The organism is Stutzerimonas chloritidismutans AW-1 (genome assembly GCF_000495915.1).
GTDB classification, from domain to species: Bacteria; Pseudomonadota; Gammaproteobacteria; order Pseudomonadales; family Pseudomonadaceae; genus Stutzerimonas; species Stutzerimonas chloritidismutans.
Map to the genome: position 1 here is coordinate 1 of NZ_AOFQ01000065.1, position 57,202 is coordinate 57,202.

The 57,202-nt window shown below is 60.5% G+C and carries 52 protein-coding genes and 3 pseudogenes; 31 read left to right on the plus strand and 24 right to left on the minus strand.

Features of this window, described 5'->3' with window-relative positions; genetic code table 11:
• The first annotated feature begins 76 nt into the window (after positions 1-76).
• The 6 genes from F753_RS45915 to F753_RS45940 all read left to right on the plus strand — a co-directional run bounded on the left by F753_RS45915 (position 77) and on the right by F753_RS45940 (position 6,103).
• Positions 77-760: a response regulator transcription factor gene (locus F753_RS45915; RefSeq protein ID WP_023445719.1), complete on the plus strand. Its 684-nt coding sequence runs from the start codon at positions 77-79 to the stop codon at positions 758-760.
• Entirely contained in the window at positions 750-2,027 is a 1,278-nt protein-coding gene (locus tag F753_RS45920) for a sensor histidine kinase (protein WP_023446838.1), read from the plus strand. Before F753_RS45915 ends, F753_RS45920 begins: the two co-directional genes overlap by 11 nt.
• Positions 2,028-2,108: 81 nt before the next feature.
• A complete protein-coding gene (locus F753_RS45925; protein ID WP_023446839.1) occupies positions 2,109-2,786 on the plus strand; it encodes a class I SAM-dependent methyltransferase in 678 nt (225 codons plus the stop codon).
• A 2-nt stretch (positions 2,787-2,788) separates the two neighbouring features.
• Positions 2,789-3,508, plus strand: coding sequence for a lipopolysaccharide kinase InaA family protein (locus F753_RS45930; protein WP_023446840.1), 720 nt, complete (start codon positions 2,789-2,791; stop codon positions 3,506-3,508).
• A gap of 13 nt (positions 3,509-3,521) precedes the next feature.
• Entirely contained in the window at positions 3,522-3,926 is a 405-nt protein-coding gene (locus tag F753_RS45935) for a diacylglycerol kinase (RefSeq protein ID WP_023446841.1), read from the plus strand.
• A gap of 11 nt (positions 3,927-3,937) precedes the next feature.
• Positions 3,938-6,103 (plus strand): LTA synthase family protein, encoded by a 2,166-nt coding sequence (locus F753_RS45940; protein ID WP_023446842.1) that lies wholly within the window; start codon positions 3,938-3,940, stop codon positions 6,101-6,103.
• A gap of 63 nt (positions 6,104-6,166) precedes the next feature.
• Here F753_RS45940 and F753_RS45945 read toward each other — a convergent pair whose 3' ends face one another.
• The 3 genes from F753_RS45945 to F753_RS45955 are packed head-to-tail and all read right to left on the minus strand — an operon-like array spanning position 6,167 to position 7,596.
• Positions 6,167-6,628, minus strand: a complete 462-nt coding sequence (locus F753_RS45945) for a periplasmic heavy metal sensor (protein ID WP_031298365.1) — start codon at positions 6,626-6,628, stop codon at positions 6,167-6,169.
• Positions 6,629-6,657: 29 nt separating this feature from the next.
• Entirely contained in the window at positions 6,658-7,179 is a 522-nt protein-coding gene (locus tag F753_RS45950) for a diheme cytochrome c (protein WP_023446844.1), read from the minus strand.
• Positions 7,180-7,188: 9 nt separating this feature from the next.
• A complete protein-coding gene (locus F753_RS45955) occupies positions 7,189-7,596 on the minus strand; it encodes a DUF1924 domain-containing protein (RefSeq protein ID WP_023446845.1) in 408 nt (135 codons plus the stop codon).
• A 139-nt stretch (positions 7,597-7,735) separates the two neighbouring features.
• Between F753_RS45955 and F753_RS45960 the strand changes: the two genes are divergently transcribed.
• The gene (locus tag F753_RS45960; protein ID WP_023446846.1) at positions 7,736-9,343 is read left to right on the plus strand and encodes a 2Fe-2S iron-sulfur cluster-binding protein; all 1,608 of its coding nucleotides are present in this window, start codon (positions 7,736-7,738) and stop codon (positions 9,341-9,343) included.
• 143 nt (positions 9,344-9,486) lie between these two features.
• Here F753_RS45960 and F753_RS45965 read toward each other — a convergent pair whose 3' ends face one another.
• From F753_RS45965 to F753_RS45975, 3 genes are all read right to left on the minus strand, one after another.
• Positions 9,487-10,890 (minus strand): MBL fold metallo-hydrolase, encoded by a 1,404-nt coding sequence (locus F753_RS45965; RefSeq protein WP_023446847.1) that lies wholly within the window; start codon positions 10,888-10,890, stop codon positions 9,487-9,489.
• A gap of 74 nt (positions 10,891-10,964) precedes the next feature.
• Entirely contained in the window at positions 10,965-12,053 is a 1,089-nt protein-coding gene (trmA, locus tag F753_RS45970) for a tRNA (uridine(54)-C5)-methyltransferase TrmA (protein ID WP_023446848.1), read from the minus strand.
• Between the two features lie 122 nt (positions 12,054-12,175).
• The gene (locus F753_RS45975) at positions 12,176-13,471 is read right to left on the minus strand and encodes an NCS2 family permease (RefSeq protein WP_023446849.1); all 1,296 of its coding nucleotides are present in this window, start codon (positions 13,469-13,471) and stop codon (positions 12,176-12,178) included.
• A gap of 131 nt (positions 13,472-13,602) precedes the next feature.
• On the opposite strand from F753_RS45975, the gene F753_RS45980 reads away from it, so the two are divergent.
• The 6 genes from F753_RS45980 to F753_RS46005 all read left to right on the plus strand — a co-directional run bounded on the left by F753_RS45980 (position 13,603) and on the right by F753_RS46005 (position 19,690).
• Positions 13,603-14,166, plus strand: coding sequence for a DJ-1 family glyoxalase III (locus tag F753_RS45980; protein WP_023446850.1), 564 nt, complete (start codon positions 13,603-13,605; stop codon positions 14,164-14,166).
• 72 nt (positions 14,167-14,238) lie between these two features.
• Positions 14,239-15,216, plus strand: coding sequence for an XdhC family protein (locus tag F753_RS45985; protein WP_023446851.1), 978 nt, complete (start codon positions 14,239-14,241; stop codon positions 15,214-15,216).
• Complete coding sequence (locus F753_RS45990; protein WP_023446852.1) at positions 15,209-15,799, plus strand: nucleotidyltransferase family protein; 591 nt, start codon at positions 15,209-15,211, stop codon at positions 15,797-15,799. The genes F753_RS45985 and F753_RS45990 overlap by 8 nt, the downstream gene beginning before the upstream one ends.
• 197 nt (positions 15,800-15,996) lie before the next feature.
• On the plus strand, positions 15,997-16,509 hold the full coding sequence (locus tag F753_RS45995; protein ID WP_023446854.1) for a (2Fe-2S)-binding protein: 513 nt from the start codon (positions 15,997-15,999) through the stop codon (positions 16,507-16,509).
• Positions 16,506-17,492: an FAD binding domain-containing protein gene (locus F753_RS46000; RefSeq protein ID WP_023446855.1), complete on the plus strand. Its 987-nt coding sequence runs from the start codon at positions 16,506-16,508 to the stop codon at positions 17,490-17,492. Before F753_RS45995 ends, F753_RS46000 begins: the two co-directional genes overlap by 4 nt.
• Positions 17,489-19,690: a xanthine dehydrogenase family protein molybdopterin-binding subunit gene (locus F753_RS46005; protein ID WP_023446856.1), complete on the plus strand. Its 2,202-nt coding sequence runs from the start codon at positions 17,489-17,491 to the stop codon at positions 19,688-19,690. The genes F753_RS46000 and F753_RS46005 overlap by 4 nt, the downstream gene beginning before the upstream one ends.
• Before the next feature lie 122 nt (positions 19,691-19,812).
• Here the strand turns inward: F753_RS46005 and F753_RS46010 are convergent, their stop codons facing one another.
• The 3 genes from F753_RS46010 to F753_RS46020 are packed head-to-tail and all read right to left on the minus strand — an operon-like array spanning position 19,813 to position 21,763.
• Positions 19,813-20,205 (minus strand): carboxymuconolactone decarboxylase family protein, encoded by a 393-nt coding sequence (locus tag F753_RS46010; protein ID WP_023446857.1) that lies wholly within the window; start codon positions 20,203-20,205, stop codon positions 19,813-19,815.
• A gap of 56 nt (positions 20,206-20,261) precedes the next feature.
• Positions 20,262-20,639, minus strand: coding sequence for a MerR family transcriptional regulator (locus F753_RS46015; RefSeq protein ID WP_023446858.1), 378 nt, complete (start codon positions 20,637-20,639; stop codon positions 20,262-20,264).
• A complete protein-coding gene (locus F753_RS46020) occupies positions 20,636-21,763 on the minus strand; it encodes a methyltransferase (RefSeq protein ID WP_023446859.1) in 1,128 nt (375 codons plus the stop codon). Before F753_RS46020 ends, F753_RS46015 begins: the two co-directional genes overlap by 4 nt.
• Positions 21,764-21,860: 97 nt before the next feature.
• On the opposite strand from F753_RS46020, the gene F753_RS46025 reads away from it, so the two are divergent.
• Entirely contained in the window at positions 21,861-22,637 is a 777-nt protein-coding gene (locus F753_RS46025) for a ferredoxin--NADP reductase (protein ID WP_023446860.1), read from the plus strand.
• A gap of 98 nt (positions 22,638-22,735) precedes the next feature.
• Here the strand turns inward: F753_RS46025 and gdhA are convergent, their stop codons facing one another.
• The 8 genes and pseudogenes from gdhA to ettA all read right to left on the minus strand — a co-directional run.
• Positions 22,736-24,073, minus strand: coding sequence for an NADP-specific glutamate dehydrogenase (gdhA, locus tag F753_RS46030; RefSeq protein WP_023446861.1), 1,338 nt, complete (start codon positions 24,071-24,073; stop codon positions 22,736-22,738).
• Between the two features lie 286 nt (positions 24,074-24,359).
• Positions 24,360-25,145, minus strand: a complete 786-nt coding sequence (gene siaD, locus F753_RS46035; protein ID WP_023446862.1) for a biofilm regulation diguanylate cyclase SiaD — start codon at positions 25,143-25,145, stop codon at positions 24,360-24,362.
• Between the two features lie 12 nt (positions 25,146-25,157).
• Positions 25,158-25,535 (minus strand): biofilm regulation phosphoprotein SiaC, encoded by a 378-nt coding sequence (siaC, locus tag F753_RS46040; RefSeq protein ID WP_023446863.1) that lies wholly within the window; start codon positions 25,533-25,535, stop codon positions 25,158-25,160.
• Positions 25,536-25,552: 17 nt separating this feature from the next.
• Positions 25,553-26,095, minus strand: coding sequence for a biofilm regulation protein kinase SiaB (gene siaB / locus F753_RS46045; protein WP_023446864.1), 543 nt, complete (start codon positions 26,093-26,095; stop codon positions 25,553-25,555).
• Positions 26,096-26,110: 15 nt separating this feature from the next.
• Positions 26,111-28,118, minus strand: a pseudogene (gene siaA / locus F753_RS50260) (biofilm regulation protein phosphatase SiaA).
• A gap of 161 nt (positions 28,119-28,279) precedes the next feature.
• Positions 28,280-28,708: pseudogene (locus F753_RS46055) on the minus strand (ATP-binding cassette domain-containing protein); the annotation flags it as partial.
• A gap of 167 nt (positions 28,709-28,875) precedes the next feature.
• Positions 28,876-29,961 carry an IS5-like element ISPst12 family transposase gene (locus F753_RS46060; protein WP_011913346.1) on the minus strand — a complete coding sequence of 362 codons (1,086 nt, stop codon included), beginning with the start codon at positions 29,959-29,961 and terminating at the stop codon, positions 28,876-28,878.
• 85 nt (positions 29,962-30,046) lie between these two features.
• Positions 30,047-31,306: pseudogene (gene ettA / locus F753_RS46065) on the minus strand (energy-dependent translational throttle protein EttA); the annotation flags it as partial.
• Between the two features lie 147 nt (positions 31,307-31,453).
• Here ettA and F753_RS46070 point away from each other — a divergent pair.
• The 6 genes from F753_RS46070 to F753_RS46090 all read left to right on the plus strand — a co-directional run bounded on the left by F753_RS46070 (position 31,454) and on the right by F753_RS46090 (position 38,585).
• Positions 31,454-32,719, plus strand: coding sequence for a site-specific integrase (locus F753_RS46070; RefSeq protein WP_023446870.1), 1,266 nt, complete (start codon positions 31,454-31,456; stop codon positions 32,717-32,719).
• Positions 32,716-34,329: a site-specific integrase gene (locus F753_RS46075; protein ID WP_023446871.1), complete on the plus strand. Its 1,614-nt coding sequence runs from the start codon at positions 32,716-32,718 to the stop codon at positions 34,327-34,329. Before F753_RS46070 ends, F753_RS46075 begins: the two co-directional genes overlap by 4 nt.
• Entirely contained in the window at positions 34,313-36,535 is a 2,223-nt protein-coding gene (locus tag F753_RS46080) for a hypothetical protein (protein WP_023446872.1), read from the plus strand. The genes F753_RS46075 and F753_RS46080 overlap by 17 nt, the downstream gene beginning before the upstream one ends.
• Positions 36,536-36,537: 2 nt before the next feature.
• Positions 36,538-36,936, plus strand: coding sequence for a hypothetical protein (locus F753_RS46085; RefSeq protein WP_023446873.1), 399 nt, complete (start codon positions 36,538-36,540; stop codon positions 36,934-36,936).
• Between the two features lie 130 nt (positions 36,937-37,066).
• Positions 37,067-37,138, plus strand: coding sequence for a DUF4113 domain-containing protein (locus F753_RS50340; RefSeq protein ID WP_425337528.1), 72 nt, complete (start codon positions 37,067-37,069; stop codon positions 37,136-37,138).
• A 607-nt stretch (positions 37,139-37,745) separates the two neighbouring features.
• Entirely contained in the window at positions 37,746-38,585 is an 840-nt protein-coding gene (locus tag F753_RS46090; RefSeq protein ID WP_023446874.1) for an AraC family transcriptional regulator, read from the plus strand.
• 87 nt (positions 38,586-38,672) lie between these two features.
• Here F753_RS46090 and F753_RS46095 read toward each other — a convergent pair whose 3' ends face one another.
• From F753_RS46095 to F753_RS50345, 4 genes are all read right to left on the minus strand, one after another.
• Positions 38,673-39,188 carry a YkgB family protein gene (locus F753_RS46095; RefSeq protein WP_023446875.1) on the minus strand — a complete coding sequence of 172 codons (516 nt, stop codon included), beginning with the start codon at positions 39,186-39,188 and terminating at the stop codon, positions 38,673-38,675.
• 902 nt (positions 39,189-40,090) lie between these two features.
• Entirely contained in the window at positions 40,091-40,894 is an 804-nt protein-coding gene (gene istB / locus F753_RS46100) for an IS21-like element ISPst3 family helper ATPase IstB (protein ID WP_013983804.1), read from the minus strand.
• On the minus strand, positions 40,887-42,386 hold the full coding sequence (gene istA / locus F753_RS46105; RefSeq protein WP_023444720.1) for an IS21-like element ISPst3 family transposase: 1,500 nt from the start codon (positions 42,384-42,386) through the stop codon (positions 40,887-40,889). Before istA ends, istB begins: the two co-directional genes overlap by 8 nt.
• Positions 42,387-42,602: 216 nt before the next feature.
• The gene (locus F753_RS50345) at positions 42,603-43,073 is read right to left on the minus strand and encodes a TetR family transcriptional regulator C-terminal domain-containing protein (RefSeq protein ID WP_425337527.1); all 471 of its coding nucleotides are present in this window, start codon (positions 43,071-43,073) and stop codon (positions 42,603-42,605) included.
• Between F753_RS50345 and F753_RS46110 the strand changes: the two genes are divergently transcribed.
• Positions 42,999-44,084 carry an IS5-like element ISPst12 family transposase gene (locus tag F753_RS46110; RefSeq protein WP_011913346.1) on the plus strand — a complete coding sequence of 362 codons (1,086 nt, stop codon included), beginning with the start codon at positions 42,999-43,001 and terminating at the stop codon, positions 44,082-44,084. The two genes, F753_RS50345 and F753_RS46110, sit on opposite strands and share 75 nt — an antisense overlap.
• A gap of 153 nt (positions 44,085-44,237) precedes the next feature.
• On the opposite strand, the gene F753_RS46115 is transcribed toward F753_RS46110, so the two are convergent.
• The gene (locus F753_RS46115) at positions 44,238-44,573 is read right to left on the minus strand and encodes a TetR/AcrR family transcriptional regulator (RefSeq protein WP_023446877.1); all 336 of its coding nucleotides are present in this window, start codon (positions 44,571-44,573) and stop codon (positions 44,238-44,240) included.
• A gap of 134 nt (positions 44,574-44,707) precedes the next feature.
• On the opposite strand from F753_RS46115, the gene F753_RS46120 reads away from it, so the two are divergent.
• The 5 genes from F753_RS46120 to F753_RS46135 all read left to right on the plus strand — a co-directional run bounded on the left by F753_RS46120 (position 44,708) and on the right by F753_RS46135 (position 49,571).
• The gene (locus F753_RS46120; RefSeq protein WP_023446878.1) at positions 44,708-45,514 is read left to right on the plus strand and encodes an SDR family NAD(P)-dependent oxidoreductase; all 807 of its coding nucleotides are present in this window, start codon (positions 44,708-44,710) and stop codon (positions 45,512-45,514) included.
• A 45-nt stretch (positions 45,515-45,559) separates the two neighbouring features.
• The gene (locus F753_RS0125290; RefSeq protein ID WP_209320157.1) at positions 45,560-46,330 is read left to right on the plus strand and encodes a peroxiredoxin-like family protein; all 771 of its coding nucleotides are present in this window, start codon (positions 45,560-45,562) and stop codon (positions 46,328-46,330) included.
• Positions 46,331-46,832: 502 nt separating this feature from the next.
• Complete coding sequence (locus tag F753_RS46125; RefSeq protein ID WP_023446880.1) at positions 46,833-47,510, plus strand: glutathione S-transferase family protein; 678 nt, start codon at positions 46,833-46,835, stop codon at positions 47,508-47,510.
• Positions 47,511-47,518: 8 nt separating this feature from the next.
• Positions 47,519-48,217, plus strand: coding sequence for a glutathione binding-like protein (locus F753_RS46130; RefSeq protein ID WP_031298373.1), 699 nt, complete (start codon positions 47,519-47,521; stop codon positions 48,215-48,217).
• 373 nt (positions 48,218-48,590) lie between these two features.
• Positions 48,591-49,571 carry a 2-dehydropantoate 2-reductase gene (locus F753_RS46135; protein WP_023446882.1) on the plus strand — a complete coding sequence of 327 codons (981 nt, stop codon included), beginning with the start codon at positions 48,591-48,593 and terminating at the stop codon, positions 49,569-49,571.
• Between the two features lie 103 nt (positions 49,572-49,674).
• Here F753_RS46135 and F753_RS46140 read toward each other — a convergent pair whose 3' ends face one another.
• Positions 49,675-51,342: a sigma-54 interaction domain-containing protein gene (locus tag F753_RS46140; protein WP_023446883.1), complete on the minus strand. Its 1,668-nt coding sequence runs from the start codon at positions 51,340-51,342 to the stop codon at positions 49,675-49,677.
• 70 nt (positions 51,343-51,412) lie between these two features.
• Complete coding sequence (locus F753_RS46145) at positions 51,413-52,441, minus strand: IS30 family transposase (RefSeq protein ID WP_019818564.1); 1,029 nt, start codon at positions 52,439-52,441, stop codon at positions 51,413-51,415.
• 349 nt (positions 52,442-52,790) lie between these two features.
• Here F753_RS46145 and F753_RS46150 point away from each other — a divergent pair, with 349 nt between their 5' ends.
• The 5 genes from F753_RS46150 to F753_RS0125295 all read left to right on the plus strand — a co-directional run bounded on the left by F753_RS46150 (position 52,791) and on the right by F753_RS0125295 (position 56,891).
• Positions 52,791-53,150 (plus strand): DUF485 domain-containing protein, encoded by a 360-nt coding sequence (locus F753_RS46150; protein ID WP_023446884.1) that lies wholly within the window; start codon positions 52,791-52,793, stop codon positions 53,148-53,150.
• A gap of 2 nt (positions 53,151-53,152) precedes the next feature.
• The gene (locus F753_RS46155) at positions 53,153-54,682 is read left to right on the plus strand and encodes a solute symporter family protein (protein WP_023446885.1); all 1,530 of its coding nucleotides are present in this window, start codon (positions 53,153-53,155) and stop codon (positions 54,680-54,682) included.
• On the plus strand, positions 54,679-55,584 hold the full coding sequence (locus F753_RS46160) for a halocarboxylic acid dehydrogenase DehI family protein (protein WP_023446886.1): 906 nt from the start codon (positions 54,679-54,681) through the stop codon (positions 55,582-55,584). Before F753_RS46155 ends, F753_RS46160 begins: the two co-directional genes overlap by 4 nt.
• A gap of 27 nt (positions 55,585-55,611) precedes the next feature.
• Complete coding sequence (locus tag F753_RS46165; protein WP_023446887.1) at positions 55,612-56,295, plus strand: haloacid dehalogenase type II; 684 nt, start codon at positions 55,612-55,614, stop codon at positions 56,293-56,295.
• A 167-nt stretch (positions 56,296-56,462) separates the two neighbouring features.
• On the plus strand, positions 56,463-56,891 hold the full coding sequence (locus F753_RS0125295) for a hypothetical protein (RefSeq protein ID WP_023446888.1): 429 nt from the start codon (positions 56,463-56,465) through the stop codon (positions 56,889-56,891).
• The last annotated feature ends 311 nt before the right edge of the window (positions 56,892-57,202 follow it).

Genomic DNA, 57,202 nt, shown 5'->3' on the forward strand with positions numbered 1-57,202 from the left:
AAGTCTGCCCCCCCGCCTGTGAGCCCTTCGTAAAGAAGGCGTGAAAATTCCGTCATTTGCCTGCTAGCGAACCGATATGCGCATTCTCGTCATCGAAGACAACCGCGACATCCTGGCCAACGTGCTCGATTACCTCGAGCTCAAGGGCTACGTGGTCGACTGCGCGCAGGATGGCCTCAGCGGTCTGCACCTGGCCGCCACCCAGGACTACGACCTGATCGTGCTGGACCTGATGCTGCCGGGCATCGACGGACTGCAGGTGTGCAAGCGCCTGCGTGACGATGCCGGGCGTGATACGCCGATCATCATGCTCACCGCCCGCGATGCGCTGCCTGACCGCATCAAGGGGCTGCAGGCCGGTGCCGACGACTATCTGATCAAGCCCTTCGCGCTGTCCGAGCTGGTTGCCCGTATCGAGGCGATCCTGCGGCGCTGCCAGGGACCGCGCCGGCGTCAGCTGCAGGTGGCCGATCTCTGCTACGACCTGGACACCCTGGAAGCCAGTCGTGGTGGCCAGCCGATTCGCCTCAACCCTATCGGCCACAAGCTGCTGGCGATCCTCATGCAGCGCAGCCCGGCGGTGGTGCGCCGCGAAGCGCTGGAAGATGCCGTCTGGGGTGATCACGTGCCGGACAGCGATGCGTTGCGCAGCCATATCCACCAGTTGCGCCAGGTGCTCGACAAGCCGTTTGCCAAGCCGTTGCTGCATACCGTGCACGGCCTTGGCTTCCGCCTGGCGGAGGACTGCGATGCTCGCTAAGCAGCCGCTGGCGCGGCGGATCGTCATCGCCTTCACGCTGATGACGCTGGTGGTGAGCGGTGCGTTCGCCCTCGGCATCGTCGGCGTGGTGCACTTCATCGAGGAGCAGCTGGTCACCGAGGAGCTGAGTCGCGACCTGGACATCGTGCTCAACGAGGACCTGCCAAAGGGACGGACACCGCAGCTGGATACCAGCACCCACTTCTTCGCCTCGCATCTGCCCGAGCACCCGATGCCAAAGGTGTTTGCCGGGCTCGGCGAGGGGTTCACCGAGCTGGTTCGCGGTGACGATGCCTACTACGTCTATGTGCGCAATGTCGGCGCTGACCGCTACGTGCTGGTGCAGGAGCAGCACGAGTTCGAGGCCCGTGAGGATGCGCTGTTCAACGTCGTGCTGGCCGGCTTTCTGCTCAGCGTGCTCGGCGCCTGGGCGCTGGGGCGGCTGATGGCCAACCGGGTGTTGGCACCGGTCAGCCGCCTGGCCAACCAGGTACGCCACCGCGACCAACTGCATCCGCTGGCACCGCCGCTGGCCCTGCAGTATCCCGATGACGAGGTCGGCCATCTGGCCGCGGCGTTCGACAGCACCCTCGGCCAGCTGCGCCAGACCCTGGAGCGCGAGCGGCTGTTCACCGCCGATGTCAGCCACGAACTACGCACCCCGTTGATGGTGGTGCTCGGCGCCTGCGAGCTGCTCGAGCAGCAGGCCGAGCTGTCGCCAGCCGCGCAGCGACCGCTGGCGCGCATCCAGCGCGCCGCGCGGGAAATGCACGAGCTGGTGGAAACCTTCCTGATGCTGGCGCGGGCGCGTCCGCAACAGACGTCCTTGGCCGGCGACGCCAGCTTGCGGAGCGTGGCGACCGAGCAGAGCGAGCGCTGGGCACCGTTGCTGGCGGAGAAGGGCCTGGCCTTCGAGCTGCTGGAGGAGGGCGAGGACCGCGGCGTCTACAACCACACCCTGCTCGGCACGGTGATGTCCAACCTGCTGCGCAACGCACTGCATTACACCGACCGCGGCACGGTGCGGCTGGTCCTCGACGAAGGTGGCTTTCGCGTCGAGGACAGCGGAGTGGGCATTCCCCTGGCGGAGCAGGAGCGTATGTTCCAGCCGTTCGTGCGGGGTGCCGAGGGGCGCGGCGAAGGGCTGGGGCTGGGGTTGTCGCTGGTCAAGCGGATCTGCGCGCACCAGGGCTGGCAGGTAGGTGTGGTGCCGCGGCAACCGCAGGGCAGCTGCTTTCAGGTGCGCTTTCATGACGGCGCTGTTTGACGTTTTTTTCACATCCCGTTGACGGGCCCTTGATGTCTGCCTGGTTAGTTTGGCGTTCCGTTTCCAACCGGAATGCCCGCCATGACCACATCGAGCCCTATCGAACTGGAGTTCTCGCGCAAGTACGACCGCCAGCACGCCTACGAATACCTGCACAAGCATCAGGATGGCCCGGCCCGGCGGCTGTCGCACTGGCGTGACGAGCAGATGGCGCGCCGCGCACTGAAGATCGCCGGCGATCCTGATCTGGTGCTGGACCTGCCGTGCGGCGCCGGGCGCTTCTGGCCGCTGCTGGCCGAGCACCCAAGCCGGATGATCTTTGCCGCCGACAACTCCGCCGACATGCTGGCGATCGCCGAATCGGCGCATTCGCTGGAAGTGCTCAAGCGGGTCGAGACCTTTCAGACCTCCGCCTTCGCCATCGACATGGGTGACAACGCGGTAGACAACATCTTCTGCATGCGCCTACTGCACCACATCGCCGACCCGGCGCACCGGCTGGCGATGCTGCGTGAGTTCCACCGCGTCACCCGTGACACGCTGATCGTCTCGCTGTGGGTCGATGGCAACTACAAGGCCTGGAAGCGCAAGCGCCTGGAGCGCCGCCGGCCGGCGAAGGACAACCAGAACCGCTTCGTCGTCGCCCGTTCGGTGATCGAGGCGGAGTTCGCCGAGGCCGGCTTCGACATCCTCGACCGCAATGACTTCCTCCCGGGCTACGCCATGTGGCGGGTCTACGTGCTGCGCAAGCGGGGTTGAACATGAGCCGACCACTCGTACTGCCGGCCCGCGAAGCGCGTACCAGCACCTTCCAGCGCTGGTGGAACACCCAGGGCGAATGGGTCGAGGAACCTAACCAGCGCCGCGCCGGCGAAAGCGGTGTGCAACGGATACGGCTGCGCGATCCGCAGCAGCCGCTGCTGTACTGCAAACGGCAGATTGGCCACCTGTATCGCTCGCTGCTGCATCCGTTCGGCCGGCCCACGGTGCTGCGCGAATTGCAGGCGCTGCAAGCATTCGCCCGGCTCGGCGTGCAGGTGCCGGAACTGGTCTACTGCGGCACGCGACAACAGGCCGGGCAGTGGCAGGCGCTGCTGGTGACGGCGGAGCTGGAAGGCTTCGTCAGCCTGGAGGACTGGTATCAACAGGACTTGGGGGGGCGCTTCGGTCCGACGGTACAGGAGCGCATGCTGACAGCGGTCGGAATTAGCCTCGGTCGCATCCACCAGGCACGCTGGCAGCATGGCTGCTGCTACCCCAAGCACATCTTCATCAGGGTTCAGGGTGAAGGTGACGCGGCCAGCGTCGAAGTCGCGCTGCTCGATCTGGAAAAGAGTCGTCGCCGTTTGCGGCGTAGCGCCGCGGCACGGCATGACCTGCGCCAGCTCAAGCGTCATCGCCAGAGCATGCCGGAGCACGACTGGCAACGACTGCTGACTGCCCACGGCACGTTCAGCCAGATGCGCTGCGATGTCATCTAAGTCGGCCCGCGTGATGAGCGATGACGCGGCAAGCGTTGACGTGCCGGTTGGTGGTGCGGTCATGAAAGGGCGCAGCGGGCTGGAGCGCATCTGGTATGCCGCCGGCTACTCCGCCGCCGGCCTCAAGGCCGCCTATCGGGGCGAGGCGGCGTTTCGCCAGTTGGTGCTGCTGAACCTGCTGCTGATTCCGCTGGCCTTCCTGCTCGACGTCAGCCGCGTCGAGCGCGCTGTGCTGATTGCCGTGGTGTTTCTCGGCCTGATCGTCGAACTGCTCAACTCGGCCATCGAGGCGACGGTCGACCGCATCTCTTTCGAACTGCATCCGCTCGCCAAACAGGCCAAGGACATGGGCAGCGCCGCGCAATTGCTGGCGCTGTGCCTGATCGCTCTGGTCTGGGCGGTGATCCTCATCCCCTGAAGGACGTACCCATGCTTTCCTCTTTGCGACGCTCTGCTCGAGAGCGCCCGGCGTCCGGCTTCAATGGCCTGGCCGCGCACCTGCGCTTCACGTTCGCCAGTGCGCTGGCCCTGCTGGTGCTGTTCGCTCTGTTGCGGCTGGGCTTGCTGCTGTTCAACCGCGAGCTGATCGGCAGTACACCGCTGGCCAGCTTCGTCGAGGCGTTCGGCAACGGCCTGCGCTTCGACCTGCGGCTGACGGTGTACACCCTGCTGCCACTGCTGCTCGGCGTGCTGAGCATGCGAGTGATGGCCGTCCGGAGCCTGCTGCGGCTGTGGTTGAGTGTGTGTGCCAGCTTGACGATCCTGCTCGGGCTGATCGAGCTGAACTTCTATCGCGAGTTCCATCAGCGCCTCAACAGTCTGGTGTTCCAGTATCTGCAGGAAGATCCGGCCACCGTGCTGAGCATGCTCTGGCATGGTTTTCCGGTACTGCAGCTGCTGGCGAGCTGGGGCGTGGCGAGCGTGGCGATGTACGTCCTGTTCGGCTGGCTGGAGCGGCTGACCCGTGGCGCGCCGGCTGTGTGCGAGACCGGCGCGAGCCGCCGCGGCTCGGCCTGGTATACCCGTGCGGCGGTATTCGGCGTGCTGATACTGGTCTGCGTGGTGGCTGCCCGCGGCACGCTGCGCCAGGGACCGCCGCTGCGTTGGGGCGATGCCTTTACTACCGAGTCGATGTTCGCCAATCACCTCGGCCTGAACGCGACACTGTCGCTGTATGACGCGGCGAAAAACCGCTTTTCCAGCCACCGCGACAACAGCTGGAAGGCGACGCTGCCGGCCGAGCAGGCGCAGGCGATCACCCGCGAGCTGCTGCTGACCGGCAACGATCAACTGGTGGATGCCGAACTGGCGCCGGTGCGCCGGAATTTCCAGCCGCCGGTGGACGGCCAGCTGCCGGTGCGCAACGTGGTGGTGATCCTGATGGAAAGCTTCGCCGGGCGCTTCGTCGGCGCGTTGGGCAGCGGGGAAGGCATCACGCCGAACTTTGACCGCCTGGCCGGCGAGGGGCTGCTGTTCGAGCGCTTCTTCGCCAACGGCACCCACACCCACCAGGGCATGTTCGCCAGCATGGCCTGCTTCCCCAACTTGCCGGGCTTCGAGTACCTGATGCAGACGCCGGAAGGCGGCAACCGCTTCTCCGGGTTGCCGCAGTTGCTCAGCGCACGGGCGTTCAACGACCTCTACGTCTACAACGGCGACTTTGCCTGGGACAACCAGTCCGGATTTTTCAGCAATCAGGGCATGACGCGCTTCATCGGCCGCGGCGACTACGTCGACCCGGTCGTCGCCGACCCGACCTGGGGCGTATCCGATCAGGACATGTTCACCCGCGCTGCCGAGGAGCTAGCGCTGCTTGACCGCAGCAAACCGTTCTATGCGCTGTTGCAGACGCTGTCCAATCACACGCCCTATGCGCTGCCGGAGCAGTTGCCGATTGCCGTCGTCGAGGGGCATGGCGCGCTGGATCAGCACCTGACCGCGATGCGCTATTCGGACTGGGCGCTGGGCCGGTTCTTCGATCAGGTGCGTGACGAGCCCTGGTTCAAGCAGACGCTGTTCGTGGTAGTCGGTGATCACGGCTTCGGGGTGCCGGAGGAGGTGACCGAGATGGACCTGTTCCGCTTCAACGTACCGCTGCTGCTGATCGCGCCGGGTATCAGCGAGCGCTTCGGCAGCCGCCGTGATGTAGTGGGTACCCAGGTCGACGTGGTGCCGACGATCATGGGCCGCCTCGGCGGTGAGGTTCGACACCAGTGCTGGGGGCGCGATCTGCTCAGCCTGGCGGCGGATGATCCGGGCTTCGGCATCATCAAACCGTCGGGCAGCGACCAGACGGTGGCGATGATTCGCGGTGACCGCGTGCTGGTACAGCCCAAGGAGCAAGCGGCGCGCCTGTATCGTTATCGCCTGGGGGCCAACCCGCAGGGCGACCGCCTCGCGCCGGATGCCGAGGCAGCGCAGTTGCAGCGCCAGCTCGAAGCCTACCTGCAGACCGCGACTGCCAGCCTGCTGGCCAACCGCAGCGGTGATCGCGAGCGCGAGGCCGCGCCGGGCGGCGTACCGCTGGCCAGTGCAGTCATACCCGCAGAGCCGTCCAAGACGCCGAGCCAGGTGCGTAAGGCGAGCGAAGGCTGAGATTCAGCGCATCGGTGGCGAACGCCGCGGCCGAGAGGTTCGCGGCGTTCGGCTGTATGACGGCTACTGATCGTGCAGCGAGGCCAATTCGGTGGACGCGTTCTGGCGGGCGAGGAAGCTCACCAGCTTCTGCCGCTGACGGGCGTCGAGCAGCTCGCGTTCGTTCAGCAGCTGCTCGATCTGCAACTGTTGGCGAGCGTCGCGCAGTTCACCGAGCTTTGCCTGCTCGCTGGCGATCTGCGCGGGGTCGACCCGCTCGCCGAGCAGTGCCTGTAGCAACTTGCTGCGCTGGGCATCGAGGTCACTGTCGAGGGCACGCAGCCGGGCCAGATAGGGCGCCTGGCCGTCATGCCAGCGCCCGAGCTGGTTGGCGCTAAGCTCCAGCTGGTGCGACAGTTCGGTTGGTGCGCCGGACGGCATGGGCAGCCCGTCGGTTTGCAGTTTCTGCCAGGCGAGCGCGCCCAGCACGCCACAGTTGACCAGTAGCGACAGCGCCAGGGCTCCGCGCAGAGTGGAAGTCGTCATCATGAATTACCTCAGTGGGGAAACGGCGCTTAGCGCGGAATCTTCACGCGATCTTCATCGAAGTCGCCGCTCTCGGCGTCGCGGTGGCAGGCCACGCAGTTGGCGCGGCCGCCCACCGATTCACGCTTGAACTTGGCTTCGCTGACCTCGTCATGCTTGCGCTCGAACCAGCGGGTCTGGCTGATGCGTGGCGGCTCGCCGGCGGTCGGCGACGGCTCGACAGGCAACCTGTTGCCCGCCGAGGCGCGGAGCAGGAATTCGAGGATCTCGCGCTCCTGGTCGGGATCGAGCGTGGCGTTGCTGCCGTAGTGCTCATCGAGCGTCTGCATCTGCTGGCGCCAGGCCTTGGCCGGCAGCAGGCCCGGCGGGTAGAGCATGTGGCAGGCGGCGCATTCTTCCTTCCACACCAGCGGTGCGTCGTTCGGCACCGCCAGGCGCTTGGGGCGCTTGTAGCCCTGGCGATCATGGTCGTCGTCATCGGCAAGGCTGAAGCCGGTCAGCGCCAAGGCGGAGGTCAGTCCGGCGACGGCAACGATGGATGCGATCTTCATGGCGCGCTCCTATTGGATGCTGTCTATCCAGCTGATGAAGTCGCCTTTTTCCTGCGCCGTGCATTCGCGGGCGAAGACGTCGTCGCAGTTGCGGCGGAACCATTTCTCGACCTTCTTCAGGTCGGTGAAGCGCTCCGGGTTGGCGGCCGGGGCGAGCGGATCGACCTTGCGGTGCGCCGGCGTCTTGCCGGGCTGACGCGGGTCGGCGGTGTGGCAGGTGGTGCAGCTCATGGTCTTGCCGTCGCGCTGCTCCTCGGCGAAGTACAGCGCCTTGCCGCGCTCGGCGGAGAAACCGGCGAAGTTCGGATTCTCCTGACGCGCCTGGGCGGCGTAGCCGGCCAGCAGCGGGTGTTCGGTTTCGGCCAGGGCCGGCAGGCTCAGGCAGCAGGACAGGAGGATGATCCAGCGGGCTTTCATGGTGCGCTCTCCGGTTGGGAATGAGCGCAGCCTAGGCGCGCTGCCTTACGCCAAGCTGAACCGCAGCGGCCGGTGGCGTTCAGTTTCGTTTCAGCTCGCGGGAATACAAAGACGGCATCCATCAAAGAGGATCGCCGTCGTGGCTGCTTTCAATCGTTTCCGTCTGTTCCACTGGCTGCTGGCCGGTTTCTTTCTTGGCGCCTACCTCAGCGGTGACGACGCCGAGACGCTGCATATCTGGCTGGGCTACGGCCTGGTCGCGCTGTTGGTGTGGCGCCTGCTGATCGTGCCGCTGCGCCTGCGCGGCTTCCCGCAGCTGCTGCCGCCGAAGGGCCAGCGGAGCAAGCCGGGCCTGTCGAGCGTCGGCAAGTGGCTGACGGTCGGCGCGCTGGGCAGTTTCGCCATTGCCAGCGTGGTCGGCCTGGGTATGGTCGACAACGGCGATGTGCTGGCCGCCCTGCCGGGCGTGGGGCCGGATGTCTTCGGCGCCGCCAGCGACATCGATTTCATCGGCTGGATGGGCGATGCCGAGGAAGTGCACGAGTTCTTCGCCAATCTGGGGCTGTGGCTGATCGGCCTGCATGTCGGCTATGTGCTGCTGTTCCGCCGCAAGTCGGTGTGGCCGATGCTGCGTGGCGTGCCCAAGTCGGGGCCGGCTTCGACTGCACCTTCGGCTTCGGCTTCGGCTTCGGCCGCGGCGCCGGCTGCAACTGCGGTGGCGACCTCGCTCGCATCGTCGCCGACGCCGGTTGCCGGTGAATTCACCCGTCTGCGCATCGCCTCACGCCAGGCCGAAACCGCCGACAGCTACTCATTCATCCTGCAGGTCCCGGCCGCCCAGCGCGCACGCTTTGCCGCGCAGCCGGGGCAGTTCCTCACGCTGAAGGTGCCTGGTGCCGAGCCGGTGCTGCTGCGCTGCTACTCGCTGTCGCAGCGGCCGCAGGCGGATGGTGCGCTGCGCATCACCATCAAGCGGGTGCCCGGCGGCCGGGCGTCGAACTGGCTGCTGGACAACCTGCAGGCGGGCGACTGCATCGAGGCGCTGCCGCCGGCCGGTGTATTCGTGCCGCGCAACCTGGATGACGATCTGCTGCTGCTTGGCGCCGGCAGTGGCATCACGCCGCTGATGGCGATCCTGCAGGCCGCGCTGGTCGAGGGCAGTGGGCGGGTATGCCTGTTCTACGCCAGCCGCGATGCAGCCTCCCTGATCTTTGCCGAGGAACTGGCCGAGTTGGCCGTGCGTTACCCCGAGCGCCTGCAGCTGCGCATCTGGCTTGATGCGGAGCAGGGCGTGCCGAGCGGTCGGGCGATCGCCGAGAGGATTGCCGGCTGGTCTGCCGCCGACGCCTTTGTCTGCGGACCGCAACCGTTCATGGATGCCGCCAGCGCCGCGCTGGTCGAGCTGGGTGTGGATGCCTCGCGCATCCATCTGGAGCGCTTTGCCGCCGCAGTGCCGACGGTCGCACCGGGCGGGCGCCGCAGTCGCCTGCGGGTCGCGCTCGACGGTCGCCGTCACGAATTGGACGTGCCGCGTGGAGAGGTGCTGCTGGAGGCTATGGAGCACGCCGGCCTGCAACCACCGAGCGCCTGCCGCTCGGGTGTGTGCGCCGCCTGCAAGTGCCGGGTGGTGGAGGGCAGCGTGAGCATGCGCAGCAATCAGGTGCTGAGCGAAAGCGAGGTGCGCCAGGGCTGGACGCTGGCCTGCCAGGCCGAACCGCGCAGCGCCGAATTGCAGGTGGAGTACTGAGATGCAAAAGGCCCTGGTTTGCATGATTTGACGCAGCGTCCGCCGGATAACGGCATAGCCTTTATCCGGCGGGCGGAAGCGCCCGGGCAGTCGAAAAGGCCGTCGGCCGTTTTCCACCCTTGGCGGGTTACCCCGCGGCGGGCTTAGCGCTCCGCCACCGGCAGATCGTGCTTCTGCCAGGCGAGCCACGAGCCGGGCACGTTTACCACGTCGCGGAAACCCTCGCGCTTGAGGATGCTGGCGGCAATCGAGGCGCGGTAACCGCTGCCGCAATAGGTCGCCACGGTCCTGTCCTTGTCCAGTTGCTCCAGTCCTTCGGGCAGATGGGCGACGAAGGCGTGGCGGGCGCCGGGCACGCGCCCTTGCTCGACCTCCTCGGGGGCACGCACGTCGAGTACCTGTACCTGGGGATCGTCGCGGCGACGATCGAGCTCGTGCACCGTCCATTCGCCGACGCACTCCAGTGGCAGGCCGGCGTTCTGCCAGTCGCTCATGCCGTTGCGCAGGTAACCCGCCACGTGGTCGAGGCCGATGCGGTACAGCTGCAGCGTGGCCTGGTGGATCTGCTCGCTGTCCTCGCCGATCAGGTAGATCGGTCGCTGATCGTCGAGCATCCAGCAGGCCCAGCTGACGAACTCGTTCTGCAGGGCGATATTCAGCGCGCCGGGCACATGGCCGCCGCCGAAGGCGAGGATCGAGCGTAGGTCGACCAGTTGCACGGCGCTGTGGTCGGCGCTGCGCTCGGCGAATTCTTCCGGCGACAGCGGCGACAGCGGCGCCGGCAGTGACGGGCCGTGCATGCGTGCAGCCGGGCGCACGTTGAGCTTCTTCAGCCTCGCGTAGTGACGCGGCGGCTCGGGCATGCCGCTGAGCAGCCAGTCGATGAATTCGGCCTCGTTGCGCCGCTGGTTGAGCGCCGGGTTGAACAACAGCTCGTTGCCAAGCGTGGAGCGCCGCCGGTCGCCGATCGACTTGCCGCACGCCGAGCCCGCGCCGTGACAGGGGTAGATCTCGACACGCTCACCGAGCGGCAGGTAGCGGGTGAACAGCGTGCCGTAAAGCTGCGCGGCCAGTTGTCGGGTGCTGTCTTCGCCGAGCAGGTCTGGCCGGCCGACGTCGAGGTTGAACAGGGTGTCGCCGGTGAAGAGAGCGAACGGCTGTTTGCCCTGCTGGCTGTCGCGCAGCAGCAGGGAGATGTGTTCCGGCGTGTGACCGGGCGAGTAGATGATTTCCAGGCTGACCTGGCCGAGCTCCAGCACCTCGCCATCGGCAGCCTGGCGCAGCTCGAAACCGTAGTCCGCTGAGCAGCCGCCGATGATCTCTGCGCCGCTGCGTTCGGCCAGCGCCTGGGCACCGGAGACGAAGTCGGCATGGATGTGGGTTTCGATGGCGTAGGCGATGCGCAGGCCTTTTTCGCGGGCCAGGTCGAGGTAGATATCGACGTCGCGCCGCGGGTCGATCACCGCGGCGACCGCGGCATTGCTGTCGCCCACCAGGTAGGAAATCTGCGCCAGGCCATCGGTATAGATCGGCTCGAAAACCAGCATGCTGTCACATCCATAACGTGTCAGTGGTTATGGATGTGGAACGCCGCCAGGCGGCCGGCGTTCAGTCGGGCCGATCACTTGCGGACCAGCAGCACCCCGGATTCCATGTGGTGGGTGTATGGGAACTGGTCGAACAGCGCACAGCGCTCGATGCGATGGGTGTCGGCGAGCTGGGCGATGTTCTGCGCCAGGGTTTCCGGGTTGCAGGAGATGTAGAGGATGCGCTCGAAGCGACGGGCCAGTTCGCACGTGTCCGGGTCCATGCCGGCGCGCGGTGGGTCGACAAAGATGCTGCCGAAGTCGTAGCTCTTCAGGTCGATATGGGCCAGGCGGCGGAACGGGCGCACCTCGTTCAGCGCCTGGGTCAGCTCCTCGGCGGAAAGACGCACCAGCTCGATGTTGTCGATGCCGTTGTCGGCGATATTGGCCAGCGCGGCGTTGACCGAAGTCTTGCTGATCTCCGTGGCCAGCACGCGGCGCACGCGAGTGGCCAGCGGCAGGGTGAAGTTGCCGTTGCCGCAGTAGAGTTCGAGCAGGTCGTCGTCGCGCTCACCGAGCACGTCGAAGGCCCAGTTCAGCATCTTCTGGCAGACCTCGCCGTTGGGCTGGGTGAAGGCGCCCTCGGGCTGGCGATAGCGGAATGTCCGTCCGGCGACGACCAGCGCTTCTTCAACGTAATCGCGGCCGATGACGATGCGCTTGCCCTTGGAACGGCCGACCAGACTGACGCCGAGGTCGGCGGCAAGCTGCCCGGCTTCGGCCTGCCAGGCCTCGTCCAGCGGGCGGTGGTAGGCGAGGGTGATCAGCGCATCGCCGGCCAGGGTGGTGAGAAATTCGACCTGGAACAGCTTGAAGCTGAGGACTTCCGACGCCTGCCAGGCGGCCTTCAGTTGCGGCATCAGCTCGTTGATGCGGCGGCTGGCGATGGGGAAGTCGTCGATCAGGATCGCCTTGTGCTTGTCGCCCTGCTCGAACATCGCGTAATGGCGCTGGCCATCCTCGCGCCACAGGCGAAATTCGGTGCGCAGGCGGTAATGCTCGCGGGGCGAGTCGAAGACCTCCGCTGCCGGTGCATCGAACGGTGCCAGCAGCTCCTCCAGCCGGGCGGCTTTCTCGGCGAGTTGGGCGGCGTAGGTGGCGGGATCGAATTGCGGAGCGCTCATGAAGACTCTTGGAAAGGTAGGTAAATCGTAGGGTGGATCGCGGCGCGCAGCTGACGCTTCATCCGTCCACCGTTGCCGCACGGAAGGTGGATGAGAAAAGCGTCATCCACCCTACGCTGCGATCAGCCGGCGAACCAGCCCAGCTTGACCACGAACAGCGCCGAGAGAATCCACATCGCTGGGCTCAGCTCGCGCCAGCGGCCGGCCAGCAGCTTGATCGCGGTCCAGGCGATGAAGCCGAAGGCGATGCCGTTGGCGATGGAGAAGGTCAGCGGCATGGCCAGCGCGGCAACCACGACCGGCGCGGCGACGGTGAGGTCGTCCCAGTCGATGCCGGCCAGGCTGCTCATCATCAGCACGGCGACGAACAGCAGTGCCGGTGCGGTGGCATAGGCCGGTACGGCGCCGGCCAGCGGGGCGAAGAACAGGCTGAGCAGGAACAGCAGCGCGACCACGCAGGCGGTCAGGCCGGTGCGACCTCCAGCAGCGGTGCCGGCAGCGGATTCGATATAGCTGGTGGTGGTCGAGGTGCCCAGTGCGGCGCCGGCCATGGTCGCGGTGCTGTCAGCCAGCAGGGCGCGGCCCAGGCGCGGCATCTTGCCGTCCTTGTCCAGCAGGTCGGCCTTCTGCGCAACGCCGATCAGGGTGCCGGAGGTGTCGAACAGGTCGACGAAGAGGAAGGCGAAGATCACGCTGATCAGGCCGATATCCAGCGCGCCCATGATGTCCAGCTGCATGAAGGTCGGCGCCAGCGACGGCGGCATCGATACCACACCGTTGAGCTGCGACAGACCGAGCAGGATCGACAGGCCGGTGACCACCAGAATGCCGATCATCACCGCGCCGGTGACTTGCCGGTAGGCCAGCGCAGCTATCAGGAAGAAGCCCAGGCAGGCCAGCAGCGGGCCGCCAGCGCTGAGGTCGCCGAGGCCGACCAGAGTGGCCGGGTTGTCGACGACGATGCCTGCGTTCTTCAGCGCGATGATCGCCAGGAACAGGCCGATACCCGCGGCGATGCCGGCACGCAGGGCCAGCGGAATGCTGTGGATGATCCACTCGCGAATCTTGAAGATCGACAGGCCGAAGAAGATCACGCCGGAGAGGAACACCGCACCCAGCGCGGTCTGCCAGGTGTAACCCATGGTCAGCACGACGGTGTAGGTGAAGAAGGCGTTCAGGCCCATGCCCGGCGCCAGCGCGATCGGGTAGTTGGCAATCAGCCCCATGATCGCCGAGCCGATGGCCGCGGCCAGGCAGGTGGCAACGAACACCGCGCCGTGATCCATGCCGGTTTCGGCGAGGATGCTCGGGTTGACGAAGAGGATGTAGGCCATCGTCAGGAAGGTAGTGATACCGGCCAGGACCTCGGTGCGCAGCGTGGTGTTGTGCGCCTTGAGTTGAAATAGCTTTTCCAGCATGGTCGATCCTCTATGTGCCGGTCAGTGTGAGGGCTGTCGCCTCTGGCGGGCGATTCGCGTGTCATCGCAAAAGCCGCGCATCTTACACCGGGCGGCAGCGCGGTTGAATTTCCATTGAGCAGGTGAAGGCCATGAGCAAACGAGTCCTGATTCCGATCGCCGACGGTTCCGAAGACCTGGAGACCGTCACCCTGATCGACGTGCTGCGCCGTGCCGAGTTCGAGGTACTGGTGGCCAGTGCCGAAGAGCGGCGCATGCTGACCTGCGCGCGGGGCACGCGGATCACTGCGGACGCCATGCTGCTCGACGTGCTGGCGCAGGATTTCGACCTGATCGTGCTGCCCGGCGGCATGCCCGGCGCGAAGACCCTCGGCGAGCTGGAGCCGCTGGCCGAGCGTGTTCGCCAGCAGGCCCGTGCCGGTCTCGATTTCGCCGCGATCTGCGCCGCGCCGGCAGTGGCGCTGCATCCCTACGGCGTGCTCAAGGGCCGCCAGGTGACCTGCTACCCAGGCATGAGCGACAACCTCACCGGCACACATTTCCTCGACCAGCCGGTGGTGGTGGACGGCAACTGCATCACCAGTCAGGCCCCGGCGACCGCCCTGGAATTCGCCCTGACCCTGGTGGAGCGCCTGGCCGGACGGGGCAAGCGGCGCGAGGTGGCCGACGCAATGCTGGTGCCTGCGACGAACTAACCTCGTCCCGGATCGGTCATTCCTTGCATTGCCGGAAGTTTCGGCGGCAACTGGCTAGAGCCGAGGAGAACGATGGACAGTGTCGATCTGGCGGTGCTGCGGCGCGCCCGCGACTGGTTGTGCGACGGCCACGCGGTGGTGCTCTACACGGTGCTGGAAACCTGGGGCAGTGCGCCACGTCCGGTGGGTTCGCTGCTGGCGCTGCGCGGCGATGGCCGCGTTGAAGGCTCGGTGTCTGGCGGCTGCGTCGAGGACGATCTGCTCGCCCGGGTCATGGCTGACCAGCCACCGTCGACCTGCCAGCTGATCACCTATGGCGTGAGCAAGGAAGAATCCGCGCGTTTCGGTCTGCCCTGTGGTGGCACCCTGCGCCTGCTGCAGGAGCCATTGCGCGATGCCGGCTGGATCGACGAGCTGCTGCGGCGCTGCGCCGCACACGAGCGGCTGCTGCGCTGCGTGGATATCGCCAGTGGCAACGTAAGTCTGCAAGCCGCCGGCCGCGACGCGGCGCTGCAGTTCGATGGCCATACCCTGCGCGCGCCATTCGGCCCGGCCTGGCGCCTGCTGATGATCGGTGCCGGGCAGCTGTCGCGCTATGTCGCCGACCTGGCCCACGGCCTCGGCTTCGAAGTTCTGATCTGCGACCCGCGCGAAGGCTATGCCCACGACTGGGATGCGGCGGCGGTGCGCTTCGTCCCCGGCATGCCGGACGATGCCGTGCTGGCCATCGAACCGGATGCACACACCGCCATCGTCGCGCTGACGCACGATCCACGACTGGACGACATGGCGCTGCTCACCGCGCTGCAGTCCGAAGCCTTCTACGTCGGCGCGCTGGGCTCACGGGTCAATAGCGAGAAGCGCAAGACGCGCCTGCTGTCACTGGGCCTCGGCGAGCGCCAGGTGCAGCGGTTGCACGGCCCCATCGGCTTGCCCATCGGCAGCCGTACACCGGCGGAAATCGCGCTGTCCTTGATGGCCGAGGTGGTGGCGCTGAAAAACGGCGCCCTGGTCAGACAGGCGTTGCCGGAACAACAGCGCTGTGCCTGAAGCGGGCGTTTGCGCCATCGTTCTGGCTGCGGGGCAGGGCAGTCGTTATCGAGCTGCCGGTGGTGCGGACAAGCTGCTGGCGCTCAGCCTGGCTGCTGCGTTTTCGCCGCCGGTGCTGGCGGCCACGCTGGCCAATCTTCGCGGTGTCGCCGAACGATTGCTGGTGGTGACCCGAGCAGACAATCTGCCTCTGCGCGACTGGCTGAGCGCCAACGCTGCCGACTGCGAGGTGCTTGTGCTGGAAACCCGCGGGCTCGGCCACAGCCTCGCGCAGGCCGTCGCCCATGCGCCGGCGGCGCGTGGCTGGCTGGTGGCGTTGGCGGATATGCCCTATGTGCAGCCGCGGACCCTGCGCGAGATCGCCGCGGCTATCCGTGAGGACAACCTGGTCGTGCCGACCTATGACGGCCGCCCTGGCCATCCGCGCGGCATCGGCAGCACCCATCGCGATGCGCTGCTGCAATTGGACGGTGATCGCGGTGCCCAGGTGCTTTTCGCGGCGCACCCGGTACTGGAGCTCGCCCTGAACGATCCCGGTGTACTGCAGGACATCGACCATCCCGATGATCGCCGGCAGGCCTGAAGACCATCGCCGTAGCGACTACCAAAACCAGCACAAATCAATTGGCCGGTGAGCGCAGCGCCACGCCGTTCGCGGCGAGATGACCCTCAGTCAGCCGCAGCCACTCGACCAGCAGGGCTGAACGATTTTCGCGCCACGTCAGTCGTACCCCAAGACGCACGGACAGCGCATACCAACGCCCAAACCGTGAGGCCGCCATGAGCGAAAATTCTTCAGCCGCAGGCCAGACCTGCACCATCAGCCTGGAGCTGAACGGCGAACGCCGTGAGCTCCAGGTGCAACCCTGGACCACCTTGCTCGACCTGCTGCGCGACCAGCTCGGCCTGACCGGCACCAAGAAAGGCTGCGATCACGGCCAGTGCGGCGCCTGCACGGTGCTGCTCGACGGCCGGCGTATCAACAGCTGCCTGACCCTGGCGGTGATGCACGACGGCGCGCGTCTGACCACCATCGAGGGCCTGGCCAGCACCGAGGCGCTGCACCCGCTGCAGGCCGCCTTCGTCAAGCACGATGCCTTCCAGTGCGGTTATTGCACGCCGGGGCAGATCTGCTCGGCGGCCGGGCTCGCGGCCGAGCACTGCGCCAGCAGCCGCGACGAGATCCGCGAACACATGAGCGGCAATCTCTGCCGTTGCGGCGCCTATCCGAACATCCTCGCCGCCATTGAGGAGGCACTGCCGGTGCTACGTGGCCAGGAGGGTGCGCAATGACGCCGTTCAGCTACCAGCGCCCCGAACGTATCGACCAGGCCATCGCCCTGCACGGGCCGGACAGCCGCTATATCGCCGGTGGCACCAACCTGCTCGACCTGATGAAGGAAAACGTGCTGCATCCGGGCCAGCTCATCGACATCAACGGCCTGCCGCTGCGCGAGATCGAACAGACCGCCGAGGGTGGCCTGCGCATCGGTGCGCTGGTGAGCAACGCCGACCTGGCCTGGCACCCGCAGATCGAGCAGCGCTACCCGCTGCTGAGCAAGGCCATTCTTGCCGGGGCATCGCCGCAGCTGCGCAACATGGCCAGCACCGGCGGTAATCTGCTGCAGCGCACCCGCTGCTACTACTTCTATGACACCGCCACCCCGTGCAACAAGCGCGAGCCGGGGTCCGGCTGCGGCGCACGCGACGGGCGCAACCGCATCCACGCCATCCTCGGTGCCAGCGATGCGTGCGTCGCCGTGCATCCCTCGGACATGTGCGTCGCGCTGGCGGCGCTGGACGCGCGGGTGCACATCGAAGGGCCACATGGCCAGCGGCGCGTCGACCTGGTGGACTTTCACCGCCTGCCCGGCGACCAGCCGCAGCTGGACAACGTGCTCACCGAGGGCGAGCTGATCACCGCCGTTGAACTGCCGGTGGAAGGCTTCGCCAGCCACTGCGCCTACCTCAAGGTGCGTGACCGCGCGTCCTACGCTTTCGCGCTGGTCTCCGTTGCCGCCGCGCTGGAGGTCGATGGCGACGTCATCCGTCGCGCACGCATCGCTCTGGGCGGCGTGGCCCACAAACCCTGGCGGCTGGAGGAAGCCGAAGACCTGCTCAGTGGTCAGCGCGCCGAGCCGGCGAGGTTCGCCGCGGCGGCCGATCGCCTGCTGCAAGGCGCGCAACCGCTCGCCGACAACGCTTTCAAGATCGACCTGGCCCGGCGCGCCATCGTGCGTGCACTGACCGAAGCCGCCGGAGGAACCGTCCGATGAACAGCGCCAACTCTCCACTGGGCAAGCCGCTGGACCGTGTCGACGGTCCGCTCAAGGTCACCGGCAAGGCGTGTTACGCCGCCGAGGCCGAGGTGCCGGGGTTGCTGTATGGCGCCGTGGTGTCGAGCAGCATCGCCCGCGGCCGGATCACGCGTATCGATGCCGTCGCCGCCGAGGCACTGTCCGGCGTGCGACTGGTGCTGACCCACCAGAACCGCCCGCCGGTGGCCAGCTACGACGAGCCTTACGAGGACGACGATGCCGCCGACGGCTCGCCGTTCCGCCCGCTGTACAACGACCGCGTGCTCTACAGCGGCCAGCCACTGGCGCTGGTCGTTGCTGAAACGCAGGCGCTGGCGCGCCACGGGGCGAGCCTGGTGCGCGTCGAATACGAGGTCGAAGCGCACCAGACCGATCTGCAGGCTGCGCGTGAGCAGGCCCATGAAGCGCCGGCGGAGCTGCCGGAGCCGCGCGGCGATTTCGACTCGGCGTTCGCCGCGGCGGCAAAGCGCATCGATTGCGAGTACGGCACCCCGGTCGAGCACCACAACCCGATGGAGCCGCATGCCTCCATTGTCCAGTACCAGCCGGGCGGCGAGCTGCTGATCCATGACAAGACCCAGGGCGTGCAGAACTGCCAGCGCTATCTGGAACAGGTCTTCGACATGGAAGGCAAGATTCGCGTGCTTGCGCCCTTCGTCGGCGGTGCCTTCGGCTCCGGCCTGCGCCCGCAATATCAGCTGCCGCTGGCGGTGATGGCCGCACTCAAGCTGAAGGCCTCGGTGCGCGTCGAACTGACTCGGCAGCAGATGTTCACCTTTGGCTATCGCCCGCGCACGTTCCAACAGCTGACGCTCGCGGCAGATGGCGAAGGACGGTTGCGGGCGATCGAGCACAGGGCCATCGGCCAGACCTCGCGCTTCGAGGACTTCACCGAGCACGAGGTGGAGTGGTCCGGCATGCTCTACGCCTGCGACAACGTGCGCCTCGGCTACCGCCTGGCGCCGCTGGACGTCTATACCCCGCTGGACATGCGCGCCCCGGGCGCGACCATCGGTGTCTATGCGCTTGAGTGCGCGATGGACGAGCTGGCCCATGAAGTCGGTATCGATCCGCTGGAGCTGCGCCTGCGCAACTACACCGACATCAACGGTAACGAGGGCAAGCGCTATTCCAGCAAGGAGCTGCGTGCCTGCTACCAGCAGGGTGCGGAGCGCTTCGGCTGGTCGCGGCGTCCAGCGCAACCGCGCAGCCTGCGCGACGGTCATCAGCTGGTCGGAATGGGCATGGCCACCGGCGTCTGGGAGGCGATGCAGATGCCGGCCAGTGCGCGCGCCTGCCTCGATGCCGACGGCCGGCTGCTGGTGACCAGCGCCACCGCCGACATCGGCACCGGCACCTACACCGCGATGACCCAGATCGCCGCCGATGCGATGGGCCTGTCGATGGCCGAGGTGGAGTTCCGCCTGGGCGATTCCAGTCTGCCGCAGGCACCGCTGGAGGGTGGCTCGGCCACCGTGTCCTCGGTCGGTAGTGCGGTGCAACGCGCATGCGCCGGCCTGCGGCAGAAGCTGCTGGACGCCGTACAGCAGTCGCCGGCTTCACCCTTTACCGGAGCGAATCTGGAGACGGTGGAGTTTGTCGATGGCCAACTGCGGCTGAAATCCGGCGAGCATGCCGTGCCGCTGCGCGACATCGTCCAGGTCAGCGGCGCATTGGAGGCCGAAGCCAGCGTCAAGCCTGATGAGAAGCGCGACGCCTGGGCGACGGGAACCCATTCGGCGGTGTTCGTCGAGGTGCGCGTCGACGAGGACCTCGGCACCATCAAGGTCAGCCGTGTGGTCAGCGCGATTGCCGCGGGCCGCATCGTCAACCCGAAGACCGCCGGCAACCAGATCGTCGGTGGCGTGGTCTGGGGCATCGGCCAGGCGCTGCACGAGGAGACGCTGATCGATCACAGGCTCGGCCGCTACATGAACCACAACCTTGCCGAGTACCACATCCCGGTGAACGCGGACATTCCCGAGATCGACGTGATCTTCGTCGAGGAACACGACGAGATCGTCAACGACCTGGGGTCCAAAGGCGTGGGCGAGATCGGCATTGTCGGCGTGGCGGCGGCGGTGGCCAATGCGATCTACAACGCGACGGGCAAGCGCGTGCGGGATCTGCCGATCACCCTGGACAAGGTGCTGTAACGCGCCTTCGACGGCGGCTGCGATGTCCGTACGGTTGGTGGGCTAGCCCTCCAACCGCCACTGCGCCAGGGCACAGAACCTGTTGTCGGCCGGCTTAGCCACGTGGTGTGCTGGTTTGCCGATCACGCATCCGGCAAAAGGCCCCGTTCGGCAAACACCGCCTTGACCGTGTGCATGCCGTTGAGCGCGGCCGGGAAACCGGCGTACACCGCCATCTGAATGACCACCTCGACTATCTGCTCCGGCGCGCAGCCGACGTTCAGCGCGCCATGAACGTGCACGGCCAGCTGTGGTTGGCAATGGCCGAGTGCGGTGAGCGCCGCCACGGTCGCCAGCTCACGCTGGGCCAGGTCGAGGCCGGGGCGCTGGTAGATGTCGCCGAAGGGAAATTCGATCACGTAGCGCGCCAAGTCCGGCGCAATGGCTTGCAGGCTGTCGATGACCTTGCGCCCGGCCTCGCCGTCGATCTCGTCGAGCTTGGCCAGGCCTTCGGTGTAGCGGGCTGATACAGACATGGAGCGTTCCTCTCAATAGGTCAGAGGAAAGCCTGCGGGTTGGAGTCGACTCCAGGTCAAGCGGAAGTTTGCTGCCGATACAGCGCGATCTTCGCCTGCAGCGCGTCGAGATGCTGATGGTCGCGCTGGATGCGTTCGTGCAGCCCGGCAGCATGCTGCTCAAGCAACGCCTGGCGCGCTGCCAGGGTGGTATCTCCACATTCGCGCAGATCGGCATAGCGGATGATGTCGTCCAACGCCATGCCGGTGTCTTTCAGGCGCAGGATGAAGCCGATCCACTCCAGGTCGCGTGGGCCATAGACGCGAAAACCGCTGGCGTCCCGAGCGACCTGCCGTAGCAGGCCGATCTTTTCGTAATAGCGCAGCGTATCGGCGGACAGGCCGCAGCGCGCTGCGAACTGCCGGATGCTGAGGCGGACCGGCGCCTCGCTCATGCCCTGATCGACCGCAGAATGACGAACTTCGGTGTGGCGGCGACCTGCTCGGCATTGCCGAACAGGCGCTTGAGCTTGAGGTGATAGCCGAGGTGGCGATTGCCGACGATCCACAGCTCGCCGCCCTTGGCCAGCGCTGCGTTGGCCTGGGTGAACATGCGCCAGGCGAGGAAATCGCCGACCACCTGCTGCTGGTGGAACGGTGGATTGCACAGCACCAGATCCAGCGAGGCCGGCGGTTGCTCGGCCAGGCCGTCGCCGGCGCGAATCTCGACCGGACGCTGGCCATGGATTGCCTGCCAGTTCTCCCGTGCCGACTGCACAGCCATGTAGCTCTCGTCCACCAATGTCAGTTGCGCCTGCGGATTGCCCAGCGCGTAGACGATGCCGAGCACGCCGTTGCCGCAGCCGAGATCGGCGACGCGCAGTGCACCGAGTGCCTGCGGCAGATGTGGCAGGAAGGCGCGGGGGCCGATATCGAGGCCTTCGCGGCAGAACAGGTTGGCGTGGTTGAGCAGTTCGAGCTTCGGCTGATCGAGCTGGTAGCGGGTCGGGTAGGGTGACTGCGGCGCCGGTTTCGCGCTCGGCGTTGCGCTGAGCAGACGTGCCTTCTTCACCGCCAGCGAGGCCTGCACCGGGCCGATGTACTGCTCCAGCAGATCACCGGCGGCGCGCGGCAGATGCTTGATCATCGCCGCAGCGATCACCTGCGCGCCGGGCGCCAGCTGGCCGTGAAGGCGGATCAGCTGTTCTTCCAGCAGGGCAAGGGTTTTCGGTACGCGAATCAGCACCCGGTCGAACGGGCCCCGGGCGACCTCGCTGGCAGGTACGAAGCGCACGCGCTCGGCCGGCAGCTCGTTACGTGCCAGGTTCTTTTGCAATGCCAGGTGGCCGAGGTGCGAGTCGCCGCTGCTGGTGACCGCGACGTGTGCGGCCAGCGAGCAAGCCAGGGCGCCGAAGCTGTCATTGAGGATCAGTACTCGCGTGGCCGCTGGCAATCCCTGCTCATGCAGCTGGGCCAGCAGGTATTCGTCGGCGGCATCGAAGGCCTGCAACGGCTCGTTGGGCTGCTCCGGCTGGCGGATCAGATCGAGGCTTGCATAGGGGGTATCGAGAATAGGCATGAGAACTGGCGGTGTTTGTCGGCTGCGTAAAGGAGTATCAAGGACCCATGCGGGCGCCGCGTGCAGTGGGCCCGAAGATGCTCGGAGGGAGCGAAGTATGACCGCCAGCGAAGAGAAGTTCACCCGCCAGCGCCTGCTAGAGGTGCAGACGCTGACGCCTAACCTGTTCACCCTGCGTACCAGCCGCGATCCCGGTTTTCGCTTCACCGCCGGGCAGTTCGCCCGCCTCGGTGTGCGCAAGCCAAGCGGCTGCATCGTCTGGCGCGCCTATTCCATGGTCTCGGCGCCGCACGACGAGTTTCTCGATTTCTTCTCCATCGTCGTGCCGGACGGCGAATTCACCAGCGAGCTGAGCCGGTTGGCAGTCGGCGACGAGCTGCTGGTGGACAAGCAGGCCTTCGGCTTTCTCACCCTCGATCGCTTTCCCGATGGCCGTGATCTCTGGCTGCTGGCCACCGGCACCGGGATCGCCCCGTTTCTGTCGATCCTGCAGGACTTCGAGGCCTGGCAGCGCTTCGAGCGCATCATTCTGGTCTACAGCGTGCGCGAAGCCCGCGAACTGGCCTATCAGCAGCTGATCGCCGAACTGCCGCAACGCGACTACCTGGAAGGTCTGGGCTCGAAGCTGCTGTACATGCCGGTGGTAACGCGCGAACAGATACCCGGTGCGCTGCACGGGCGCATCACCACGCTGATCGAGAACGGCGAGCTGGAGCGCGCCGCCGATCTGCAGCTGGCGCCCGAGCATTCGCGGATCATGCTCTGCGGCAACCCGCAGATGATCGAGGACACCCGAGCAGTGCTGAAAGCGCGTGATCTGAACCTGGCGATGACGCGCAGGCCCGGCCAGGTGGCGGTGGAGAACTACTGGTAGGCGATTGCCGCGCGGAGTCTCGCGAAACAAAAGCCCCCGCCGGACGATCCGACGGGGGCTTTGTCTTTCTGGCTGAGGCTTGGCGGCGGGCGCAGCCGTTACACGACGCCCTGGGCCAGCATGGCATCGGCAACCTTGACGAAGCCGGCGATGTTGGCGCCCTTCACGTAGTTGATCCGACCGTTTTCCTCGCCGTGGGCGACGCAGGCGTGGTGGATCGACTGCATGATGCCGTGCAGCTTGGTGTCCACCTCACCGGCGGTCCAGTGCAGGCGCATGGCGTTCTGGCTCATCTCCAGTCCGCTACAGGCCACACCACCGGCGTTGGATGCCTTGCCCGGCGCGTAGAGGATGCCGGCCTCGAGGAACAGGTCGACGGCTTCCAGGGTCGAGGGCATGTTCGCGCCTTCGGCCACGCAGATGCAGCCGTTCTTCAGCAGTGCGCGGGCGTCTTCGCCATCCAGTTCGTTCTGCGTGGCGCAGGGCAGGGCGATATCGCACGGCAGGCTCCACGGACGCTGATCGGCCAGGTAGGTGACGCCGAAGTGCGTGCCCATCTCCTCGAGGCGACCACGACGGACGTTCTTCAGGTCCATCAGGTATGTCCACTGCTCGGCGGTCATGCCGTCCGCGAAGTGCAGGGTGCCGCCCGAGTCGGACAGCGAGACGACCCGGCCACCCAGTTCCATGACTTTCTGCGCCGCGTACTGCGCAACGTTGCCGGAACCGGAGATCGCCACGCGCTTGCCGTCGAAGCTGCTGTGGCTGCTCTTGAGCATTTCCTCGGCGAAGTACACGCAGCCGTAGCCGGTGGCTTCCGGGCGGATCAGGCTGCCGCCATAGGCCAGGCCCTTGCCGGTCAGGACGGAGGTGAACTGGTTGGACAGGCGCTTGTACTGGCCGAAGAGGAAGCCGATCTCGCGGCCGCCGACGCCGATGTCACCGGCCGGAACGTCGAGGTCTGCGCCGATATGGCGGTACAGCTCGGTCATGAACGACTGGCAGAAGCGCATCACTTCGTTGTCACTCTTGCCCTTGGGGTTGAAGTCCGAGCCACCCTTGCCGCCGCCCATGGGCAGCGAAGTCAGGGAGTTCTTGAAGACCTGTTCAAAGGCGAGGAACTTGAGGACGCCGATGTTCACCGACGGATGGAAGCGCAGGCCACCTTTGTATGGGCCGATGGCGCTGTTCATCTGGATGCGGAAGCCGCGATTGACCTGCACACGGCCCTGGTCGTCGACCCAGGGTACGCGGAAGATGATCGAGCGCTCCGGCTCGACCATACGTTCGATGATGCCGGCCTGCATGTAATGCGGATTGGCTTCAAGGAAGGGCCAGAGGCTGCGAACCACTTCTTCCACCGCCTGGTGGAACTCGGGTTGGTGGGGGTCGCGTTGCTTCAACCGCGCGAGAAAGGCATCAACGGTTTCGATCATCAGGTAGGCCCTCGGCGACCGCGTGTCGGCAGTCATTAATAATTTTGGCCGGAGACTGTAGCAAACCTGATTTGCACCGCGGAAGTGCGATATGGGTCTGCAGTGCCTTCCTGTAGTGCGGGGCGGGCGGTTATGAACGAGCTTAGAGCAGCGGCGACAGACCATTGAGACTGCCGCTTGAGGGGTATTTGGAGGCGGGGTAGGTTGAACCATTGAAGTCGGTGCGCCGAAATGTCGCATTCCGTGCATCGTTTTTGTGCAAAAAAGTGCCGCGCGGAGTCGAGATTTACTCGGACAACTCGCAGCGATTACGGCCACTGCGCTTGGCACGCAATAGCGCGATGTCGGCGCGATTTATAGTGCTCGAATAAGTCTCGTCCAGATGCAGCTCCGCGACGCCCATGCTGGCGGTCACACCAAGCAGCTCGTCGTTCACCCGGACGCCGAGCGCCGCGATGCTATCTCCCAGGCGGCGCATGACGGCCCAGGCGGTTTGTGCCGTGCATTCGGGCATTACGATCAGAAACTCTTCACCGCCCCAGCGGCCGCACAGGTCCTGTTCGCGAATCTCTGCCTCCATCACCCGGACCACTTCGATCAGTACACGGTCACCTACCTCGTGGCCGTGTTCGTCGTTGATGACCTTGAAACGATCGATGTCCAGCATGACCAGCGTAAGTGGTCGCGCATAGCGTTTGGCGCGCTCGCTTTCCTCGCGCAGCCGTTCGGTCAGCAGTCGGCGATTGGCGATGCCGGTCAGCGAGTCGAGTGTCGAGGCTTCGCGCAGGGAGGCGTTCAGGTCGTGCATCATCATCTGGTAGCGATCGGAGATGCGTGCGACCTTTTCCAGCTGGCGCAACTGCTTGTCGAAGCGCGCCGAAAGGCTCAGTTCGCGCTCGCGGGCGATGCTCTGGTAGCCGTCCGATACGCGGGCGATGCGTTCGATTCGGCCAAGCAGGTCATGGTGGGCGCCCCACAGCTGGCTCAGGGCTTCCTTCAGCGGATGACCCTCGAACTCCGGATCAGTCAGGAGGGTTGCAACCTCGTGCTCTAGCGGCGATGGCCCACGCATATCGATCTTCCGTCAGTCGTGACTCAGGATGGAGAAGGGGAAGGTGCAGTCTTCCTTGAACTCTTCGGCCAGTTCTACCACGCGCTCGTTGCGGATGTCGTAGTACCAATTGACTGCAATCTGACGGCCTTCCTGATAGGCCGCTTCAAGCAGGTCGAAAATGTCCATCATCGCTTTGATGCTGCTGGTGTTCAGATACAGCAAGCGGAGTTCGAGGCTGAGCGGATGCCCGGCTTCGCCAAGGAAGCGCTCGATCCACTCGTAGACCTGATGGAACAGCTCATAAGAGTTTTCGGGGTAAGAATCGCCCTGCATCGAGACAATGCCTTTCTCCCAGTCGGACTGGATGGCGGGGGTGGACTGGCTGCCGGGGATAGAAAAGTCGTTCATGTGGATGCTCTTGGAGTTCAGATGACGGCGCTCAGGCTAATGAAGGAAAGCTCGTCGGAAACCGGCTGCAGCGAGGCCTTGAGCGGCTCGCTGGACTTGCGTGCGATATCGATCAGGCCGAGGCCGGCGCCGGAGGTCACATGTTCGTCGCGAGGTTTGCGTAACTGTTCTTTGTACAGGGCTTTGAGTCCGGCCTTGTCCTTTTGCGCCAGCTCAGCGACGGCGGTAAGCAGCAGTTGGCCGTCGGCGGTTTCGATAAGGTTGCCGGCCGATACCACGTACCTGCCTACATCATCACGGGCGACGACGACCGTTGCGCCGGCCTGCTGATCGGACCAGTTCTTTTCGCGGGTGTAATGGCGGATGTTCTGCGTCATCTCGATGTACACGGCGAACACATCCATGGCCGACGATGGGTGTGCCTGCTCCTCGCTCATGTAGTTGCGCAGTGCATTGCCGATTTCTTCGATCAGGCTGCGCGAGATAGGGCCGTTGAAACACAGCATGATCTGTTGCTGGTTGTAGCATTCGCGCATCGCGAACATGTCAATGGGGGCCATGGCCAACTCCCTGTCTCAATCGAAACGGAAACATAACATCGTGATGTCGTCGCGCTGCGGAAATTCACCCTGATAGCGCGCCAGGGCAAGGCTGAAAGCTTCGCCCTGCTGGGCCAGGGGAAGTTGTGCGTGCTCGCGGATCATGCTGGCGAAGCGGCTGTTGCCGAACCCGTAACCCTGCTCGCCGCCAGCCTGGTCGAGGAAACCGTCGGTGGTCATGTAGAAGGTTCGCCCAGGCTGCAGCTCGATACTGGTGTTGCGGTATTCGCCGATCCGCTTGTCACCGATAGCGCGTCGCGCCGCCTTGATCTCGTGCACCTCGTCGCCATCACAATAGTACAGCGCTATTTTCGCCCCGGAATAATGCACCTTGCGTTGCCGAAGATCGACATAAGCCAGGCCGATATCCATGTTGGTGGCAAGTGCGTGGGAGTCGTCCTCATCGCGGAGCATGCTGCGAACGATCGCGTCAGTGCGTGAAAGTGCGGCAGCTGGATCTTCCAGGCCGGTAGTGTCGAGCGCCTGATCAATGGCCGCGTGGGCAAGCATCGTCATCAGCGCGCCGGGTACGCCGTGGCCGGCACAGTCGACTATCCCGAACAGGCAACCATGCTCGTCGGCGCGATAGACGTAGAAGTCGCCACCGACAACGTCCCGTGGTCGCCAGAGCACCGCATGACGATCCCCCATCGCAGTTACCAGCTGCCGATTCGGAAGAATCGAGCGCTGGATAAGGCTGGCGTAATCAATGGAATCGTCGATTTTCTTGTGCGCAGCGGCCATTTCCAGATTGGCCTGCTCCAGATCGCGGGTGCGTTCCCTTACACGGTTTTCCAGCTCGCTGGTGTGGCTGCGCACCTTCTGCGCCATCGCTCCAAAGGCAGCACTCAGCTCACCAATTTCGTCCTGCCGGCCAAGCGGCAGTGGTGCATCGTATTGCCCTGCCGCCAGCGCCTGGGCGCTGCGACGCAACTGGCGCTGCGACGCAACTGGCGCAGCGGTTTGAGTACGCGTTTTTCCACGAGCCAGGCGCCGCCGCCGATCAGCAACAGGAACAGCACCAGAAACAGCCCAATGGCTGGCAGAAGCGGGCGTACCTCGACGACCTGGGCGGTTCCGAGATCCACGGAACTGGCGACGAACCACTGCAGCTCGGGTATCCAACTCAGCGCGAGTAGTCTGGGGGCGCCGTCCAGCGTGACACGTAGCGTCGCCACCGACCCCGGCGTCTCGCGGCTATCGGCATGGCCTGACGCAACGCGGTGGCGGCGCTCAGGTCGTCGAGCAGGCCCAGGACGCTGGTCGACAGCGAGCGACCCCGTGCGGTTTCGGCGTTGAGGGTGACCAGATTCTGATTCGGGTGAACCAGGATAGAGCCATAGGCATCGAGCACCATCGATTCGACGCCGACCTTGTTGGCTTCGATGAAGTCCTCAAGAAATGCCTTGAGCGCGATTCCTGAGCCAACCAGTCCAAGGCGTCGTTCTCCATCGCGCACCTGCACGTTGAACCATACCTTGAGCTCGCCGGTAACCACGGAGCGGTCGACGTTGATAGCGTAGGGGGTGTCGGTTTGCAGCGTCTGGAAGAACCACTCGTCACGCGGGTTATCCGAGCTCATCACATAGCGAGGGGTGTCACTGATTGCCTGGTCAGGCCCGTTGGAGTAGTAGCCATTGCTGCGCGCCGATGCCGCGAAATACGCGTGGTCGCCGAAGGCTTGCTGGTAGCCGGCCGCTTCCTGGAAAAAGATCTTGCGCTTGGCCGGGTCCTGCTCGTCGTTCAACCAGGCCAGCGTCAGTAGCGAAGCCGCCAGCCGTTGAGCCAGTGCCAGTTCGCGTGAAACCGGTGCGAACAGGCGTTCGCGGTTGAGTTGGACCACATTGCGCGCATACGCCTCGCCGAAGCGGCTCTGCACGCCGAGTAACGCCTCTCGGCCAATGAAACCGGCAAAGACGAAAGCAAGCAGGCAACTGAGCAACAATGCCAGCAGTGATTTGCCGCGCAGTCCAAGTGCCGCCATGCGAATTGTCCTTTGTCGGTCGCGAGGGTCGGCATGGTGCGATTGCCGCGCCTGCCGGGGGGATCAGTCATTCACATGGGCGGCATTGTGCCATTATTTATGGGTGCTTTCTCTAGACACGACAACGGAGCCTGTCCGGCTCCGTTGTCGTCATCTACCGCTTACTGCGCCAGCTTCTTGTACTTGACGCGGTGCGGCTGGGAGGCAGCATCGCCGAGGCGCTTCTTGCGGTCGGCTTCGTACTCGGTGTAGTTGCCTTCGAAGAACACCACGCCGTCGTCCTCGTAGGACAGGATGTGGGTAGCAACGCGGTCGAGGAACCAGCGGTCGTGGGAGATCACGATGGCTGAGCCGGGGAAGTCCAGCAGCGCTTCTTCCAGCGAACGCAGGGTTTCCACGTCGAGGTCGTTGGACGGTTCGTCGAGCAGCAATACGTTGGCGCCCTGCTTGAGGGTAAGCGCCAGGTGCAGGCGTCCACGCTCACCACCGGAAAGGTCCTTGACGAACTTCTGCTGGTCGGCGCCCTTGAAGTTGAAGCGGCCGACGTAACCGCGCGATGGCACCTCATAGTTGCCAATGCGAATCTGGTCTAGCAGGCCGTTGAAAAACTCGGCTTCAACTGCCCCAACCCGTCCGGTTTGGCGCTTTTTCAAGCGCTTTGGCCTAACGGAGTCCACACAAGGCCTGACTTCAGGCCTTTTTGACAGGTTTCAGCACCACGTTCACGCCTTTCGGCGTTTTTTGGGCGTAACTCGCCCTATACATGCGATCCTCGCCACCAACCCGACAGGCTACCCAGTCGGATCAGGTTGTAGACCGAGAAACCCAGCAATAACTGAGCACTCAGCTTGGCGCGACCGATCAGCTTGGTCTTGCGCAGGCCGCCAACCGTCTTCAGCCAGCCAAAACCTTCTTCGATCCGCTTGCGGATCTTCTGGCTGGCGGCATACCCCGGATGCCGCGTGGTGCGCCCATCGATGGCGCTGCCCTTGCGCTTCTGCGCCACATGCGGTGTCACTTTCAGCTCGCGCGCCCTCTGCACGAAACGCTTCTGGTCGTAATTCTTGTCTGCACCTACCGTGCTGCCCGGCTTGGCCGTGCGCTCCAGCATCTCCAGCGCCGCCTCTACCTCGGCACGTCCATTGAACTCGGTGCATTCCACATCCACGATCAGACCGTTGCGGTGCTCCATCATCGTGTGGGCCATGTGCGCCAGACGACTGGCATCGCCATTGCTCTTGCGCGCCAGCCGGGCCTCGGGATCGCTGGTCGATTGGTGGGTCGCGTTGCTGCGCTTCTCGCCCTTGAAGTCGGCATCGGGGTTGCGCGTGCCATCCTCCGGTGGGTCGCCGCCATCCTTCTTGATAAAGGACTTGTGCGAGGCCCAGGCGTCGATCAGCGTGCCATCGACGCTGAAATGCTCGTTGCTGGCGTACTCGGACCATGCGGCCAGCGACTTGATGCGCTGGAAGAACAGCCGCGCTACATCCTGGTTGAACAAGCGGTCACGGTTCTGGCTGAAGGTCGAGTGATCCCACATGCGCTCGTCCATCGACAAGCCGACGAACCAGCGAAACAGCAGGTTGAAATCAATCTGCTCGACCAACTGCCGCTCGGAGCGAATGGTGTAAATCACCTGCAGCAACGAGGCGCGCAGCAGCCGCTCCGGCGCAATCGAGGCCCGTCCCAGGGTGGAGTACAGCCCGTCGAAGTCCCGATCCATCGAAGCCAGAACGGTATCGACCAGGCCTCGCAGGGGACGCAGCGGGTGATCGTTCGGGATGCGCTGCTCCAGCGTCGTATAACTGAACAGCTCGTTTTGTTTGAGGTCGAGTCCACGCATCGGCTTGGGCTGGCTTCGGCAGAAGAGGATGGCCGCCATTTTGCCAGAGCCACGCGGGCTCTGGCTTTTTTCAACGGCCTGCTAGACCGTCGGAGACGGCTTCCCATACGGTCTTGCCGCCGTCCAGGTCGTCGCGGCTCTGGTCCACGCAGGCCAACTGCACGGTGTCGCCGATTTCGATGCTGCCGGAATCCGGCGTTTCCTTGCCCATCAGCATGCGGAACAGGGTCGACTTACCGGCACCGTTACCACCGATAACGCCAACAATGGCGCCTTTCGGCACGCTGAATGACAGGCCTTCGACCAATACGCGGTCGCCATAGCCCTTGGTGACGTTCTTGAATTCAATGACCTTGTCACCCAGACGCGGGCCGGCTGGGATGTAGATCTCGTTGGTCTCTGCGCGTTTCTGGAATTCCTGCGACTGCATTTCCTCGAAGCGCTGCAGGCGAGCCTTGGACTTGGACTGGCGGGCCTTGGCGCCTTTGCGCACCCACTCCAGTTCTTCTTTCATGGCCTTTTCATGAGCCGATTGCTGCTTGGATTCCTGAGCCAGACGGGCCGATTTGGCCTCCAGCCAGCCGGAATAGTTGCCTTCGTACGGGATGCCCGCGCCGCGGTCGAGCTCGAGAATCCAGCCGGCGACATTGTCGAGGAAGTAACGGTCGTGGGTGATCGCTACAACGGTGCCCGGGAAGTCATGGAGGAAGCGCTCCAGCCAGGCCACCGAGTCGGCGTCCAGGTGGTTGGTCGGTTCGTCCAGCAGCAGCATGTCCGGGGCCGACAGCAGCAGGCGGCACAGGGCGACGCGGCGCTTCTCGCCGCCGGACAGGTGCGCGACCTTGGCATCCCAGGCCGGCAGACGCAGTGCATCGGCGGCGACTTCCAGCTGGCGTTCCAGGTTATGGCCGTCGGATGCCTGCAGGATCGCTTCGAGCTTGGCCTGTTCTGCGGCCAGCGCATCGAAGTCGGCATCGGGTTCGGCGTAGGCGGCGTAGACGGCATCCAGGCGGGCCTGGGCGTCCTTGATCACACCAACCGCTTCCTCGACGATTTCGCGCACGGTCTTTTCCGGATCGAGCTGCGGTTCCTGCGGCAGATAGCCGACATTGATGCCCGGCATGGCGCGGGCTTCGCCGTCGAACTCGGTGTCGACGCCGGCCATGATGCGCAGCAGGGTGGATTTACCGGCGCCGTTCAGGCCGAGCACACCGATCTTGGCGCCTGGGAAGAACGACAGGGAAATGTTCTTGAGGATTTCGCGCTTCGGCGGAACGACCTTGCTCAGCCGGTGCATGGTGTAGACGTAAGAGCCTGTTTTGCCTGCTTTGTCACTTTTGGACATGGTCTGACTCGCCTTTAATCCAGTGTTTTCAGTGCTTGATGGTATATCGACAAGCGCTTAATTCGGGAAAGTAAAAGTTAGGTTTTGCGCCGAGCAACTGTTACCCCTGACTATACTTGGAAAAGTTATGTTTTATGAGGAAGCAATATGGGTTTTCAGGTCATAGAGCAGGTGGTGAATGCTGCTCGAAGAAAGTTGCTGGTGCAAGACCACATCCCGGTCTACTACCCCAACCTATACATCACCATGGAGCACTCGGGCAGAGCCCTCGAAACGACCAAGAAGTACCTTGAGCATCTGACTGTGTTTGAGGAGTTTCTGGCTTTTTCCTCCATTGATCTGATTTCTCACCTGGAACAGCGCCCTCACAGCCAATACCTGACAGATAGTGAACTTTCTAGGTTTGTGTCAGACGCGGGGTTTAGCAAGGGAACCTTGGCCATGAAGTATGCGGGGATGCGTTTGCATCCGACTGCCTACAAATCCGTTGGCAAAGTCCATGCGCAGCAGCGAATCGAGGCGGTACGTGACTATCTGTCCTTCCTCTATGACAAGTTGGGTGATCACTCAACACGATTTGAGGCGGTTGACGATCTGAAGAAGCGCATCAACCGCAAGATCAAAGCGGCTCGCCCCGCGTGGAAAAAAACGCGAATGGGCGAAATGAAAGGGCTTACCAGTCAGGAGCGAAATCGCTTGCTGGAAATCATGCATCCGGATAGCGCCGAGAACCCCTTTTCAGATGAAGCCATCAGGATGCGTAACTACATCATTTTGCTGTTGGGTCTCCACATGGGGCTGCGACGCTCCGAGATGCTGCTGATCAAAACCAGCGATATTCACTGGCACAGTCGTCAACTAGCAGTGGTCAACTTGGAGGATGAGCGCCTCGATCCACGAACCATGGCCCCGCAATTCAAAACCCACGAGCGCATGCTGGTGATGACCGATGACCTGTATGACGCAATCACTGAGTACGAATCGAAATATCGCCACAGAAAGCCCCGTAGCGGCGCATCGAAAGCGAGAAGGCATCCGTTTTTGCTGGTGGCGCACAAGCGAAATGAGGGCGGACCTCTGACCATCAAGGCAGTGGATGGCGTTCTGTCCAGGGTCCGAGAAATAGCGCCGGAACTGGCTCATGTGCACCCGCATATTCTAAGGCATGACGCGGTCTACACGATGCTGGAAAGCATGCGTGAGGAACTGGCAGCGCTCACGCCAGAGGATCGCACCACGCAAGTTCAAAAAAACCTCACATGGATGTTCGGCTGGAGTCCAGACTCGAACATGCCCGGCCACTACGGCGCGAAATTCTGGAAGGAAGAGGCGGACAAAGCGATACAGAAACGGGCCGAGCGGTTTACGGCCAATCGTCAGAAGGCCGGCACGACACAAGGAGGTTCAGAGTGAACATCGCTGTCGAAGCACTTCAGGCACCCACTAAAGACAGCCTCGATACATGGCTGAACACGCCTCGCCTGGCGAAATGCGGGGACGTGTTCACACCGGCCGAACCGATGTGGAAACCGGACAGATCAACTAATCATTCAGTCAACTGGAAAGCCGCTGTTGCCTGCGTCTCGCCGGACTGGAAGCCCTGGTTGCACGCCGCCCTGGCGTACCGAATGGCCGATGTGGCAGCCGGCACGGTTGCTTGCACTACCAGTGCGTTGTCGCGGGCTGCTCAGACCGGGCTTGACCCGCTCAACGAGGGTCAACTCATCGCTCTGCGGGAGCGCTTTAACAAAAGAGAGTTTAGTGTCATTGCCGCTTTCATGGCGTTTTGGCACGACTGCGAATCCCTCGAACAGCGCCCGTCGCAACCCCTGATCGACGCCTACCAGGCACTGCCCAAGAAAAAGAATTCCAGCAACAATGTGATCCTCAGCCTGGACCCCGAACAAGGCCCGTTCACGCAGGCGGAGCAAGACGCGCTGCACCAATGGATACATGAGCAGTTTTGTCACGGGCACGTAGATTTCGAGCGGTACCTTTACCTGCGCATGTTGATGATTTACGGGCAGCGTGGCGCGCAAGTGCGAATGATGGTTTTTGGTGACGTCACCAAGACCGATCAGGGCTGCAAGGTCAGATTTCACTGGGCAAAGCAAAAAGACGACGAGGCGGGTTGGCGAACGAAGTCCGAAATGTTCAGCCTGGATGAGGACCTCTACAGCGCCGTGCAGGCCTACAAGGCGGTGGTTCTGGCGCAACTCTGGCAAACGTATCCAGGCGGTGTCGACTGGAATGTAGCAATCCAGAATGTGCCGCTCTTTCGTAAGAAGGTGGATTATGATGAAGCAGTAGGTTGGAAGCGGCGGCGGAATCCTCCTGTTTTGCTCGATAGCCCTCTTCAAAAAGGTCTCGAAGACGCGCCTGATTCGAGCTTTCATGTCTGCGTCGGCACGGTTAGAGGATGGCTTACGCGCATCGAGCGGATGGAGGGTTTTCCAATTTCGCCTCGCACCCATCAACCACTGAAAGTGACGCGGGGGCACCGGTTCAGGCACACCCTGGGCACGGACCTTTCGAATGCGGGGCTGGATGAGTGGACGATCGCCCGCGCATTGATGCACAGCAATACTCAGACAGTGCGAACGTACCGAAAGGTGTCGGCGGAGTTGCTGGCGTTGATCGACGCGAAGATGAGCGACCACCTGGCCTTAGTGGTAAATGCGTTCACCGGGATCATCGTCACGGATCGCACCTCAGCGAAAAACGCGGATCGAGCGGATCGACAAATCGAGGATGTGGCAGTATGCGGTGCCACTGCCGCCTGCCATCTCGATGCGCCTTACACCTGCTACGCATGCGGAAAATTCCAGCCCCTTCTGAATGGCAATCACCGTGCGGTCCTTGAGCGATTGGAACGTCGTCGGGAGCAAACGATTGCCACGGATAAAACGACCGGTGTGCTCTGGGATCGGGCCATTCTGGCTTGCCGCAAGGTGATTCTGGATTGTGAGGCCATGCGCCGATCATCGGACCCAAGGAGGACAGAGGATGACCGATACGTTTGATTCTGAACCGATGAATAACGTTGTTGATTTTGAGCCCAAGAGCCAGCTGGAGGCGGAGGCTCAGCTCGCTGCGTTTATCGAATGGGCAAAACAGACCCTGCCCTTAGGCATTCCCAATCGAGTGCACGAGAGTATTCGCTGGGAAGACGGCAGTTGGCACCAGCATGGCTTCTCAAGCTGTAGCTTCACTGCGCTCGAATCGACCAAAATTGCCCCAAAGGCGATGCAGGCACCTTTCGTGGATTTTGCCAAGGCCTTACTGGTGTATAGAAAGGTTTTCTTGCAGAAAAAGTCGCCAAAGGACTCGCTGATGGCCGTGAAGGGGCTGGAAGCCGCCCTGTTCGAAGTGACCGGTACCCAGGATGTGACTCGGGTTTCTGCCGCTGTCTGTAATAGAGCGTGCGAGCACATGAGCCGTCAATGGACAAAAGGCAACACCGCATACTGTAACGCTAAGGCATTTGAGAAAATCATCACCCTGATGCGGGACAAAAAACTTCTCAGGTCGAATTTCCGGTGGACCTCTCCACTGACGCTGAGGCCGATTGGCACGCTCAAGCAGCAAAGAACGGATCGGGAACAGAAGCTGCCCAACCCTGACGCGATTAGAGCCCTCGGGGAAGTGTTCTCAAACGAATTGACCAACCCCCTCGATATCGTTGTGACATCCGCCTGTGCGCTGTTGCTGAGTGCACCCAGTCGCTTGGGTGAATTGGCGGATATTGAATTGGATTGCCTGGTATTCAAAGAGGATAACCATGGCAATCGGCGCATGTTCCTGCGCTGGTACGCGGAAAAGATAAACCAGGTGACGCTGAAGCCCGTCGTTAAGCCTGAGATGGAGCCGGTCGTCGAGCGGGCCATCACGTTACTGAAACCGATCACCGATGATGCGCGGGCTTACGCAGCCTGGCTGGAAGACCATCCCGATGAGTTTCCGCCCCATGAAGGACTGCCACCCAGGGGCCCTGATGAATCACTCACGTACGCCGAAGCCTGTGCCGCACTGAAACTCAGAGTTCATGAGCGCGTCGAACCGAGAATCGTCTTTAATAACAGTTTCCTAATAGGCATGGAGAAGCAAAAGGCGCTCAGTCCCGCAGCCCGAGCCCTCGTGGCCGAGATCCGTGACGGGTGGAATTCCTCGCTCATACATGTCGAGGGCAAGCCAAGAATCCAGAGGTTTGAATTTGACGACCGGTATGTGATCACGCTGCGCAAGCTCAATATGCTGTTGAGGGAGAAATATCTTCCAAAGGATTTTCCATACACCACGCCCTACATGGAGGGCAAAGTTCGGGTGAAGTACCGTGATGCGTTGTTCACCGTGCGCACAGGAGCACTAGTTGAAGACTCAGGTACAGCTATTGCGACACACGGGTTTGGCGTGGAGATCGCGGCGAACTCTCAACGAATGGTTCAGCAATTAGGCGGCTCGACCGACCTGAAAAGGAAAAACCTGTTCGAGCGCTATGGCTACCCCGGTCTTAAGGTCAACACGCATGCGTTCCGGCACGAATTGAACACGCAGATGCAGAAGGCCGGTCTGTCGCAGTTCCTGATTGACGCCTTCTCTGGGCGCACGTCGATGGGATCGGTCTACAACCATGAAACCATCGAAGACCGCACCCAGAACGTTGCGGCTTACCACCCCAAGACGAAGCACAGCACCGCTGCTCAGCGTCTGGACAAGGTCAAAACCAATCAGCCTTTGAATCTTGCTGATGTAAGGGAACTGAGCGAGGGTGAGCAGGACCGCATTATCCATCAAACCCACCTCGGCGTTTGTGTGCACAACTTCGCATCCGAGCCCTGCCCGAAAATGGGTGCCTGTTTGGACTGCGGGCGGCTCGGTTGCGTCAAAGGGGATGGCGTGAAGCTGGGCAACCTTAGGGAAGAATGCGACGAGCTTAAACGCCGCCTAGATAAAGCCATGGATGCGCAGTCTCGTGGTGTGTTTGGGGCATCGGAGTCGGCCAAAAAACTGGGTGAGAAGCTCTTTAAATGCAAGGCGCTCATCCAAACGCTGGAAAACCCCGAACTCGAAAACGGTGACATTGTGTGGAACGCAGACAACGGTTGGACGCTGACCAAGAACGCAGCTGCAATGTCGGGGCTGATCGAAGTAAAAGCCATTGAAAACCAGGCGCAGGCGTTGCCATCGCTGGATGATGTCAAGGCTTTGCTGGATGAGATCGAGGGTTAACGATGGGGCATTTAACGCCAAAGGATGAGAAACGCATCATTAACCTGATTGAGGAATGGTCAGAGCCGAAGCTGACCTGGCCTTTGCTCGTTGAGGCCTGCAAAGAAAAACTGGGTATCAGTCGTGCTCGTCAGTCTTTGATGTGTCTACCTGCCGTGGACTTAGCGATGAAGAATCGCAAGGCGGCATTGAAGGCTAAGAAGCTGAAACCGGGCTGGATTAGCGATATTCAGACAGCCAACGAACGCATTGAGGAACTGACAGCGACCAATCAGAAGCTGTTCGCTGCTGTTCGAGATATGCGTAGCCGGTTTTTGATCTGGCAAGCCAATGCGGATATGCACGGGCTAACGCAATCGATGCTGGAGCGGCCGGTTTCACAGCTTTCAAAGAAGACCTGATCCGGTGTTCAGAAACTTGTACCTGGAATAGACTCATGGCAGCTACGTCCTGAAATCCGAGCACTCGGACCATGCTCCTCGCTACGTTCTGGAAGGAGACGAGTTGATGACCCGGGGCGTCGTGACCCATATGCGGCGAGAGTTACTGTCTCCTTCCTACACAACCGATTGGTCAGAGATGGTAGTTGTAAAAGCGCAGTGAAAATCGAGCGGCCATGCACGCTTCAGAGGGCCTCGGATTGAAGCCGAGTTGAGCAGTAGAACACCTTGTGACAGGCAGGAAACGGCCAGAAGCGGCCTGTCATGGTCAACCGGAATCGACTCAAAGCGAACATCAACAATCAGGCTGGCGAGCTTCCCGAAGCGTGACACATTGACCTCTCCCAAACGTATTCATACTCACTAAACGCTTATCTATGCGTTGCAACAGCTATTTCTCATCGCAACAAGATCGTATCCTCTGCGCAGTAGGGGCATTTGGATCGGTAGATTCTGTTGTCCTTCGCTATTTGTTGAACCCGCTCCACGGCATGGGGAGTCGGTTCGCTGCGAGTTCATCCACTGGTACAAACAGTCAAAATTGCCCCAGATACGTTATGTTGCGTATCTGACCATGGTTCTCTATTTCATTTACGCCGCTATCGAGTATCACGTCGCCGCCGACCAGCAGGTGTTACGCCTGTTCCTGTACGGCTGGCTTGGCCATTCCAGGCGCGCTGCTCGGCATAGCGCTGCTCGGTTAGCCAACTCACAGTGGTGTTGAAGCGCCCGACAATGAGAAGCAAGATTTCGTCGTTGAGGAATTGATTATGGATCGTCTGTCTACGTTGATGTCGCGATTTGGCGTTAGCGCGAACCTTTATTACAACGACAAGCTTTGTGGGGTTGAGGCATATAGTGGAGTTGGTCGACATGGTCATATGCACCTGTTGCAGGCAGGTACGGTGACAGTGCAGGGCGCTGACGAAGGCGATACAATTCTTACCCAACCCAGTCTGATATTTATACCGCGCCCTTTTGAGCACCGCTTGTTTGCCCGGGAATCCGATGGCGCTCGGCTCCTTTGCGCTTCGATCGATTTTGAAGGTGGCATCGACAACCCGCTATCAGCCTCCCTACCAGACATGCTTGTTTTACCATTGGACGAATTACCATTATTGGCCACTACACTTAAGTGGATGTTTGAAGAAGCGTCTGAGGGGCACTGTGGTAAGGAAGCCGTGATCAATCGTCTGTTCGAGTTGCTGATTATATTGTTATTCCGGCATCTGCTGGAACTGAATCAATTGCAAACAGGTTTGATGGCAGGATTGGCGGACCCGCGGCTTGCTCACTCCTTGATAAGAGTCAATGATGCTCCTCACTACCCTTGGTCAATTGCGGAAATGGCGGATCAATCCAACATGTCACGCTCCGCCTATGCAGCGCATTTCAGAACCATCGTAGGCCAAACACCAGCGGAGTATCTATTGAGCTGGCGTATTAGCCTCGCTCAAAAGCTATTGCGAGATGGTCGAGCCATCAATTTGATCGCGGCAGACGTTGGCTATGACAGCCCGTCAGCCCTGGCACGTGCGTTTCGCAGAAAAACTGGAGTCAGTCCCCGTGAATGGACTAAAGCTCTGGCAATGCATGAGGGGCAGGATTGAAGATTTTCTCAGAGATGGCGCCTTATGAGCCTTGCACGAACAATAGCCTGAGCGCGATTTGCACTCAGGCTATTGAAATGATCATCATCAATTGGAACGGGATTCAATCTCTACAAGCGAATGCCCTGCCACGAAAATAGAGGCTGCTAACAAGCCAACATCTTTGAGCAGAAACTGACCTGGCGCAATAGTGATAGCTGGAAAGCCAAGTCCGGGTTCGAACACGCCCGGCGTTGAAAGCATAAAACTCAAAGTTGTCACAAATAAACCGGCAGATAAAGCACCTCCGAGAAGGGAGAGCTTCGGAGACAAAAAGCGACCCAGTATCAGTGCGCCGATGGATATCTCAAGAATGCCAAGCAAGCCGGAGAACGTCTCGATACTGAAGATATTGTATACCCAGCCCAGCAGCGGACTACTACCTACCAATGGGACTAGGCCTTGCGCTTCATAGTGGGTAAATTTCATACCTCCGAACCAGAAGTAGATTACGGCAAGTGCGAAATAAACGCCAATAACTCCCACGTTCATTGTGGTGGCACCCAGCGAATATTTCTGAGTATTACCATCTAGTTTGTGATGTGCAGTGGTCAGAGTTTTCATGAAATTGATTTCCAAATAGCTGGTAACAGAATGGGCATGACGTCAGCCTGGAGTTGCTTTTTTCTGACTGTCCGCATGTCGGTTTAAATCCAACGGGGATAGCGCGTTGGGTGTGTAGAAATTGTCACTGCTAAATGGAAATTGATGTGCTCCAAACGTGCAGTATTTGGTGCAGATCGTCTCGAACAGCGTCTTTTGAGCCGAATCACGCTCGAATAGTGTCTGAGTGACCTCGACACAATGGGTCATACAGAGCCTGAAAAGAGAGTCTCTAGCTGTCTACGGGAAAACTAAGAAGGCAGGTACTGCCTCATTGATGATCAATTGATGCTGGACGGGTTGTCGTGGGTTTTTGTTCAGATTCGATTTCGCAAGGCATGCTGATGTGCTCCGGCCAAGAGGGTGGTCGGCCTCATGAGGGTCGTTTGACTGTCAGCTCGACTGCGGATGATCCATGCCTCTTTTAGCCGCCAGGCAGTCCGTTATCCGGCCGCCCTTCAAGCTACGGTAGGGCTTTTACATGTAGGCCATCAGCAGGCTGCCAACGATTGCGGTCGCGGCGAGCAAGCCTTGTGAGACACGTTGCTGCGCCTCCTCCTTTGTCAGCAATTTGGCTGTTGAAAGTATTGGACATGTCGGTAGCCAAACCATTTCTGCGCATGGGTACCTTCCACGGAACGGGCGATGACTTCTTTGTGGCGGCACTCTTGTTGGCGCTGATGGAAAATTGACCCACCCTGCCGATTGAAATTTGACCCAGGGCGGATTGCTGATTTTGTTACCAGCAACTGTGGATAAGTCTACCAGCGCAGCTGCTTTTGAACCCACTCCCTCGCTGTCCCAGTTCAGCTGTTGAAGACCTGCCACATGCAGCCATGCAGCAGGCCGTCGTCACCATGAAATCAGAACGACTCATCGTCCTCCGGTTCCTGGCCGCCCTTACGCTTTCGCTCCCGTGATTTGATCTTGGCCTGGGCCGCCAAGCTACTGTGTTGCAGGCGATAGGACTCGTTACCGGTTTCGACGATGTGGCAGTGGTGGGTCAGCCGATCCAGCAGGGCGGTGGTCATCTTGGCGTCGCCGAACACGCTCGACCATTCGGCGAAGCTCAGGTTGGTGGTGATCACCACGCTGGTGTGTTCGTACAGCTTGGACAGCAGGTGAAACAGCAACGCACCGCCAGCCTGGCTGAACGGCAGATAACCCAGTTCGTCGAGGATGACCAGATCCATGCGCAGCAGTGCCTGGGCGATCCGCCCGGCTTTGCCGTCGTGTTTTTCGCGCTCCAGCAGATTGACCAGATCGACCGTGGAGTAGAAGCGCACGCGCTTGCCATGCCGGGTGATGCCGGACACGGCCAGCGCGGTGGCTAGGTGGGTTTTACCGGTGCCTGGCCCACCGATCAGCACCACGTTCTGCGCGGTGTCGGTAAAGGCCAGGCTGGCCAGCTCGCTGATCAGGCGTGCGTCGGCGCTAGAGGCGTTGAAATCGAAGCTGGCCAGATCGCGGTGCATCGGCAGCTTGGCCATGTTCATCTGGTGGCTCACCGAGCGCATGGCGCGATCTGTGTGCTCTTGTTCCAGCAGGTGTTCGAGCAGCCACTTGGACGAGGCTGTGTTCGACTCACCCTGTGCAGTTAACTCCGCCCAGGCCGTGGCCATGCCGTGCAGGCGCAGCTCCTTGAGTTCCGCCATCAAATCACGCATGACCGACCTCCTCGGCCTGGCCACGCAGGCGGTCGTAGCGCGCCGTGTTAGCGACGGGGGCTTCCTTGAGCGACAAGTGGGTTTCGACGCTGGGTGGTGGTTCGGTCGCGGCCAGGCGCGCCACGACATTGAGGATGTGTTCGGCGCTCAGGCTGCCGCTCTCCAGTACCAGCTCAACGGCTACCAGCACGGCATCGAGCCCGGCGACCGGTACGGCAGCCAGAACTTGCGCCATGATCCGGTCACCGCCGGCATGACGCCCCAGACCGTGCTTAAGCTGACGCAGCGGCGCCGGCAGATCAGCAAAGGGCGCGCCGTTGCGCAGCGCACCGGGCTTGCGTTCGATCAGCGGGAGGTAGTGCTGCCAGTCATAGCTGACCTGGTCGCGATCCAGCAAGCGGACATGGCTGGCGATCAGCGCGTCGTCAGCCACCACCTCGATTCGCGTCGGATACAAACGGCTGCTGACCCACTTACCCGCGTACTCACACGGCACCGAGTAGCGGTTGCGCCCGACGCTGACCAAGCAGGTGCTGGAGACCCGCGCAGGCCGCTCGACGTAACCGTCGAATGGCGCTGGCACAGGCATCAGTTCAGCGCGCTCCAACTCAAGCACTTCGGCCACACTCAGCCCGCTGTATTGAGGGTGCGTCAGCTCGTTCCAAAGCGCGCGGCAGCGCTGGCCCAGCCAGGCATTGAGTTCCTCGAAGGAGTGAAACTGACAGTCCTGGGCGTCTAGCCAGATACGCCTGCGGCTGTCTTGCACGTTCTTTTCAACGATGCCCTTTTCCCAACCAGCGGCGACGTTGCAGAAGTCCGGATCGAACAGGTAATGCGCGCACATCACCGCAAAGCGTGCATTCACCGCCCGGCCTTTGCCCTTATTGACCTTGTCGACGGCGGTCTTCATGTTGTCGTAGATGCCCCGGCGCGGCACGCCGCCCAAGGCGCCGAACGAGCGTGTATGGGCGTCAAATAACATCTCATGGCCCTGGCTCGGATACGCCACAAGCCAGAACGCACGGCTGGCACACAGCTTCAGATGTGCCACCTGCATACGCCGGTAAATGCCGCCGACCAGCAAGCCTTCCTCGCTCCAGTCAAACTGAAACGCCTCGCCAAGAGCAAAGGTCAGCGGCACAAAGGCCTGCGACGCCTTGCCCTGTCCCCCTCGCCAGGCACGGATAAACGCGGTGAGCTGGCTGTAGCCACCGTCATAACCATCGGCTTTGATTTGCGCCAACAGCGCCTTGGCACTGCGCCGCTGTTGCTTGGGGCGCAGCGAATCGGCTTTTAGCGCCTGCTCTAGCGTGACGTGAAAAGGGCTGAGTTTGTTAAAGATCGCGCGGCGTTGGTACACCGGCTGCTTGGCCTCAGGTGCTCTGACCCACTTGCGAATCGTGTTGCGCGCCAGCCCGGTGCGCTTGGCTATCTCATGCAGCGACAGCTTGTCGCGGAAATACATCCGCCGAATTTTGCCCATCATTTCCATACTGATCACCCTGTGTTCTCCTGCTCAAAAATTGAGCAGAAGCAGTTGAACACCTGGGTCAGTTTTCAGTCGGCAGAACAGCCTCTACTGGGTCAGTTTTCGGTCAGCGGCAACAGGCACTCTGTCATGTTGCCTCGAACTGCTCCGAAAACTGATACCGACGGGGTAGTAGTACGCTCGAATATCCGTTGGGCGTGAGCAAATAGCAGAATTCAATCATGGTTCGCTCTGTCTATGGTTGAGAAGTGCTAGCGCAGGCCGAACCATCCCCTCGAGCAACTCTCGTTCGGGTCTTGTTCTCGCAATGACCCGGAGCCCAACATGAACACCCAGTAGCATTCGCGCCAAGTCGGTGGCGGATTGAGATGTCGATATCGTTCCGTCTTGCTGGCCGGCCTGAATGCATCGGCAAAAGAATGCCTCGATTTCTCCGAGAACTATCACAACAATCCCGCGAAACTCTGGATCGTGGGGCGCGACTTCCAACGCCGTGTTCACAAGCATGCACCCTCTTCGCTGGCGATCGTCTAGCAGGCCGTTGAAAAAAGCCAGAGCCCGCGTGGCTCTGGCAAAATGGCGGCCATCCTCTTCTGCCGAAGCCAGCCCAAGCCGATGCGTGGACTCGACCTCAAACAAAACGAGCTGTTCAGTTATACGACGCTGGAGCAGCGCATCCCGAACGATCACCCGCTGCGTCCCCTGCGAGGCCTGGTCGATACCGTTCTGGCTTCGATGGATCGGGACTTCGACGGGCTGTACTCCACCCTGGGACGGGCCTCGATTGCGCCGGAGCGGCTGCTGCGCGCCTCGTTGCTGCAGGTGATTTACACCATTCGCTCCGAGCGGCAGTTGGTCGAGCAGATTGATTTCAACCTGCTGTTTCGCTGGTTCGTCGGCTTGTCGATGGACGAGCGCATGTGGGATCACTCGACCTTCAGCCAGAACCGTGACCGCTTGTTCAACCAGGATGTAGCGCGGCTGTTCTTCCAGCGCATCAAGTCGCTGGCCGCATGGTCCGAGTACGCCAGCAACGAGCATTTCAGCGTCGATGGCACGCTGATCGACGCCTGGGCCTCGCACAAGTCCTTTATCAAGAAGGATGGCGGCGACCCACCGGAGGATGGCACGCGCAACCCCGATGCCGACTTCAAGGGCGAGAAGCGCAGCAACGCGACCCACCAATCGACCAGCGATCCCGAGGCCCGGCTGGCGCGCAAGAGCAATGGCGATGCCAGTCGTCTGGCGCACATGGCCCACACGATGATGGAGCACCGCAACGGTCTGATCGTGGATGTGGAATGCACCGAGTTCAATGGACGTGCCGAGGTAGAGGCGGCGCTGGAGATGCTGGAGCGCACGGCCAAGCCGGGCAGCACGGTAGGTGCAGACAAGAATTACGACCAGAAGCGTTTCGTGCAGAGGGCGCGCGAGCTGAAAGTGACACCGCATGTGGCGCAGAAGCGCAAGGGCAGCGCCATCGATGGGCGCACCACGCGGCATCCGGGGTATGCCGCCAGCCAGAAGATCCGCAAGCGGATCGAAGAAGGTTTTGGCTGGCTGAAGACGGTTGGCGGCCTGCGCAAGACCAAGCTGATCGGTCGCGCCAAGCTGAGTGCTCAGTTATTGCTGGGTTTCTCGGTCTACAACCTGATCCGACTGGGTAGCCTGTCGGGTTGGTGGCGAGGATCGCATGTATAGGGCGAGTTACGCCCAAAAAACGCCGAAAGGCGTGAACGTGGTGCTGAAACCTGTCAAAAAGGCCTGAAGTCAGGCCTTGTGTGGACTCCGTTAGGCCAAAGCGCTTGAAAAAGCGCCAAACCGGACGGGTTGGGGCAGTTGAAGCCGAGTTTTTCAACGGCCTGCTAGAGATCGTTGAATGATTTCGGCAAAAAAAGCCTCGATTGCCTGGCTTGGGGGTAACTTGCCTTCGAGCCTGCGCACGCGATCTGCGAAGCTCGTCTCGATGTATTGATTGAGCGCCCTGCGGTATAGGGTTTGCTTATCGCCGAAAGCGTTGTACAGACTCGCGCCGGTCAATCCCATCTTGTCGGCCAGCGCTCTGACCGAGGTCGCCTTGTACCCGCGTTCCCAGAAACAGTCGATCGCGACGCTCAGGACTTCAGCTTCATCAAATTCTCTTGGTCGGCTCATATCGCGGTTTGCCCAGCATCCCATGACGAATGTCATAGGTTCATTATGATTTGACTATTTTAGAACGATCGTTGTAAAACACAATACCGTGCCCATGGCTTACCGGCTTTTGAAAATCCTTGTTTTTGGGTTTCTTTTGCGCATGGATCAATCTCTGAGGACAGCCAAGCATGAACGTACTAGGAAAGAGGGTTCTGATTACTGGAGGCTCGAGTGGTATTGGACTGGCTACGGCTACCGAGCTCGCTCGCAAGGGCGCTAGCGTCTTCATCATCGGGCGCCGCGCAAAGCTGGTTGAGGAGGGAATCGAACTGCTACGTGCTGTCGGTGGAGAGGCAGATGGAACAGGCGTGGACATTGCGACAGCTGAAGGCCGGGATCAAGCGTTGGCATCCGCGCGGGCGTCTATGGGCGGAGTAGACATTCTCATTAACTGTGCGGGAGGCGTGCGCGCGGGTAGTCTGGAAGACACGTCAGAAAGCGATATTGCGAAAATGGTGGAGGTCAACCTATTAGCGCCCATTCTGTTGGCACGGGCGGCCATGCCGGATCTGCGTGTGTCTGGCGACAGCATGATCGTGAATGTCTCCTCGGGCATTGCGCTCGTAGGGGTGCCCTTTTACACGACTTATGCGGCGGTCAAGGCGGGGATCTCGCATTTTGGAGAAGCACTGCGTCGGGAGTTGAAAGGTGAGGGAGTGCACGTACTGACGGTCTACCCCGGCGCTACCGATACGCCCATGATGACGTCGTCGCGAGCAGGCCCCGATCTGGGTTTTATTCGCGAGCCGGCCTACGCAGTGGCCCAAGCTATTGTTGAAGGCATAGAGGCCAATTCGTTGCAGGTAATTCGTGGTGGGGAAGTGCGTGAGGCCATGATTGCTCAAAACCGCGCCGACCCGCTGGCTCTGGATGATCGGTTTACGTTGCTGAAGCCGAAGCTTGCCGAGGCAGTAATGGACCATTCCGCACTTTGACGATACAAAAGCATGATCTCGTGTCGGATGCGATGGCTGTCGCGTTTGATATTGGACAAAATTGGAAGAGACACTTCGAGCCTTGATACCGATGAGACATTTGCGGTCGCAAGAAAGTACTCAAAGAACCCTACGCCACGGCGCGGCTTCACTGCGCAAGCATTCGATTTGATCGAAACAGCCGTTCCTGAGCAGCTTGTCGAAATTATCTTCAAGGAAGTGGCCGCGTGGCGTCGGCACTCAGCGCAGCTAAACACAATCTACAATGAAGGAAAAAAGATGCTTCTCCCTCGACTATTAGTTCCCGAGTTGCGCGTTCCCACACTTTCTCACGGCGAGTTTGATCTGGCAGATGATGCGCCAGAGAATTTCACGTTGATATCCTTTTATCGAGGTCTTCATTGCCCAATTTGCTTGAAGTATCTGCGCGACCTTGGATCTTTAGTTGCTGAATACGAACGTCGCGGCACGAAGGTTATTGCCGTTAGCTCCGACATTCCCGAACGGGCCCAAGAGATGGCGCGCAAGGTAGGTACCAACAACTTGCGATTCGGACATTCTCTACCACTGACTGTTGCCCGCCAATGGGGACTCTATATTTCAACCTCGCGCGGAAAGTCGTCGATTAACATCGAAGAGCCGGCACTATTTTCGGAGCCAGGCGTTTTTCTCGTCCGTCCGGACGGCAGCTTGTATTACGGCGCGGTTCAAACGATGCCGTTCGCACGTCCGCTGTTCTCGGAATTGCTTCAGGCGATTGACTTCGCTATCACCAAAAGTTATCCGGCGCGTGGCGAGTATGACGGTCCGCTGTGAGCGCCCGCCGACTTAGCTGATATTGCCCCTGGCCCGACAGTGAGCGTGAAAGGCGCCACGTGGCATGAGAACAGCTGCGCGGCGGCAGAAGTTCAGAGAATGTCGGGCCGCCGTTCGCCTTTGCTGCTGGTCTGGCCTTTGCGCTTTCCTTTGCCGCGCCTGACGTATCCAGCGGCGAGCATTTCCGCGTTACAACCACCCTTGAGTCGAGCGCTGAGGATGCAGATTTGCGCCAGGCAGTCGCCGACGAGTTCGAGATAACTCGCGTTTTTTCCGAGATCGACTGGGTGCCTTCAGCAAACAGGGCAACGGCACTATGGACATCAATGCAAGTCGGGGCGCGAATCATCTGCTCAGTGTATTGCTTGGCGTTCGAGTATTGGCAAGAGTCAACCCAGACCCTGCGTACGTAACTGAAGCTATCGATATGGCACTCAACAGCTTGAGGTTACCGCCCTTGATTCATTCCGTTCACTGAAGGCCATAATTAGTAGGAGTCAACATGATCAAGTTTTACTATCACCCGTCTCCAAATCCCGCAAAGATCGCACTTTTTCTGGAGGAGGCCGGCCTCCCGTATGAGCTCATCCCAGTCGATACGCGTAAAGGAGAACAGCACGATTCGGTGTTTCTCAAGATCAACCCTAACGCTAAGACACCGGCTCTGGTTGACGGCGACAACATAGTGTTCGACAGCAACGCCATGCTGCTTTACCTGAGCGAAAAAACCAGGAAATTCCTGCCTGCCGACAGCCTGAAAGCGCGCGGTGAAATGTACTCCTGGCTCATGTTCGTTGCGACAGGCATAGGTCCATACTCCGGTCAGGCGGTGCATTTCAAACATTACGCCCCTGAACCGAAAGATTACGCGGTCACTCGCTACGCGTTTGAAGCCTGGCGTCACTGGTCAATTGTCAACGACCGCTTGGCGAACCTGCCGTACATGCTCGGAAATGAGTACACGTTGGTGGACATGGCCGTCTGGGGATGGGCGCGCGCGGTACCGTTTATTCTGGGCAATGATGCTTGGGAAAAATTGCCTAACGTCAAACGCCTTCTCGATGAAATCAATGCGCGACCGGCGGCACAGCGTGCTGAAGCGCTGAAGGCCCAGCACGGTTACAAAACTGAAATGGATGCTGAAGCTCGTAAAGTAATGTTCCCTCAGATAACTCAGTAGGGGCGATCATGATCGATTTGCATTACTGGACCACTCCTAATGGGCACAAAATCACGATGTTCCTTGAGGAGTCGGGCCTACCTTATCGCCTCGTGCCGGTGAACATTGGAAAGGGGGACCAGTTCACTCCATCATTTCTGAAGATTGCTCCCAACAACCGTATTCCAGCTATCGTCGATCATGAACCAACCTTTGGCGTTCAGCCGATATCAGTTTTCGAGTCGGGCGCCATTTTGTTGTACTTGGCAGACAAATTGAGCCGGTTTATTCCTGCCGATTTGCGAGGCCGCAATGAGGCCCTGCAATGGCTGTTCTGGCAGATGGGAGGGCTGGGGCCGATGGCGGGGCAGAACCATCACTTCGTCCAATACGCACCTAGGCCCATACCCTACGCACAGGCGCGTTACATCAACGAAACCGCTCGGCTCTATGGTGTGTTGAACAAACACTTGGCAGACGGTCGGGAGTACATTGCTGGCGATTACAGCATTGCCGACATTGCGAGCTACCCATGGATCGTGCCGCATCGCCGGCAACAACAAGACCTTGCCGACTTTCCCCATTTGGCTCGTTGGTTTAAACGGGTAGGTGACCGACCTGCGACGAAGCGTGCTTATGCGCTGGGCGAATTGATCAATACTGCGCCGGTGGTCGACGAAGAAACGCGCAAACTGCTGTTCAATCAAGACGCGAGGACGGTTCGATAATCAGCGCAGGAACAGGTCCTCTTGAGGGCCTGTTCCTGCGCCCCCGAGACACATGAATTTCATTGCCCATGCCGGGCTGAAAAGCACCCACTCCTAAGGCAAGGCGAGCTTCTACGTTTGGATGTCTCCTTCGGGTGTTAGCGAATTTATGTCTCGAACATAAACTCGATAATTTCAATACACGTGATGGCGTAGGAAATGGATTTACCACTAACAAGAAGACTAAACCACGTCACGGAGGCTCTTCCAGGTTGAGCATCACAACCGCCAATCGTCGGTCGTAGCCGGCGATTTGTCAGGGCTCTCATGAGCAACGGATGCGAAGAAGTACAAGGACACAAGAAACGAAAAAATCTGGAGAACGGGGTCGATTATGAGAATCACTGTTGTAGGTGCTGGAGCTGTTGGAGGTTTTCTTGCGAGTAAATTGTTCGCGGCCGGCCATGACGTCAGCGTCATAGCTCGTGGCGCAACACTACTTGCGATTCGCGAGCAGGGACTGCGACTGCACACGGGCAACGATCTTGTGATCGCACCGCTTAAGGCTACATCGGAACCAAAAGAGCTTGGTGTTCAGGATGTGGTAATTTTTGCCGTAAAGGCCCCAGCGCTGCCTGCTGCAGTTGAAGCTGCAAAGGCGTTGTTGGGTCAACAAACCATTGTCATACCGGCGGTCAATGGACTTCCTTGGTGGTATTTTCTGAAGTCAAATACTGCGTTGTCAGGTACGCGCTTGAAAGCGGTCGACCCTGATGGCCTGATCGAAAGGAATGTCCTTACCGACGCCGTCATCGGCTGTGTTGTGTTTCCCTCTTGTATGGTTGAGTTCCCAGGTGTGGTCAGGCATATGTCTGGGAGCAAAATCGTTTTCGGAGAGCCTGGTGGTGGTACCAGTAGCCGTGTTTCAGAAATGGCGGACGTTTTTCTCGAGGCTGGTTTTGATGCTCATGCCCACGAGAACATCCATGAAGAAATATGGCTTAAGCTGCTAGGGAATGCGTGCTTCAACCCTGTCAGCCTGCTGGTAGGTTGCTCCACCGATGAGATGATTGATGACCCAAACCTCAATATTTTGTTCGTGGAGATGATGGGCGAACTCCTTGAGTTAGGGAGCCGATTGGGCATCTCACCCAAGATTAATCCTCAGCAACGGATCGCGATCACACGTAAACTCGGCAAGGTGAAAACGTCGATGCTGCAAGACGTTGAGGGGCACAAACCCGTCGAAATCGAGGCTATTTTGGGAGCAATGATGTCGGTGGCTGATCTGGTAGGGGTGCCAATGGCTCGAACGCGTACAGTATATGGCTTGGCTCGTATGAGGGCACGAACGCTTGGCCTACTGCCAGAATAATTGCCCGTCCTCACAGTGCGACCCTGCGATGTAGCCCCGGTTGCAGCAATTTTTCACCTTGGCCTTCCATGGGAATTGAAGCAGTCCGTTTTCCTCAACTGTCTCAAGCGTCCGGCCTCATTCGGCGTACGACCGAAGACTGGCTGATTTTCAAATGCTTCGCCGCCGCCCTTGTACTGCCAAAGCGCTCCACGGCTTCAAGTACCAGCTCGCGCTCGAAACGTGCGGTCCTGGCTTTAAGATCGGGGCCAGCTTCATGATCTTCGCTGCGAGTGACGCACAGCTGCGGCGGAAGATAATCGGTGCGGATAAGGGTATCGGGCGAAGTGACGACCAGTCTTTCGATCATGTTACGCAATTCTCTGACATTCCCAGGCCAGTTATAGTCGAGCAGTGCTGCCAGCGCCTGCTCGGAAAAGCGTTTGGCGAGGTTGTATTGTCCGTTCAGTTCGTCCAGAAAATGCTGTACCAGAGGCAATATATCCTCGCGTCGTTCGCGCAGAGGCGGTACGTGAATCGGGACTACGTTAAGCCGATAGAAAAGGTCACTTCTGAATTGGCGCGAATCCACCATTGCCTGCAGGTCCCGGTTGGTAGCCGCAACTACCCGAACGCTGACCGCTATAGACCGGGTGCTGCCTAGGCGAACCAGCGTCCTGTCCTGCAGCACCTGCAAAAGTTTTACCTGCAGATCGAGCGGCAGCTCGCCTATTTCATCCAGGAAAAGGGTGCCATGGTTGGCCACCTCAATCATTCCGATCTTGCCTTGGCGCTGAGCGCCGGTAAAAGCGCCGGCGTCGTAGCCAAACAGCTCGGACTCCAGCAGCTCACGTGGTATGGCACCGCAATTGATCTTGACGAAAGGCCCCTCGCTGCGTGAGCTCTCTTTATGAATGAGGCGCGCCATGACCTCTTTGCCGACGCCGGACTCCCCGGTGATCAGCACCGTAGTGTCCACGTGGGAGACTTTCATCGCTAGTGTGCTGATCTGTTGCATGCTTGGGCTGCGTAGGATGATGCCCGCTATAGAGGGACCGTTCATTCGGAGCTGGCTGACCTCCAGAGCATAGCGGCGCAATTTTTCTTGGGCGCGCGCCAGGTCTTCCTGTAGCTGGATAAGCTCGGTCGCATCACGTGAATTGATAACGACCTTACGGACGTTCCCCTGCTCATCGAACAGCGGGATGCCCGTCACCATGATTGTCTTGCCGATCCGTGTTTCCTGGACTGCTGTGACCCTCTTGCGTGTCGCAATCACACGCGGCGCGATGACTGGCCGGACAAGGCCAGCTCGTTCAAGTTCGAATACATTCTTGCCGATCAGATCGGCCGCCACTATTCCATAGTTTCGCTCGCATCCCTCATTGACCAAAAGCGTCTTGCCCGCTCCATCCGTAATGAAAATACCATCAAACGAGTGTCGGTAAATTTCACGAAAGTCTAGGTACAGCTGTTCTAGCTGTTCCACTTGGGGCGAAAACCTCGCCACTGCCGATGATGGCCAAAACACCAGCGCTCTATCGTCCTGCACCTGATGGCTCGCCACTTGATAGTGCTCACCATCTATTTCAAGTACCGCGTCGTGAAACGTTCCTATTTTCGCCCAGGTCTCCAACTCCGGCTCCTTCCACTGATCAATGGTTAGTCGAAGTCGAGTATGGCGAGAAGACAAGTACTCGTTTATCCAAACGGTTCCCGCTTGGGATACGCCCATGATTCCGATCGGAAGCTGGCTGACGAGAGCGGCGACAAACTCGTTTGTAGAGAACATATGCATCTCTCATTTGTGTACGTGCGACAGCGCTGAATCAGGGCGGTTGCAGAAGCTGAGTGCAACACGGTTATTGATTTGAAGCTGGAGCATGATGCCGCATAGCCATGGCTTCCTGCATCACCTCGCCCATGACTTCGATCGGGCACTTGAAATCGAAGCGTTTACGGGGGCGCATATTCAGCTCCAAGGCGATGGCATTCAATTGCTCTTGACTGTGTACCGACAAGTCAGTCCCCTTGGGCAGGTACTGGCGGATCAGGCCGTTGATGTTTTCGTTGCTACCGCGCTGCCAGGGGCTGTGCGGGTCGCAGAAGTAAATAGCGACCCCTGTCTGCTGGGTGATTTCAGCATGCCGCGCCATCTCCCGGCCCTGGTCGTAGGTCATGCTCTTGCGCATCGCCAGCGGCATGCTGTTGAGCGCTGCACTGAAGCCCTCCATCGCCGAGGTCGCCGTTGCGTCGTTCATCTTCATCAGCATCAGGTAGCCACTGGTGCGCTCCACCAACGTGCCTACCGACGAGGCGTTGGCCTTACCCTTGATCAGGTCGCCCTCCCAATGCCCCGGCATCAGCCGGTCTTCGATCTCTGGCGGGCGAACATGAATGCTGACCATCTCAGGGATCTGGCCGCGCCGATCCACGCCACCAGAGCGCGGCCGGCGCGTCGTCTTGCCTTGGCGCAGGCAGACGATCAGCTCCTTGCGCAACTCGCCGACCGGCAAGGCATAGATCGCGTTATAGATCGTCTCACGACAGACGTAGGCATCTCTGAGGTTGGGTATGGTCATGCTGCGCAGCTTGCCGGCAATCTGCTCGGGAGACAAACGCTTACGCAGCATGTGGGCCACCAGTTCGAAGCGCTCGCTGCCCGGCACAAGCTTGCGCTTGGGGCGACAAACCTGGCGCCGAATGTTCATCTGTTGCTGGGCGCAGCGGGCCGAGTAAGCACCACTACTGCCTCGATTGCGCTTCAGCTCTCGGCTGATGGTCGAGGGCGACCTGTCAATCAGGCGAGCAATGCCGCGCAGGCTGAAGCCTTGAGCTTGACTGAGTTGAATGATGGCGCGCTCTTCGACGCTGAGTTCGGAATAGGACATAGGGGCAGCACCGTACCGGAAAGGTCAGGTGTTGCACTCAGTTTTCGCGGCCGCCCAGTGATTCATTTGTGCATCACATTAAGTTTCTCTGAAGTGAGCCCGTATGACAACAGCAAGTATCAGTGGAGAAGATCGTCGAGTCGAAACTGACTCAGTTTAGTCATTTTTGAATCGAACTATTCTGGTTTCAGCTCGTAAAACCCCGCTTGGTTAATAAGTAAAGACGAAAAACCCAGGGGAAACAGAAGGTTGCAAATACTGGCACGCGTCCTGCTAAAGCCGTGAACATACCAGCGCCCTGGGCTGGTTAGAAAACAATAAATGCCTAAGAACGGTGAGGAGAATGGACATGACAGCGAAATTTGTAATCTTCGAACAAGAGGCAGTCACCTCAGAAGGGGGCGCGCATAAATCTGGCTCGCCATGCAGCTCGGTGCACTTCCAGGAACTCATGCGAATGAAAAAGCGAACCATTGGGCCACTATTGATCGCCACTCTTGGGTTCTTTTCCGTGATGACTCTTCTGGCGGGCTACGCCAAGGACTTCATGACCATCAAGTTGTTCGGCTCAATGAATGTTGGGTTCAGTCTTATTCTCCTCGCATACGTTATCTGCTGGGCAGGAGCGCTTCTTTACGTTCGTGCCGCCAGTGGACCGTTCGATGCGAAAACCAAACTGGTTATCGAACACAACGAGCGGAGGAACTAACCATGAAGGTCCTTACGTTGGTTATTTTTTGCATCATCCTGGCGCTGACCTTGGTAGTAACTTACTGGGCGGCCAAGCGAACCAATACGGCAAGCGAGTTCTATGCCGCAGGCGGCAATCTCTCTGCGAAGGAAAACGGTTTTGCACTCGCTGGTGACTGGTTGAGCGCCGCGGCATTTCTCGGCTTCACCGGGCTCACGGCCTTGTATGGAATGGATGGCTCGCTCTATGCGGTATCGGCGCTCGCAGCCTTCTTGCTGATCCTGATGTTGATTGCCGAACCTATTCGCAACACCGGACGATTCACCCTGGGCGATGTAATCGCCTACCGGATGCGCCGGCCAGAGGCCCGGCTGGCTGCAGTGATCGGTACGACTGTCGTAAACCTTGCTTATATGATCCCGCAGATGGCCGGTGCCGGCGTACTAATGAAGCTATTGCTCGGCGTTCCGTACTCCACTGCTGTGGTATTTGTCGGCATTGGCATGGTGGTCTATGTGCGCTTCGGCGGCATGATTGCCACCACCTGGGTGCAGATCATCAAGGCCGTGCTGCTGCTCACCACCGCGGCGGTGATGGTCGTTTGGCTGCTGTCGAAAGTCGGTTTCAATCCGTTGAATTTATTCTCTGGTGTCGAGGCCAAATATGGCGCGCAGATGCTTTTGCCCGGCAACTATCTCAAGCATCCGCTGGATACCTTTTCGCTCGCTCTAAGTCTGATTGTCGGTACTGCGGGCCTGCCGCACATCATGACGCGCTTCTTCACCGTGCCCGATGCGAAAACCGCTCGCAAGTCGGTCATCTGGCTCATGTTCCTGGCTGGTAGCTTCTTTATTGTAACGACCTTGATCGGTCTGGCATCGGCGATCTTTGTTGGCCAAGATCAGATCCGCGCGGCGGATAAAGGCGGCAATCTCGCGCTGCCGTTACTGGCCCAGTACTTGGGCGGTGGTGCAGGAACGCTCGGTGGCGAGATATTCTTGGCGGTGGTCTGTGCGATTGCATTTGCCACGATATTGGCTGTAGTGGCGGGGCTTACGCTAGCAACGTCTGGAACCATTGCCCACGATCTGTACGTCAATGTGATCAAGAAGGGGCATGTAAGCGAAGTAGGCCAAGTGCGTGTTGCTAAGCTCTCCACGCTTGTTGTGGGAGTCCTAGCGATTGGCTTTGGCTTGCTCGCAGAAGGTCTGAATGTTGCCGTCCTGGTAATCCTGGCGATCGCCATCGCGGCATCGGCCAATTTCCCGATCATCCTGCTGTCGCTGTTCTGGCGTCGCTTCAACACTGCCGGAGTGATCGGTGGCGTGGTGGTGGGCGGTATCTCGGCCTTAGGCCTCGCCTATATCGGTCCAGCCTTCATGGGCAAGGACGCTATATTTCCCATCGTCAATCCAACAATTCTTAGCATGCCGCTGGGCTTTCTCGGCGCGTTCCTTGGCACCTGGCTGGGTGGAAGGGATCTGGCGAACGAACAACGTTACGACGAGGTGCTTTTCAAGGCCCATACCGGTGTGGAGGCTAAAAAGTGAACCCGTCTGATAACTGCACCCATCTTCTACTGCCTCGGCCAATTTGCGAGGCAACCATTCTCCCGGTTGCAGAACACCGCGCGGATCAGGAACTAAGCGAAGTCTACCGGGACTTGAAAGCAACTTTCGGTGTGCCCTGGGTCGGGGTTATTACGCAGGCGGTTGCGCACTACCGGCCTTTCTTTGTCGAAGCATGGCGACGCTTCGCGCCGTCAGCGAAAACGCATTTTTTCGAGCGTGCCAGTGATGACATTCGGATCCGATCCTGGGAGCTCATTGCACAGTCTTTTGTCATCGAGGGGCAGACAGGCCGGCTACAGGAGATGGGCTACTCGGTGCGTGAGATTGATCAGATCAGGGCAGTGCTAGATATCTTCGATTACGGCAACCCGAAATACCTGATTTTCGCTACTGCGATCAAGGAAGGCTTGCTGAGCGGCCGCACGTACGGAGGCGTGGCAGGCGATGCGCGCTGTAGTTTTCCGCGCGCCCCGATCTGCCAGATCGAACCGATTCCGGCAATGATTGAGGAGCACCACGCGGGCGAGACTCTCTCGCAAGTCTATGCCGATATCAAGCAGACCCTGCAGTTGCCTTTCATTAACAGTGACTACAAGGCCATGGCGCGCTGGCCGAGCTACCTCGATCTCGCGTGGGATGCGCTAAAGCCCTGCATCGACACGCCGGCCTACCTAGCGGATAGGTCCGAAATTAATGCACAGGCGCTAGCTACGCTCGATGCCTTGCCGATCGCTTACCGGATGAGCCGAGCCGATGCACTGCTGGCAGGGCTCAGCGAGATACAGCTCGATGAACTGATCCAGGTTATCAGCCTCTTTCAGTGGTTACTGTCAGGGCTGGTTTTAAATATCACTCATTTCAAGCAACAGGCGCTCAAATAAGCGCCTTTATATAAAGGAAATAAAACCATGAAAAACATCCAAGGCGCCGTTTTCGATCTTTATGGCACGCTGTATGACGTTAATTCGGTAGCGCAAGTTTGCGAAGAAGTTTATTCGGGCCATGGCGATTCCATCTCCCGCCTTTGGCGGCAAAAGCAACTGGAATATACCTGGCTCAGGAGTTTGATGGGTCGTTACGTCAACTTCGAAAAAGCAACGGAAGATGCACTGCGCTTTACCTGCACGCATCTGGGCTTGTCGCTCGATGATGAAACCCACCAGCGCCTCAGTGATGCTTATTTGCACCTCACCCCTTATGCCGATACAGCTGACGCGCTTCGCCGTTTGAAAGCTGCGGGCCTACCGCTAGGCATCATTTCAAATGGTTCTCATTGCTCGATCGAGCAAGTCGTGACTAACTCTGAAATGAATTGGGCGTTCGATCAGCTGATCAGCGTCGAGGATGTGCAAGTGTTCAAACCTGATAGTCGCGTCTATAGCCTTGCCGAGAAGCGCATGGGTTTTCCAAAGGAAAACATCCTCTTCGTTTCGTCAAACGCGTGGGATGCGAGTGCAGCCAGTAACTTTGGTTTCCCGGTTTGCTGGATCAATCGGCAGAACGGCGCGTTTGATGAGCTGGATGCAAAGCCGACACACGTCGTGCGTAATCTCGCCGAAATGTCGAACTGGCTGGTTAATTCGCTCGATTAATCCATTGCATCTGGATTGGGAGAATCGTCCGCTCAGGGTGAAATCGCGCCGCGGTTTTCCCTGGCGGACATTAGAGCGGAAGATAAATAAGGTGTGCGACGATATCGGCGCCTGTGAAATAGGACCGTAGTCGCACAGTAATAAACTCAAGTATCCGTGGTTATTTTATGTACGGTTACCTTTCCCGACTTTCATTTGGGCGGGCCATCCTCTGGTGCTATCTGATCTGGTACAGCATGGCAATTGTGCTGTATTTCGATTCGTCGCCCGCCCTTTGGTTAACCTCATTTGGGATCGGCTTACTGATGGGCTTTGGCATGCTTGTCACCTTAACCGGGTTTCCATTCATGCCGATAAAGATTGGTCGCTGGCAGGTTTTTCGCTTCTTCTTCATGCCATTTTGTGCGTCCAGCTTTACCGGAACCGCAAAAGAACAAGGGTTTCTCATCATCGCGTTCCCAAAGGCCGGAGAAACCCTGGCGGCTGCACTGGCCTGCGGTTTTTTTTGCCTGTGCGTATTTGGAGCAAAGCAATGGAAGGATCGCACGAAGCAAGAAAAAATCAGAATCGATCGTTCCGAGCCGATCGATACTTAACTTGATCAGCCCATCGGGATAGCAAAACTCGCAGCTGGCGCTCAATCTATGGGGCGCAACGCTTCTAGCGCCGGGAGCCGCCAGTCGCGCCGAGACGGCGTTTCGCGGTCTAGGCAACATACAAAAATGTCTTAGCATTAAAGATCACGGTGCAGGATCGCCAGGGATGGTCTGAAGTGGCCCTGTATTTCCGGCTGACTTCAGCCTCTGTCGATTTTGAAAGTGGTGATTAAACCACGATCCAGTTATCCGCTCATTCCTGAGCTTTTTAGGGAAACTGAAAAAGCCCAATTTTTACGAAATGATAGGTC

Bases quoted from the DNA above. Each gene is read 5' to 3' on its own strand.
- F753_RS45915 (WP_023445719.1), top strand. From the start codon at position 77: ATGCGCATTCTCGTCATCGAAGACAACCGCGACATCCTGGCCAACGTG.
- F753_RS45920 (WP_023446838.1), top strand. From the start codon at position 750: ATGCTCGCTAAGCAGCCGCTGGCGCGGCGGATCGTCATCGCCTTCACG.
- F753_RS45925 (WP_023446839.1), top strand. From the start codon at position 2,109: ATGACCACATCGAGCCCTATCGAACTGGAGTTCTCGCGCAAGTACGAC.
- F753_RS45930 (WP_023446840.1), top strand. From the start codon at position 2,789: ATGAGCCGACCACTCGTACTGCCGGCCCGCGAAGCGCGTACCAGCACC.
- F753_RS45935 (WP_023446841.1), top strand. From the start codon at position 3,522: ATGAGCGATGACGCGGCAAGCGTTGACGTGCCGGTTGGTGGTGCGGTC.
- F753_RS45940 (WP_023446842.1), top strand. From the start codon at position 3,938: ATGCTTTCCTCTTTGCGACGCTCTGCTCGAGAGCGCCCGGCGTCCGGC.
- F753_RS45945 (WP_031298365.1), bottom strand. From the start codon at position 6,628: ATGACGACTTCCACTCTGCGCGGAGCCCTGGCGCTGTCGCTACTGGTC.
- F753_RS45950 (WP_023446844.1), bottom strand. From the start codon at position 7,179: ATGAAGATCGCATCCATCGTTGCCGTCGCCGGACTGACCTCCGCCTTG.
- F753_RS45955 (WP_023446845.1), bottom strand. From the start codon at position 7,596: ATGAAAGCCCGCTGGATCATCCTCCTGTCCTGCTGCCTGAGCCTGCCG.
- F753_RS45965 (WP_023446847.1), bottom strand. From the start codon at position 10,890: ATGCTGGTTTTCGAGCCGATCTATACCGATGGCCTGGCGCAGATTTCC.
- trmA (WP_023446848.1), bottom strand. From the start codon at position 12,053: ATGAGCGCTCCGCAATTCGATCCCGCCACCTACGCCGCCCAACTCGCC.
- F753_RS45975 (WP_023446849.1), bottom strand. From the start codon at position 13,471: ATGCTGGAAAAGCTATTTCAACTCAAGGCGCACAACACCACGCTGCGC.
- F753_RS45980 (WP_023446850.1), top strand. From the start codon at position 13,603: ATGAGCAAACGAGTCCTGATTCCGATCGCCGACGGTTCCGAAGACCTG.
- F753_RS45985 (WP_023446851.1), top strand. From the start codon at position 14,239: ATGGACAGTGTCGATCTGGCGGTGCTGCGGCGCGCCCGCGACTGGTTG.
- F753_RS45995 (WP_023446854.1), top strand. From the start codon at position 15,997: ATGAGCGAAAATTCTTCAGCCGCAGGCCAGACCTGCACCATCAGCCTG.
- F753_RS46000 (WP_023446855.1), top strand. From the start codon at position 16,506: ATGACGCCGTTCAGCTACCAGCGCCCCGAACGTATCGACCAGGCCATC.
- F753_RS46005 (WP_023446856.1), top strand. From the start codon at position 17,489: ATGAACAGCGCCAACTCTCCACTGGGCAAGCCGCTGGACCGTGTCGAC.
- F753_RS46010 (WP_023446857.1), bottom strand. From the start codon at position 20,205: ATGTCTGTATCAGCCCGCTACACCGAAGGCCTGGCCAAGCTCGACGAG.
- F753_RS46015 (WP_023446858.1), bottom strand. From the start codon at position 20,639: ATGAGCGAGGCGCCGGTCCGCCTCAGCATCCGGCAGTTCGCAGCGCGC.
- F753_RS46020 (WP_023446859.1), bottom strand. From the start codon at position 21,763: ATGCCTATTCTCGATACCCCCTATGCAAGCCTCGATCTGATCCGCCAG.
- F753_RS46025 (WP_023446860.1), top strand. From the start codon at position 21,861: ATGACCGCCAGCGAAGAGAAGTTCACCCGCCAGCGCCTGCTAGAGGTG.
- gdhA (WP_023446861.1), bottom strand. From the start codon at position 24,073: ATGATCGAAACCGTTGATGCCTTTCTCGCGCGGTTGAAGCAACGCGAC.
- siaD (WP_023446862.1), bottom strand. From the start codon at position 25,145: ATGCGTGGGCCATCGCCGCTAGAGCACGAGGTTGCAACCCTCCTGACT.
- siaC (WP_023446863.1), bottom strand. From the start codon at position 25,535: ATGAACGACTTTTCTATCCCCGGCAGCCAGTCCACCCCCGCCATCCAG.
- siaB (WP_023446864.1), bottom strand. From the start codon at position 26,095: ATGGCCCCCATTGACATGTTCGCGATGCGCGAATGCTACAACCAGCAA.
- F753_RS46060 (WP_011913346.1), bottom strand. From the start codon at position 29,961: ATGCGTGGACTCGACCTCAAACAAAACGAGCTGTTCAGTTATACGACG.
- F753_RS46070 (WP_023446870.1), top strand. From the start codon at position 31,454: ATGGGTTTTCAGGTCATAGAGCAGGTGGTGAATGCTGCTCGAAGAAAG.
- F753_RS46080 (WP_023446872.1), top strand. From the start codon at position 34,313: ATGACCGATACGTTTGATTCTGAACCGATGAATAACGTTGTTGATTTT.
- F753_RS46085 (WP_023446873.1), top strand. From the start codon at position 36,538: ATGGGGCATTTAACGCCAAAGGATGAGAAACGCATCATTAACCTGATT.
- F753_RS46090 (WP_023446874.1), top strand. From the start codon at position 37,746: ATGGATCGTCTGTCTACGTTGATGTCGCGATTTGGCGTTAGCGCGAAC.
- F753_RS46095 (WP_023446875.1), bottom strand. From the start codon at position 39,188: ATGAAAACTCTGACCACTGCACATCACAAACTAGATGGTAATACTCAG.
- istB (WP_013983804.1), bottom strand. From the start codon at position 40,894: ATGCGTGATTTGATGGCGGAACTCAAGGAGCTGCGCCTGCACGGCATG.
- istA (WP_023444720.1), bottom strand. From the start codon at position 42,386: ATGGAAATGATGGGCAAAATTCGGCGGATGTATTTCCGCGACAAGCTG.
- F753_RS46110 (WP_011913346.1), top strand. From the start codon at position 42,999: ATGCGTGGACTCGACCTCAAACAAAACGAGCTGTTCAGTTATACGACG.
- F753_RS46115 (WP_023446877.1), bottom strand. From the start codon at position 44,573: ATGACATTCGTCATGGGATGCTGGGCAAACCGCGATATGAGCCGACCA.
- F753_RS46120 (WP_023446878.1), top strand. From the start codon at position 44,708: ATGAACGTACTAGGAAAGAGGGTTCTGATTACTGGAGGCTCGAGTGGT.
- F753_RS46125 (WP_023446880.1), top strand. From the start codon at position 46,833: ATGATCAAGTTTTACTATCACCCGTCTCCAAATCCCGCAAAGATCGCA.
- F753_RS46130 (WP_031298373.1), top strand. From the start codon at position 47,519: ATGATCGATTTGCATTACTGGACCACTCCTAATGGGCACAAAATCACG.
- F753_RS46135 (WP_023446882.1), top strand. From the start codon at position 48,591: ATGAGAATCACTGTTGTAGGTGCTGGAGCTGTTGGAGGTTTTCTTGCG.
- F753_RS46140 (WP_023446883.1), bottom strand. From the start codon at position 51,342: ATGTTCTCTACAAACGAGTTTGTCGCCGCTCTCGTCAGCCAGCTTCCG.
- F753_RS46145 (WP_019818564.1), bottom strand. From the start codon at position 52,441: ATGTCCTATTCCGAACTCAGCGTCGAAGAGCGCGCCATCATTCAACTC.
- F753_RS46150 (WP_023446884.1), top strand. From the start codon at position 52,791: ATGACAGCGAAATTTGTAATCTTCGAACAAGAGGCAGTCACCTCAGAA.
- F753_RS46155 (WP_023446885.1), top strand. From the start codon at position 53,153: ATGAAGGTCCTTACGTTGGTTATTTTTTGCATCATCCTGGCGCTGACC.
- F753_RS46165 (WP_023446887.1), top strand. From the start codon at position 55,612: ATGAAAAACATCCAAGGCGCCGTTTTCGATCTTTATGGCACGCTGTAT.
- F753_RS0125295 (WP_023446888.1), top strand. From the start codon at position 56,463: ATGTACGGTTACCTTTCCCGACTTTCATTTGGGCGGGCCATCCTCTGG.